Source organism: Catalinimonas alkaloidigena (assembly GCF_900100765.1).
GTDB classification, from domain to species: domain Bacteria; phylum Bacteroidota; class Bacteroidia; order Cytophagales; family Flexibacteraceae; genus Mooreia; species Mooreia alkaloidigena.
Genome location: NZ_FNFO01000008.1, coordinates 56,283 through 113,953 on the forward strand (window position 1 = coordinate 56,283; position 57,671 = coordinate 113,953).

Consider the following 57,671-nt stretch of genomic DNA (forward strand, 5'->3'; position numbering starts at 1 on the left):
GATGAAGCATCTGAAAGAAGACAACCAGGATGAATGGGACCAAGGTTTTGCCTGCTTAGACTGCCTCCGCCATGTAGTCAATGCGTGCATGGCGCAGGGACTACTTAAACCTATGCCTACCGAGGTAGCAACGCTCTCCATCTGGTCATTTATGCACGGCTTGGTATCGCTGGCCATCCGGGAGCGGTGCTCTATGTATCCGGAAGAGGTATTTCCGACTTTGATGCAGGAGTCCATCAAACAATTTTTGAACAACATGCGGGCCTGAGCAAAAAATTTTGTCCTCTTACTAAACAGTGTTCACTTTATAAAAAACGGTTACCACGTTAACAGCCATTAACGTGCTTCAGATCCCGTGTCGGTCATCGTTCTTTAGCTCTGCAACGGCAGCCTTCGGTTGCTTACTCCCCCACGCCTCTACATCACGATTTATTCCTTCTAAATGCAAAACTCATGCAGTACATCCGCCTCCTTTCCTTCCTATTCCTGTGGTTCGCGGCGACTTCCGGACACGCCCAATCCGTTCTGGAAGCTTACCTCGCCGAAGGTTTACAAAACAACCGTGCGCTGCAACGCCAGGAGTTCGACTACCAAAACACACTCGCTGCTTTACGCGAAGCGCGCGGGCTGTTCTTCCCCACCCTCTCGTTCAATGCGTCGTATACGGTGGCACAGGGCGGCCGCACCATTGCCCTGCCCGTAGGCGATTTGCTGAATCCGGTCTACGGCACCTTGAATCAATTGACGGATTCCCAACGCTTTCCGCAGATTCAGAACCAGGAGGTGCAGTTCCTCCCGAACGACTTCCACGAAACCAAACTACGGGTCGTGCAGCCCATTCTGAACAGCGACATCTGGTACAACTACCAGGCAAAAGAAGCGATGGCCGTAAGCCAACAGGCGCAGAAACAGGCCTACGAACGGCAACTGCGGAAAGAGATCAAAACGGCCTATTTTCGTTACCTGCAAAGCGAACAGGTGCTGCGCATTTATGACGACACGGAAGTGTTACTGCAGGAGCTGCTGCGGGTAAACGAGCGGTTGGTGGCCAACCAACAAGCGACCCGCGAAGTGGTGTACGATGCGGAATACGAGCTAACCAACCTGCACAGCGAACAGGCTTCCGCCACTCAACAACAACAGACCGCCCAGGCGTATTTCAATTTTCTGCTGAACCGTCCCCTCACCGATGCGATTCGGGAAGACACGTCGATTACCGCCGAGACAACCTTTATCGCCCTGGAGTCGCAGAAGCAACAAGCCTTGCAACAACGGGAGGAAATTCACCAGCTTCAGGCGGCGCAACAGGCCAATGAAGCTCTGGTCAAAATGAGTAAAAACCTGGTCCTGCCGAAAGTGAACGCCGTGCTGGATGCGGGCTACCAGGGTTTTGGGTATACGTTCGACCACACGCAGGACTTCTGGCTCGCCAATTTTTCGCTGCAATGGGATTTGTTCAAAGGGCGTCAGAACGCCGCTAAACTGCAACAAGCCCGCATCGATCAGCAGAAGTTACAGAACCAGGCAGAAGAACTACAGCAGCAGCTTCAGTTGCAGGTTACGCAGGCCTACTACCAGCTCGAAGCTGCGCAACGGAAGCTTCAGGCCACCGCTTCGGGCCAGCGCAGCGCCGAAGAAAATTTCCGGATGGTGCGGCGCAAGTACGTCGAGCAGCAGGTGCCGACGGTGCAACTGACCGACGCCCGCACCAAGCTCACGCAGGCCCGCATCTCCCACGCCATTGCCCGCTACGACGTCCTGATTCGCCAGGCAGAACTCGACTACGCCGCCGGAAATTAACCGCTCTCCTGTCCCACCCGATTGATTGCTTTCAACATCATTCCACTGAAACTCATTTGTTTATGAAACCTGTTTCTCTACTTCTCGCCCTGGGAATCGTTATGGGTGTGGCCGCTTGCCAGTCGGCCGCGCAGGATTCCCCCAAACAAGCATCCGAAACTGCAGTGCCTGTACGAATCGCCCCGGTGCGCCAGGTGGCCCTGCAGGAGCCCATCCACTGCAGCGGTGTGCTGACAGCCGGAACCGAACTCACACTTTCCTTCAAAACCGGAGGTCTGATCGAACGGATCTACGTCGAGGAAGGCGCTCACGTCCGTCGCGGTCAACTGCTGGCCAAACTGAATCTGGCGGAAATCGACGCTCAGGTGATGCAGGCCCAACAGGCGCTGGAAAAAGCGCAGCGGGATCGGCAACGGGCCGAAAACCTGTACCAAGACTCGGTCGCGACGCTGGAACAAGTCCAAAACGCCCGCACCGCCGAAGCTGTCGCCGAAGCCAACCAGCGCATTGCCCTGTTCAACCAGCAGCACTCGACCATCTACGCCCCGCAAAGCGGCCGCATCCTGAAGAAATTTGTGGAAGCCAACGAGATGATCGGACCCGCCCAGGCGGTGTTCAAGATCGCCTCGGAAGAAACCGCCTGGGTCGTCAACGTCGGCCTGGCCGACCGCGAAGTGGTGCAAGTACACGCCGGCGATTCTGCCTTCCTCCAGTTTGATGCTTACCCGGCCGATACGTTTACGGCCGTGGTGACACAGATCGCTGAAGCCCCCACCCCCGCCAGCGGCACCTACGAGGTGGAACTCCAGCTACCGCCCGCGGCGCGTTTGCTGAAATCCGGGTTTGTGGCCCGGGGTCGCATTCTGTCCCGCCCCACCGCGCCGCAAACCGTCGTGCCGGTCGAAGCCCTCGTGGAAGCCGATGCCGATCAGGGCTTTGTCTACCAACTTCCCGACGGTGAACAGCGCGTTCAGCGCACACCTGTCACCATCACGGCTCTGTACGAAGAGGCCGATGCCGTCGCGGTGCAAGGCCTGCCAACCTCTGCTCAGGTAGTGGTCGAAGGCGCGCCCTACCTCACCGATCAAGCTCCTGTTCACGTAGTTCGCTAACCGACCTCCGCCATGAAAATTTCTGAATTTTCCGTACGTAATTACCAGTTCACGATCATCATTTTCGTGATGCTGATGGCGCTGGGCATCAGTTCCTTACTGACCATGCCGCGCGGCGAAGACCCGACGTTCAAGTCGCCGACTTTCCCCATCATCGTCCTGTATCCGGGCACGGCTCCCAACGACATGGAAGAGTTGGTGGTCGATCCGATCGAAGAGGCGATTACCGAACTCGACAACGTCAAAACGATCGAGTCGACCATCGATGACGGCCTGGCCGTGATCCGTGTGGAATTTGTCTACTCGGAAGATCCTGACGAGAAATACGACGAGGTGCTGCGGGAGATGAACAACCTGCGCGGCACCGGCACACTGCCCGCTGATCTGCTGAGCCTGGAAGTGCTGGAATTCACGCCCGACGACGTTAATATTTTGCAGGCCGCCCTGGTGTCGGAAACGGCGTCGTACTGGCAGTTGCAGCAGCAGGCCGAAGACTTGCAGGACCAGTTGGAAAAAGTGCGCTCGCTGAACAACGTGGAAACGTGGGCCTACCCCGACCGGCAGATTCGCATTGCGCTCGACCTGGAGAAGATGGCGCAGCAACGACTTCCGCTAAATCAGGTCTTGGGCGCGGTGCAAGCCAGCAACGTAAACATTCCGGGCGGTAGCGTCGACATGGGCACGAAGAAGTACAACATCAAAACCACGCAAGCCTACGAATCGCTCGACGAAATTCGCCGGACGGTCGTGGCTTCGTCCGGGCAGCAGGTACTTTACCTGAAAGACATCGCCACGGTCGACTTCGACTACGAAGACGAAACGTACCGCGGGCGCCTGAACGGCCAGCGGGCGGTGTTTGTGACGGCCAGTCAGAAGCCGGGCTACAACATTTTCGACACGCGCGACCAATACGAAACCGTCTTGGGTTCGTTCAAGGCCCAACTGCCGCCGAACATCCAGTTCGAAAAAAGCTTCGACCAGGCCGATAGCGTGGGGCGTCGCCTGAGCGGCTTCTCCCGCGACTTTATGATTGCCATCGGGTTGGTTCTGCTGACGCTACTGCCGCTGGGGTTGCGTGCCTCGTTCGTGGTGATGATCGCCATTCCGCTGTGCCTCGCCATCGGGCTGTCGCTGCTGGACTTTATGGGCTATAGCATCAACCAGTTGAGCATCGTTGGGTTGGTGGTCGCGCTGGGGCTGCTGGTGGACGACTCCATCGTGGTGGTGGAAAACATCGCCCGTTTCCTGCGCGAAGGCTATAGTCGGTCACAGGCCGCCATCAAAGGCACGCAGCAGATCGGGCTGGCCGTCGTGGGCTGTACGGCGGTGCTGATTCTGGCGTTCCTGCCGCTCGCGTTTCTGCCGGAAGGCGCAGGTGATTTCATCCGGTCGCTTCCCGTCGCGGTGATCGCTACTGTGGTGGCCTCCCTGTTCGTGGCGCTCACCATCGTGCCGTTCCTCGCCAGCCGTTTTCTGAAAGAAGGGGAAGGCCCGGAAGGCAACCGAGTGCTCCGCGGGTTGCACCGGGTTATCGACCGGACTTACGGACCGATTTTGCACCGCGCACTGGCGCGTCCTTTCATGACCCTCAGCATTGCACTTGCCTTGTTTGTAGGGAGCCTCGCGCTGATCCCTCTGGTCGGTACTAGCGTGTTCCCGACCTCGGACAAGCCTATGTTTCTGATTACGGCAGAACTGCCGCTGGGCAGCAACCTGGACGCGACTGATAGTGTGGCCCGTTTCATCGAGCGCGGCCTGCAAGACGAACCGCTCATTCGCAATTATGCGACCAATGTGGGCAAGGGCAATCCGCGTATTTACTACAACGTAGTGCAACGAAACGAAGCGACGAACTACAGCGAGGTGTTCGTTCAATTGGACGCCGGTTTACATGTCCCCGAAATCAAAGCGGTGGTGGATCGGCTGCGCGAAAGATACACGAACTACCCCGGTGCCAAGATTGAAGTAAAGCAGTTTGAGCAAGGTCCGCCCGTCGAAGCCCCCGTGGCCATCCGCGTTTTCGGCGACAACCTAGACAGCCTCCGCGCGCTGTCGTTCCGGGTCGAAAGACTGCTCAAAGAGACGCCAGGAACGATTTATACGAACAATCCGCTGACCACACTGAGCACCGACGTACAGGTGCGGGTCAACAAGGAAAAGGCCGGGTTGCTGGGCATTCCGGTAGCGGACATCAACCGAACGGTGCGGCTGGGCATTGCGGGCATTCCCGTCGGCACGGTGCAGGAAACCGAAGGCGACGAGTTCACGATGGTGGCGACGCTGCCGCGTACGGGACGTCCACGGTTGGACGCCCTTGAACACCTCTACGTCAGCGCGCCGACAGGGGCACTCGTACCGCTGAAGCAACTGGCGACCTGGGAACTGACCACCTCGCCGACCATGATCAAACATTACGATCAGGAACGGTTTGTGACCCTAACCAGCCACGTGCAGAGCGGCTACCTGACCAGCGACGTCACGGCGGATGTCATCAGTAAACTGGACCAAATGCCCTTCCCGGAGGGCTACCGGTATCAGGCCGCGGGTGAAGTAGAAACGAGCCAGGATTCGTTCGGGGGGCTGGGGCCGATTGTCATCATCACGATTTTCAGCATCATCGCCATTCTGGTGCTGGAATTCAAGACGTTCAAAAGCACGCTTATCGTCCTCTCCGTCATTCCGTTGGGCGTGATCGGGGCCATCCTGGCATTGCTGTTCACGGGTTACACGTTCTCGTTCACGGCGGTGATCGGACTGATTGCCTTAGTGGGGATCGAGATCAAAAACTCGATTCTGCTGGTGGATTTTACGAACCAATTGCGGGTGGAAGGGATGGAACTGAACCGCGCCATCGAACAGGCCGGTGAGGTACGCTTTGTACCAATTTTGCTGACCACCCTAACCGCCATCGGCGGCCTGATTCCGCTGGCATTGGAAGCTTCCCCGCTCTATTCGCCGCTGGCGTGGGTCATCATCGGTGGTTTGTTGAGTTCGCTGCTGTTGACGCGGGTGGTCACGCCGGTACTGTACAAACTGCTGCCTCCGCAGGTGGCAGTACAGGAAGCCTCCACGGTATCATAAATTTTATTCAGTTTTCCATGTCAGGCCGCTTTCTTCGGGAGGCGGCCTTTTTCATTCGTAGCGACGCGTTCAGAAGAAAGTGAATAGATGTTTATGCGTATCCGTAGCGACGGGTTTAAACCCGTCGCTACGGATACACGACTTCATAACATGATCGAGCTTACCAGGTAGAATCAGAGTCAGGAAACAGATCTTCGCTTGGTTATCCTTCCAAGTGATATAACCTCTTTTCTCTTCAAAAAGTCTAGAAAAGGTAAAAAAGGGCGGGGAGGTAGAACACGGCGTCGCCCCATTTGCGATACCGCTCGTTCGGCAGAAACACGCGGGGAAAAAGTAAAACGCTGCCCATTAGCGCCAGCATGGCCCCTTCGATTCCCGCGGCCTCCAGCAGCAACCTCTCGCCTTCGCCCGCGACCAGTAACAGCAGCAGCGAGGCGACTCCCGACAGAGCCAGCCCCAACCGGCGGAGGCGTTCACGCCCCCAGCTGCGCGCCAGAGAGGGTTGACCGAGCCGTTCGTCGGCGTGGAACTCGTACCAGGAAAACGTCAGCAGGTTCAGCAAGGCGATCAAACAAAACACCAGCAGAAGCGGGTAGACCAATCCGGGAATCGTTTCGGCTTGCACCAGGGCCGGGCCCCACACGCCCGCCGTGTACAGAATCGCCACAAAGTATTCTTTATGAAACCAGGGAATGGGGTTGCGCCCCCCCCGCCGGGCCAGCAGCAGATACGCCGCCACGTAGCCCGTCATTCCCAACCCGAACCAGAGTACTTCCTGAGGAATGAAAAAGGCCAGCGCCAAGCCGGCCACCACGGCTCCCCCACAAAACACCCACCACGTCAGTTGATAGCGCCAGAAAAAATCGTGACGGGCCGTGGGCGGCGCCTTGTCCAGCGCGCTGACGTCCGAGAGCCGATCCACCGCGTAAATCACAAACACAGCCAGCGCCAGGGCAACGTACTCCGGCCAACGCCCGGTGACACTCACCAACCGATGCACCATGTAACTACTGACCACTGCGCCCAGCACCACGTCGAGGCTCAGCCAGCGCAACAGATCGCCTATGTACCGCAATGTGTCTCGCATCGGCCTCCAACTAGCATGAGAAATAACCAGGTGAACTACTTCGCTTCGTAGACGAGTTCGCCGTTCAGGTACGTGCGCACGACACGCACGTTGCGCAACTCCGTGGCGGGAGCTTCCATCAGATCCTGTTCAAGAATTACGAAATCGGCCACTTTTCCGGCTTTCAGACTGCCCTTTTGTTCCTCTTCAAAATTGCTGTACGCCGCCCAGCGCGTCATGCCCAGCAGCGCCTCCTGGCGACTGATCGCGTTTTCGGGCTGAAATCCCCCCTCCGGCCAGTCTTTGCCGTCCTGCCGAAAAACCGCCGCGTGAAATCCGTACAGAGGATTGATGTCTTCGACCGGAAAATCGCTACCCAGCGCCAGCATGCCGTACGCCTCCAGCATGTCGCGGTAGGCATAGGCGGTTTGCACGCGCTCGGTACCCAGGCGCTCTTCGGCCCAATACATATCGGAGGTAGCGTGGGTCGGCTGTACCGACGGGATGATGTCGTACTCACCGAACAGGGGCACGTCGTTGTCGGCAACTACCTGCGCGTGTTCAATCCGCCAGCGACGGTCGTTCGCGCCGCCCAGCGTCTGCGCATAAAGCTGTAAAATCAGGCGATTGGCCGAATCGCCGATGCAGTGCGTGTTCATCTGAAAACCGGCGGCATAAATCGAATCGGCCAGCGTTTCGAACACCTCGGGCGCGCTCAGCAGAAACCCCCGGTGGCCCGGTCGGTCATGGTACGGATTCATCAGAATGGCCCCGCGCGACCCCAGCGCTCCGTCAGCATACACCTTGAAGGCCCGCGCGGTCAGGCGCTCGGTCTGGTACGGTCCGTTTTCGAAGTAATACGCGCGGGTCGCTTCGTCGGGCGTCAGCATCGCATACACCCGCATTTTCAATGCTCCTGCCCGGTGCAGCGAGTCGATCAGCGTGACTTCGTGTTTCGTCAGTCCGGCGTCGTCGACGGTCGTCAGGCCCACGGCAAAGCAGTTTTGCTGCGCCTCCAGCAGCGCCTGCGTCAACATTTCGCGCGAAGGCGGCGGCACCACGTCTTCCACCAGCGTCACGGCGTTGTCGATCAGCACGCCCGTCAGGCGGCCGTTTTCCAGTTCGACCGAGCCCCCTTCCACCTTCGTTTCGGCGGTGATGCCGGCCAATTCCAGTGCCCTGCCGTTTGCCAGGGCGGCGTGCCCGTCGATGCGGGTCAGCAGCAGCGGCGTATCGGGAAAAAGTTGGTCGAGGGTGTCGCGCGTCGGGTATTCCTGGGTTGGCCAGTCATTCTGGTCCCAGCCCCGCCCCAGAATCCACGCGGCGTCAGGATAACGCTGCCGCCCCTCCATCACATTGGCAATCACTTCATTAAACGATTCCGTACCGGTCAGGTCGACGTTGCGTAGCGAGAGGCCATACCGCAGAAAATGGCAGTGGGCGTCGATAAAACCGGGATAAAGGGCCTTTCCGCCGGCGTCGTAGGTCTGGGCGGCTTCGTAGGCGTCCATAATGTCGGCGTCGGTACCGACCGCTACCAGTTGGCCGCCCTGCACGGCAAGGGCCTCTGCCACCGAAAACGAGTCGTCGGCGGTATAGACGCGGGCATGATGCACAATCAGATCGACCGAAGTACGCGACTGGCAGGCCGCCAACAGCACCAAGGCGAAAGGCAGGAGTAAGAATCGGGTCATAAGCGGAGAGGGAAAGTGTAAAGGATAAAAAAAGCCGCGACGTTTGCTAACGTCACGGCCTCATCATCTATCTAACACTAACTAAATTAATCTACTTCGATTACCAGGTATTTGGAGACGCTCCAGAACGCTTCAGGATCGTTGATCTTCAGGTAAGCGTTGTCTTCCACTTCCTCAAAGTTATAAGATCCTTCCGGATGTGCACTCACCAAATTGTGACGTTTCGTATCGCCCAACGAAATTTGGTTCAAATACCGGGTGTTGACTTGCGTGAATTTTCCCGGATCGACGTGGTCGGCCATCTTCAGCGTGCGGCCGATGCCGAGTACACCACCCTCCTTTTTCACGATATCGTCGTCGGCCAGTTCGCGGCGGCTGCCCACCCGGAAATAAGCGGTCGTCATGGCGGCATCCTGTTCGTCGATCTGGCGCTGGCGGGTAGCCAGCTCTTCTTCCCGACGGCGAATGTTGGTGCGGAGCGTATCGACTTCGCCCTGCAGCATGGCCATGTTGCCCCGCAATTCCTCAATCTGCCGTTCTTTCTCTTCGATCGACGACTTCAGTTGGGCGATCAGGCGGTTCAGGCCCGCGCTGGTATTGCGCGAATTCCGCACCTGCGACTCCAGTTTGTCGATTTTCTCCCGGTTGCTGGCAATGTAGCTGTCGATGCCCGAGATCATCTCGTTGATCCGTTCCTGTTGCGTTTTGTCGCGTCCTTCTTTCTGAATATCGCTGATAATCATTTTGTCACGGTCAATCGCCGCCAGGTTGTTTTCAATCTCCGTAATAGAGTTGACGACCTGATCGAGCTCCGCTTCTTTCTGATTTATTACCTGCATCAGCGAGTCATTTACAGCCGTGGCGCTCTGATACTCTGCCGACTCTTTAGGATCGGTGCAAGCGGCGACCAGCGCCAGAGAGGTCACCAGGATGACTGTTTTTTTCATAGAGAAAGTTGTTTATTAATCGCGTAAATAACGCTAAAAACTGATAGTTGGATGCGTAAGGCTAGGAATATTTTTAGAAACTGTCTTTTAGGTCGGTCGGATTTCCCGGGCTTTTACGCTGCAAAAGAGGCCGTTCGATGCAGCGCTTCCTTCCTAAAAAACGTGGATTTCCTCCCCGAAATCCGGCTCAAACGTACATGTTTCGCCGAGAATGCGAAAGCAAAACAAAAAAAGCCTGTCGCTTTCACGACAGGCTTTCACTAAACTGCTACTCTTCTCGTTTAGTTAGCTCTACACACCGATTCTATACGTACCGGCGGTTGTATTGGTCCTGGTATCCGTAGTGGGTGTATACCCGCTGGATAAAGTCCTGTTGGGCCGTGGTAGGCCAGTTGTCCTTATCGAAGCCCGGCGCATTTTCAAGCTGCTCGCGGCTTACATCCAGAATGAATTTTTCGTGTTCGGTATCGACCCGGAAGGCTTCCAGTGGTACGGCAAACAGCTTGTCGCCGATGCCCAGAAAACCGCCGAACGAAACCACCGCGTACGAAATCGTACCGTTTGTGGTGTCGATCATCAGGTCTTTAATATCCCCCAAGCTTTCGCCCTGGGTGTTGCGTACGCCTGTCCCTACAATCGAGGTCGCCGATAATACGGGCGCGTTCCCGTGTTGTGTGTTGCGTACGTTTTGATCGTGTACATTCGTTGTCGTCTTGCCTTGGTTGGCGGACTTATTTACATCATTTGCAGAATACATAACTCAAACTTTTTAGTGAAATAATTGCCGAAGCATTTTTTTCAGCATCACGAGTACTGAAACTATTACATCGTTTTTTCCTCGTGCTTACACTACTATATACTGATGTCACGATGCTTTGGTTACGTTAAATCAGCAAAAAACTTTAAATAGTGTGACCTGATAGCTAATATCCGCAAATAGCACAACGTCAAATTATTTTATTTCAAAATTTAAGATGTTACTACACATAAAAATAATAAATCGGCTTTTTCTTAAGCGTATGTGCGGCGGGCTGGTCTTGCTGGGCAGCCTCATCACCTCTGGCTACACCCAAGACGCTATGCCCTTTCGTCAACTCAAACTCCATCCGCTGGAAGCCGGTGTTTCGGCCGTGCGAATCGAGTACGAAGCCGGACAGGGGCGGAAAAGCTGGCAGTGGGGCATGGCGTACGTTCACCACGTACAACGGGAGGGCGAGGGCTTTGCGTGGGTAGAACGAGCACCCGCCCAGGGGGTGACATTCCGCCTGGCACGGCGCTGGTATAACGCTAAAAGCGAAGCGCCACGGGGAAGCTATTTTTCGCCGCTCCTTTTTTACCGACTGGCCACTACGTCGAAAACGGAAAGCAATCTGGACGCCGAAGGCCACTACGTCGAAGAAAAAAAGCACATTCATTATCAGGTTTTGGGGCTCCAGGCGTTATTCGGACACCAGGCTCGCTGGGGGCAACACGTCACGTTCGACGTGTACGGCGGCGTAGGGGCGCGACTGAAGTACGGCTGGGTGCCACCACAGCAAACCGACCCGCTCTATTACCCGACGACCGAATTGCTGGGAAAAACTTTGGTATCGAACGAGCAAAACGCCTTACTTTGGACGCCCTCGTTACAACTGGGCGTTGCCCTGGGTTATTTGTTTTAACACGACTGCATGCGCATCCTGATTTTGCTGGCCGCTCTGACGCTGGCACCCCTGACCACCACACAGGCTCAGTTTTACCGCCGCCTGTTTGGCGACACCACCGACAACATTTCGCCGGCTCGATTCAAAGCCATCTACAAGTATTACCCCGGCCAGATGGGCGAGTACCGCTTTGCTTACGAGAAACCACTCAACAACGCGACTTCGCTGGAGTTCGACCTGGGGTATGTCTACAACAACTACGTGCGCGAGCGCTTCAATGTCGACAATTTCGGGTACGAGCTGCGCCCGACAATGGGCGTGGCGGCGCGGGTCAGTTACCGGCGTTACCCGAAAGCCGTCACGCGCCGCCGCCGCACGCTGAACGGGATTTACCGCGGCCCCCTGCTGCTGTACAAATACAATCGCTTTAATTACGACTCGTACGGCTACGACACCGAAGGGCGCAACGTGGTAGACGAACGCCTGCGCCTGCGCCAGCACGTGGTCGGTCTGCAATACATGATGGGACGGCAGATCAACCTAGCACGCACGTTCTCGTTCGCGTTGCAGTGGGGCGTGGGGGCGCGGGTAAAATTTGCTAACATGGTTCAGTCCTCGTCCGAGGACCGTTCCTGGTTGTTGGACCGCACGCCGGGTGCCACGGTCTTCGAAACGCCCACCAGCGCCATCAAGGTCACGCCCACGGCCCACCTGAACTTCTCGGTCGGCTACATCGTCCGGAATCCTAAAAAACGAAAGGGCTTTTTCGGCCTGGGCGGCAAAGTGGAGGACAAAAAGAAGCGAGGGAAGAAGTAGTGGGTAGTGGGTAGTGGGTAGTGGGTAGTGGGTAGTGGGTAGTGGGTAGTGGGTAGTGGGTAGTGGGTAAAGCGTACGTCGTACAACGTATGAAGTACCCGTCGGCGGTGGGCAGTTTTCAGCAGCAGTTGATAGGAGTTACAGAGCGATAAAAATCACGCCACTCGCTTCACTTACCCAATACCTCTAACTCACTCAACCAGCAATTCAATCCACTGATCACGCTCCGTCACGAAGAGGCGAAATCGCGGCGGAGGCGGAAGTTGATTTCGTCCAGATCGAAATACTCCGGATCGAGTGTCGTTTCGCCCAGCCAGTCACTCATCTCAGCGTAGTCGGGATGGCGCGGGTTGCGCATCACTTCTACCAAATGCTCGTAACCCCAGATGCCGCCGCAGTCTTCGGGAGGGGCGGCGCGCTTGCCGGTGAGGCATTCGGGGAACGGAATCGGTTCGTCGGGCAGGAGCTTCTCGACCAGGATCAGGTGCTCCCAGTTGTCGCCGAAATCGTACGTGTACATCAGCTTCTGCTTTTCTTCTTTCAACAAATCGCGCAACGGGACCGAATCGGCCGGCGTGTTTTCCACGCCATCGCCCAGCCGGTCGTACGGTGGCACGTCGAACTCGTAGAGATGGTCGTTGTCCCAATCCATCACGGCCTGAATCGTCTGATGCAGTTCGTAGAACGTGTAGTGGTCGGGCACCCGCACCCGTCGCCAGATGGGCGGTTTGCTGTCACGTAGCGTGATTTTGAGTTGGATACTTCCGGCAGCGGTCTGATCGGGTTCTTCGGTAAGAGGCAGTTCGGGAAACTGCTGATTGAAGTGCTGCATCACCCGCTCGATGCGTTCGTAACTGGCCTGCGCCTGGGCTTCGTTCTTTTGCTGCGTCCACCACAGGGCGGCCAGTGTGTGGAAATGAATGACCTCGGAAATATGAAACCGCTCCCGGTTTGGGGCCAGGGCGGGCAGACTGAACGCAGGGCCGAGGATGTCGGGCAACTCGCTCAGCTTTTCTTCCTGCGCCAGGCAACGTCCGTAGTTGAGCCGGGCATTCAAATAGTCGGGAAAGCGCTCGTACGCCTCTCTGTACACGCGACGCGCCGCCTCGAACTGCTCGTCGTGGGTCAGGGCAATGGCGAGGTAATCGTGTAATTGCGGCACGTCCGGATGCGCTTCCATCAGGCGGCGCGCCTCCCCGATGGCCTGCTTGGGATCTTGCGTGGCATGCTGGTGCAGACGCTCCAGCGTATGGTAATCGACCTGTTCCAGCACCGCTTCGTAGCCTTCGTCGTTCACCGGGTCCATCGTCACGGTATAGTCCTCCATCTCCAGGTCTTCCACCGTCTCTTCGTCGAACCAGTCATCGTCGTCTTCCTCCGGCTCGTCAGGTTCGTAAATCACCTGAAAATTGTCGGCCCCGACGGCCCGTTCCAGCTGCTTGATGATCCGCTCCGGCTTGTCATAAGGTCCCACCACGTAACACGGCTGCCCCTGGTGTCCGAACGTGACGCGCGGCTCGAACGGTACCTGCTCGCGCGCCTCCAGGACGTATTGCGATACATTAAAGGCTTTTTCCGGTTTGAACCCCAGCGAGTCAGCGTAGTCGATGCCTTTCCAGATCAGGGTGTGCGCCAACGGGTACGGACAGGGCCGCAGGTCGTGTACCAACCGCAACTGTTGGACGATCATCTGATACTCCGCTTCCGGCGTGTTAACGCCCCAGATGGTCTGCTTCAAACCCAGGCAAAAGGTGTCGACCAGATACGTCCCGAACGTGATGTAACCGCTTGGCTGTTTCCGGGCGATGATCACGGCCGCAATCCCATTTTTCGCCCACTCGTCACTGACCAGACACTCTTTGATGGGAAACTCGCGGGCGCGGGTTTTCAGGTACTTTTCCGGCGACAGGGACTGCATGGACCGGACTTTTGCAAGTTTCTTTGCCATAAAAAGCGGGATGGGTGACTGCTGGAAAAATACGAAGATCGCAGGGATTCCCGTACGCCCCCTTCCGACATTTTACCGCCGCTGCCGCCCGAATCCACTGCTACAAGTTGTTGAAGCTCCGCAAACTACGTATTTTACCTTCGCCGCTTTTCAGAACCCATTTCACCCTGCGGAATGGCGTTCGGCAAGCGTACCGACGTCCTTTTACCAATGCTTCTTCTTTCCTCACGACCATGATGCCACGCTTCGCCCCTTATCTTCTGTTGCTGCTGGTTTGCCTGCCTGCCGGGGCGCAGTCGACCCAGAAACCCGTGCTCCACGGACGCCACTGGATGGCCATTACGGGCAAACCGCTGGCAGCCACCGCCGGGGCTCTCACGTTCCAGAAGGGCGGCAACGCGGTCGATGCGGCCTGTGCCATGGTCGCCGCGACCTGCACGATGTGGGACGTATTGAGCTGGGGCGGCGAAACGCAGGCGCTGATCTACAATCCCCACACCGGGAAAGTGATCGGCATCAACGCGCTGGGCGTCGCCCCGACGGGTGCCACGCCGGAGTTCTACCAATCGAAAAACATGGCCTTTCCGCCCGCCTACGGCCCACTGGCGGCCGTCACGCCGGGAACGCCGGGCGGCCTCCTGACCATGCTGGCCGAATACGGCACGTTGAGTTTGCAGGAAGTGTTGGCCCCCGCCATGCAACTCGCTGACGGCTATCCGATTGAGGCGCAAACCGCCAACGCCATTGAGCGGGGCAAAGACCAGATCAAGGAATGGCCCTACTCCAAAACCGTCTTTCTCCCCCACCTCGGCGAGGAACGCGAAGCGCCCGAAGCGGGCGAAATCTTCAAGCAGGCCGATCTGCGGGCGACGTTGCAAAAACTCGTGGACGCCGAACAACAGGCGCTGAAAAAAGGAAAAAGCCGGAAGGAGGCGATTTATGCGGCCTACGACCGCTTCTATAAAGGCGACATCGCGAAGGAAATTGCACGCAGCACGCAGGAACAGGGCGGGCTGATCACCACGAAAGACCTCGCCAACTGGCAAGTCAAAATCGAGGAACCGATGATGACGACCTACAAGGGCATCGACGTGTACAAATTGTCGCAGTGGACGCAGGGGCCGGTGCTGCTGCAAACCCTCAACATCCTGGAAAACTTCGACCTGAAAGGTATGGGCTACAACTCGGCGCAATACATCCACACGGTCTACCAGGCGATGAACCTCGCGTTTGCCGATCGCGACTTTTACTACGGCGATCCGGCCTTTGCGCCCGAGGAGCCGATGCAGGGGCTGCTCTCTAAAGCCTACGCGAAAGAGCGTGCTCAACTAATCGACCCCGACCGGAACGATCCGAAAATCGGGCCGGGCGATCCGTACCCGTTCGAAGACAAGCAAAATCCGTACGCCGACATCCTGAAAGAGCGCGGCCAGGCGATGCTTCAAACACCCCTTCCTTCAGGCATCGATGCCCCGTTTCTGGACGGATTTCTGCGCGGCACCACTTCCGTCGAAGCGGCCGATGCGGAAGGGTGGGTCGTGTCGATCACGCCGAGCGGCGGCTGGATTCCCGCCTGCATCGCCGGGAAAACGGGCGTCGGTCTGAGTCAGCGGATGCAGAGTTTCGACCTCGACGCCAAGCAAAATCCGTTCAACGTGCTGGAACCGGGCAAGCGCCCCCGCGTCACGCTGACGCCCAGCCTCGCCCTGAAAGACGGCAAGCCCTTTCTGTCGTTTGCGGTGCAGGGCGGCGACACGCAGGACCAGAATTTGCTGCAGTGCTTTCTGAATGTGGTGGAATTCGGCATGAACGTACAGGAGGCGGTCGAGGCCGCTAACTTCAACAGCTACCAGATGCACTCGTCGTTCGACGATCACCCGATCAAACCGGGCGGCCTTACGCTCCACGACAGCACGCCCTTCTGGATTCGGAAGGAGTTACGCGAAAAAGGATACCAGCTCGATTACGACGACCGCACCTCCGGCCCGATCAACGCCATCTATTTCGACCGGGAACACAACAGCTTCTGGGGCGGCTCCAGCAACCACGGCGAGGATTACGGCATCGGGTGGTAGCTCATGCCAGCGTTACCCTACGAAGGCCACGATGTAGTTTTCATGCACAGAGGCATCTTTAAAAATATCCCGGAGCGCACGAAAAGCTTCCTGTATGTCGGTTCTGTTGAATGCCAGATCGGACCGCTCGTTACGATGCCATATGTTGTAGGGATATACACCCTGGCTGTTTAATTCATCTGGGTCGTAGGTGGCGAGAAATTCCGCTTCATTAATTTCCTTAACTACCTGCCAGATGGCTTGAACTTTCTCAGGAGTTAAATAATTCACCGCGTCTTCGTGTACATACAAGAAATCGTCTGAATCCAAAAGGCTGATCATTTTCTGCTCATCTGGCATTCCTAATGAATCTGAGGGATAAAAAATCTCAAACATCAGATCACGGTCCTTTTCTGCCACAAACTTTTCCAATAAAAAGCGCAAGCCTTCGTGGTTTTTCTCAAAGACTTGATGCTGTATCGTCCGCTGCTCAGAAAAATCCCGGTGGTCTTTTCTTAGTCGATCAAACTCAACTTGATCGATCTCGTATAGTGTTGCGCTTTGTCCCATGTTTTTAGATATATGCCATGCAATCAGGTGTATCCAACTGCCTACCGACTTCCAGAAAAGTAGTAAAACGTTCTATTCTCATAAACCCCAACGGGATTCTCTACTTTTGCTGCGATGAACCTGTTGCAACATTTCGGCCTGGGTTTCGGCATCAGCTTTCTGTTCTACCTGCCCTGCGGTAGCGTAAACCTGATCACGGCCGACCTCGCCCTGCGGAAGGGCATGCGCCTAGCGATGTACCTGGCCACAGGAGCCACACTGGTGGAACTGGTGTACGCGCTACTGGCCCTGAACAGCAGTCGGTTTATCGACCGCTACCTGAAAGACAACGCGTACATTAACCTGGGCGTCGCCATTGCGCTGTTGGTGCTGGGCATCATTTTTCTTTCCCGCAAACCCAAACCCCGGCAAGACACGCAGGCTACCAAGCCGCAGGCGCCTCTGACCATGTTTACAGAAGGGCTTTTGCTCGGCGTGCTGAATCTGCCCGCGCTGCCGCTGTGGCTGTTCGTGGTTCGGTACCTCCAACAGAACCGCTGGGCGCAGTGGACCGCCCTGCACGAAACGATTTTTGTGGTGGGCATCGTGATTGCCCGTTTCCTGATTCTGCGGTTGTACGGCAAGTTGGGCATCGCTCTGGAACATCGCCTCAGCAACATTCAGGTCTGGAGCAACCGCGTCATCGGCGGAATTTTTCTGGCGCTGAGTGCTTACCAGGGCTACGCCTTCCTCTCCTGACCCCTAAAAAAAGCGCCCGAACCTGAATCGATCCGGGCGCTGCTGTAACTTCTGTTTCGCTTGTGCTTACCAGATTTCGACGCGCACGCTGTCGTTGCGCATCATGGCGTCGGCCGGTGTGCAGCCCCACGCTTCATAAAACTCGGGCAGGTTGGCAAGCGGTCCGTTGGTCCGGTACATGCCCGGCGCGTGCGGATCGACTTTGATGAGTCGGGCGGCGGCCTGGTCGGTGATGTTCGTGCGCCAGATTTGTGCCCAGCCCAGGAAGAACCGCTGTTCGGGCGTGAAGCCGTCGATCTTTTCAGGACGTTTGTTTTCCAGCGCTTTCTGTAGGGCGGCATAGGCAATCTTCAGGCCACCCAGGTCGGCAATGTTCTCGCCGAGGGTCAGTTCGCCGTTCACCGGAATGGTATCGACCATCGTATATTCCCCAAACTGGTTGACCATGCGCTGGGCGCGACCTTTGAACTGATCGGCGTCGGACGCCTGCCACCAATCGCGCAGGTTGCCCTGCGGATCGTACTGCCGTCCCTGATCGTCGAACCCGTGGGTCATCTCGTGGCCGATCACCGCGCCCATGCCGCCGTAGTTGACGGCATCGTCGGCTTTCGGGTCGAAGAACGGCGGCTGCAGAATGCCCGCCGGAAACACGATTTCGTTTTGCGACGGATTGTAGTACGCATTCACGGTCGGGGGCGTCATGTGCCACTCCTTCCGGTCAATGGGTTTCCCCAGCTTGTTCACGTTGCGGTTCCAGCCGAACACATTGGCGTTGAACTGGTTGCGTGCGTACGCATCGCGGGCGATGTCCAGGTCCGAATAATCGCGCCACTCGTCCGGATAGCCGATTTTCGTGGCAAAAGCCTCCAGTTTTTCCAGGGCGGCCTGCTTGGTCTCATCACTCATCCAGGTCAGTTCGCCCAGCCGTTCGCGGAAAGCCTCCTGCAGGTTATGCACCATTTCCAGGGCTTTTTCTTTCGCTTCGGGCGAGAACGTCCGCTTCACGTATAGTTCGCCGAGCGCTTCGCCCAGGGCATCGTCGGTCGCATTGGCGATCCGCTTCCAGCGGGGACGCATTTCCTGCGTGCCGTTCAGGGTTTTGCTGAAGAAGTCGAAATCTGCTTCCACAAACGCGTCGCTCAGCCACGGAGCCGCCGTGTTGAGCACCGTCCACTCCAGATACGCTTTCCAGTTGTCGAGCGACACCTGCGCCACGGCCCGGTTCAGCTCCGCCACAAAATCGGGTTGTCCCACGATCAGCGTATCGAAATCGGGTACGTTCATCGCCTGGAACATCGCCTTCCAATTAAGATTCGGCGCTTTCCGTTGCAATTCGTCCACCGACATTTTGTTGTAGGTCGCATACGGGTCGCGCAGCTTCACCCGCTCCATCGACGCCTTCGCCAGGCGCGTCTCCAGCGCCATAATTTGCTTGGCGTGTTGCAGCGCCTCGGCTTCCGGCTCACCGGCCAGCGTCATCATCCGTCCCAGGTGATCGACGTACTGATCGCGAATCTCCTGCGAGGGGGCATCGTCGCGCACATAGTAATCGCGGTCGGGCAGGCCCAGTCCCCCTTGAATCAGGTTCGGAATGTACTGCGAGCTGATTTTGTCGTCCTGCGTCACGTAAAACCGGAATGCGGCGTTGACGCCCAGCGGATGCAGTTCGGCAATGACCCGTTGCAGGTCGTCGCGGTTCTGGATCGAAGCGATTTTTTGCAGCTCCGGGCGCACCGGGTCCAGGCCCAGTTTGGCGATCTGCACGGTATCCATGCCGCTATGGTAAAAGTCGCCCACCTTCTGCTCTACGCTCCCTTTTTCCCAGTCGGTTTTGGCCGAAACGGAATCGAGGATTTCGCGCATGATGGCGTTGTTCTGCTCGAACAATTCATTGAAACTGCTCCACCGGCTTTCGGACGGCGGCACGGGATTGCGGTCGAGCCAGCCTCCGTTGGCAAACCGATAGAAATTGTCGCAGGGCGCCACCGTCGTATCCAGGTTCGTCGGATCGATGCCACGAATGGCCGTCTCTTCCGTCGTGTCCTGGGGCTGCTCCGACGTACAGGAAGCCGCCAACAGCACCGCCGACGTGAGTACACAAAACTTTTTCAACATGATCAAAAAATGAATGAGATGATCAACAAAAATAGGCAATGCAGAAGAGGAATGCCGCCTATCTCCGTAATTTCCGCGATTCCGATTGAGTTTTCCTTTGATGCGGCGCACGAACGGCCTTCACTTCTGAAGCTACAAAAGCATGATGCATTCTCTAACTGCTTTACTTACGCCAGTGTTTACACCCTTCGCTAAAATTTGGGTAAGCGGTCAGGACATGCCCCACTTGTCCGAGTACGGTCAAAAAGAATATCGCACGCAACTTATGGTCGCATCGCAGGGAAGTTTACCGCAACTGCCGCTTTCTTTGATGAGTTGTCATCTCGCAGGGATCTCCCTACACGTAAAGCAAAACTGCCGTGCATGAGAGAAGATCCTTCCAGGATGACAGAGGGCAAGCTTCCTCACGTCCGTTTGGTCTAACAGATCGCCTTCCCGCGCCTACTCCGTGACCTGGACGGTGCCGGCGCCGTGGTAAGAATGGTACTCACCTTTGTACATCGCGTCGGCACTGACCGGACCGACCCGGAACGTGCCCGGTGAGACGGCCCGCACCATGTAATAGTAGTTCTGTACCGAACCGGTGGCGGCGGTGAACAGGTTAAGGCGGTCGTCGCGGATGTCAAAATAGTCCGGCGTAGCGGCTCCTTTGATCCACGGCAGGCTGGCCTCTTCGCTGAGGCGCGGGTTCTCGATCTCGAAGCCGGCGGGCAATAGGTCGGCGATGACCACGTTGTCCACGCGGGAACCGTCGAGGGTGTTCAGGGATAGTTTCACCACGATCAGGTCGTTTTGCTGCACCGTGTTGTTCGTGATTGGATTGCCTTTTCGGTCATAATACGTTCGGCGCACCTTCAGCACTTCGTCTTCTTCCGTCACCGTGCCGCTGGCCGGGATGCCCTCCTGTTCTGCGAAGTAGTAGACGGAGCCGGAACCGCCCGTTTGGATGGAGACGTTTTTCCCTTCTAGTCCTTTCGTCACCAGCACTTCGTTGCCCTTGAGCTCTGCCAGCTTCTGCGAACCGGCCCGAATCTCGGCCGTTGGATTGCCTTTCTGGTTCTCGCGCGCCAGTTTGCCGAGGGCCAGCAATGAGAAGGCGTTTTCCTGCGTGTTCACGTAACGCGCTTCTTTCAGTTGCGTGGACAGTTGCCGCGCCAACGGGGCCACCTGCGGATGGTTCGGATCGACTTCCAGCAAGGCATTCAGCGCGACGGCCTGGTCGCGGAGGTAGGAGTAGAAACTGCCGCCCGTCACACTCACCGAACGCTCGCCGCTGAAGTCTTTCGGCAGGATCGTTCGGTACGAACCGACATCGCCCGCCAACTGATACGCCGCCGCCAGCAGGTAGCGCGAGTCGATGGCGAGTTGCGCGGTCTGCGCCTTGTAATGGTTCATGGTCGCGATGTCCGGTTGCCCGGCCAGCGCCAGCACGTAGAGGCTGTAGGCCGCTTCTTTCGGCACGATGGTCTTGTCGCGGATCACGCCGCCCGCGTCGTAGTAGCGGTAGGTGACCTGTTCTTTTTCTTTCACTTTGGCGCTCAGGTAGCCGTAGATCCGCTCCAGCACCCGATCGCTCACGTCGAATCCGGCCTTTTGCGCTTCGCGGAGGAAGTGCGCCCCGTAGGCCGTTACCCACCAGTTCTCGCTACTTCCGGGCCAGTACACCAGCGCGCCGTTGTAAGTCTGCAACGTGTAGAGTTTGCGGATGGCGGTCTGCACGTGGTAGTCGGGGTTGTCGCGAATCATGCGCGGGTTTTGCAGCGTCTTGGATAAGTCGCGGAAGTAGAGTTGCGCAAACGCGACGGAAATGGTCTGCTCCGCGCAGCCGTATGGGTACTGCAACAGTTCGTTCAGGTTGTCGGTAAATTCCACAATGGGCGAGCGGCTCACCAACAACCGTTGCTGCGCCGTGCCTTCCATCCACTGACCGGGGAAATTCACGTTCTGCGTACCGCCCGCCTGAATCTGACCGGCTTCGCTCTGCTTGGTTAGCGTCACCGCCGGACGCACCGGCAATTCGATTTCTTCCGTAAAGGCTTCGCCCATCCCGTTGGCAGACAGTTTGACGGTCGTGGTACCCAGCGCCTGCGCGGCTTTCAGCCGGAACCGGGCCTGCCTTTCGCTGTTCGCCGGAATGGAAACGCTTTGCGACGTTTCTCCCGTGACGGAAGAAGCGCCCGTGGCCGCCAGGGTCGCCTTCACGCTTGCCGTTTGGTTGGTCGTGTTGGTCAGGGTGACGGGCACTTCGATTTCGTCGTTCGGACTGAGGAAACGGGGCAGGGCCGTGCTCAGTACGAGCGGATCGGCGACCTTCATATGGGCATCGGCCGCGCCGAACGCATCGTCGTGGTAAGCCACGGCCATCACGCGCAGATCGCCCGAAAACTGCGGAATTTCGATGTTGAATTTGGCTTCGCCTTTGCCGTCGGTGGTCAGCACGCCGCTCCAGAACGACACCAGCTTCGTGCGTCGGTTCGGCAGCGGGTTCACCCGGCGGTCCAGGTCGTAGCCGTCGCCTCCGAAGCTACTTGTGGACGGCATCAGGTCGGGAAACAGTCGGGCGTAGGCGTCAAAGCCTTTTACTTCCAGGGCGCGCTTCTGGTAGAAATAGCCGTGCGGATCGGGCGTCTGGTAGCCTTTCACCTGCAAAATGCCTTCGTCCACGACCGCCACCGTCATCTTCACCCCCGAGCCCGCATTCGCTTTGACCAGAATCTCCTGGGTGGTTTTGCTCCGGCTTTTTTCCGGAATCTTGATCTCCAGCGGAATGCGCGACGTGGGTTTCTCGACCTTCAGCGGCAGGAAGCCGTGCGCGACGGTCAGCGGCACCTGTGTTTGAGCGCCGGCCGGATCGAGCGGGCGGAACAAGGTCGCCGTGATGTAAATGTTGGGCAGGAAGCGGTCGGTGATCGGCAGCGTCAGCCGGGCCGAACGTTTGTCGGTCGTGAGGTAATGGTGTTCGTAGACTTCGCCCCGCTCCACGGTGACGAGCAGCTTTCCGGCGAAGGGCGTTTTGAAGATCAGTTCGGCCTGATCGCCGCTGCGGTACGTTTCCTGGCTGGCTTCGATGATGATCTGTCCATCGCGGTCCACTTCGAACGACGAGTTGGCCGTGTAGCCCATGCCGTACGCGTAGAATTCGCGCGCCACGTAGCGCCGCTGGTTTTTCGGTTGACTCGGATGCAGCACGCGGATTTCGTATTCACCCGATTCGACGGGCGTAAAGGTGTAAGCCGCGTTGTTGCCCGTCACGCGGAAGCGCTTTTCTTCCAGCACCCGCTCTTTTTTCTGCGAGACGTAGCTGTAGCGACTTCCTCCCCGCTTCTCGACCACGGTCTGCCATTCGTACTTGATGACCTGTACCACCGCATCGGCATCCAGCGCTTTTCCATCGGGATTCACCGCTACGAGCGGCATCCGCACCGGACGGCGCACGTCGTTGTACCAGTCGAAGTCGCCGATGCCGTAAAAAATATCCTGGGTCGGGATGCGGGCCTGCATTGCCCGATTCACGGGGCGGCCTGTCTCGTCGAACACCGTCGCAAACACCCGCCCGGACAGCATGCCGGCATATTCGTAACTCGTCGGAACCGTGAAGCTTTCCTCGGCTTTGCCTTCCTGACTGGTTTCGCCCTGCCGCAGGTCATTCTCGAACTGAAGCTGGTTACCGCCTTCTAATTCAAATGAATAGTTGTCCCAGCCCTTCGGGCGGAAAGGGACGCGACGGATCGAAAACTCAACTTCGTACTTCCGTCCGGCGGCAGGAGGCCCGAACAGGTTGGTCGCGGTTAGGTCGGCGGTGACGGTTTCGCCCGGCCCGGCCGTCTCTTTTGCCAGTTGCAGATTCACTTTGATCCGGTCGGGCATAAATTCTTCAACGCTGATCGGATAGGTGGTTAGCAGCACATCGTTCGAGGTATAGGCTTCCACCTCGTAGGTGCCGGTCACAGCGGCGGCGGGCAACTCGAACTGCGTGGCGAAGGCCCCCTGATCGTCGAGGGTGCCGCGTTGCGTCAGAAACTCGCGTCCGTTCGGCAGAAGCACTTTCAGTTTCACCGGCACTTTCCCGATCTGCTGCCAGTCTTCGGTGCGCACCAGCGTATTCAGCCGTACCGTTTCGCCGGGACGGTAGAGGTTCCGGTCGCCGTAGACGTAAGCGAGGTAGTGGGAAGGATTGCTGCGGAGGCCTTCCACTGCATAGCGCGAGGTTTCCACGCCCGTCTGGTCGAAATGCAGGTAGGTAAAATCGCTCTGGTGGCGGGCCGTGACCATCTGCGGGGCGAAGCCCGCCGCCTGGTGTTGCAGGTTGGTGAACCGGGCAATGCCCTGGGCGTTGGTCGTAGCTTTGGCCATCACCTGGTTGTTGCGGCTGATCAGTTCCATCTCGACGCCGGTCAGCGGATCGGCTCCCATGATCGAGTTGGCAAACACCCAGACTTCGTTGTCGGTCTGCCGGGCGATCAGGCCCACGTCCGAAATGGCGACGACCTGCTGGTCGCCCAACCAGCGGTTGTCGGGATCGTTGATTTTGATAATATAAATGCCTTTGTGGGCGCTCAGGTCGTTGCGCAGCGTGCCGCCCAGCCGCAGGTCCAGCAACGACAATCCTCCTTCTTTCGGCAGCGAGCTGACCGCGATTTCAGTATCGACCAGGCGATTGCCGAGGTGCTCGTAGTTGTTGTAGGGCGAATAATAGTCGTCGTAATACGCCTCGTTGCCCCCCCGGCTGCGGAGCGAGTAACCGTAGTTGCGGAAAAATTCGCTGAGGTTGTTTTCGAAGATCTTGTAGACCTGCACCTGCACGTTGGGCACGCCCTGGATGCGAACGCCGATCTGCTGGTGCGTCTGACTCGACAGGTAGAGGTTTTTGGCTGAGGCAAACGAAATGGCCGGTTCCGGCTCCCCAAACACTACCGACTGTGAAAACGGACGCCCCAGCGTTCCTCCGAAAATGCCCGTCAGTCCTTCGGCGATGGTGAGTTCGTAGCTCTGCTCCGGCTTGAAATCGCCGCGGATCGTAAACCCGGACTGCCCCGGCTGCACGTCGATGTCGACCGCCGGATCGAACTGGATGAGGGCCCGCAGGTTCTCACTTTCGATGGCCTGGTTGGTCTGCACGCGCAGGTACGACGTTTCGCCGTCGTATTCGGTATCGACCCGCACGATCGAAAACTGGTCACGCGGCGGAATCTCGGTTTTGAACTGGATCGGATTGCGCAGCGGTTGCGTACAGGCGGCGCACTGCAACCCCGCCCCCATGGCCAATTGCGTCGGCACCGGATCTTTGCCGTTGGTTCCGGGCACTACGCTGATCCCGACCGTCTCGGAAGGCACCGAACTGCGTACCTCAAACGACTGCGGCTTGCCGTCGACCTGCACCTTCAACTGGTTGGCGACGTCGGTCGGGTTCATTTCGTAGTTGAACTTCAACTGCATCCGCACCGCAATCTTTCCGTTGGCCTCTTTGGTCCAGTACATGCCCACGTTTTGCAGGTCGAGGTACGGCGTGTGGAAGCGGATGGCCGCGTTGTCCACCTTTGCCTTCTCGGCACTCAGGTTCCGCAGGGCCTCCGTCAACTTCGCCTCGTAGTCGGTCGAGGGCGCAAATCCTCCGTCGGGCGAAAACGTCAGCTCCGTCGGCGAGAGCCACCGAAATTGCCCTTTCACCTTCGGACTAAAAGCGACGTATTCGGTCGAGTCCCAGAGGTTCAGAAGCGAGTCGGGGGCGAGTGCCCGGTTGAAGACGAACGTCAGATTCTGGCGCTGGTCCACAACGTCTTCAAAGTTTCGGCTTTCGAGGGAAATCTGGTCACGGCCGCAGGCTTGCAGGAGGAGAAGCAGCACGCTCACCCAGAGGGAACGGTGGAGAGGTTTCATAGCGGGAAGGCAGTTCAGAGCAAGAACGAACTCGCGTCTAGTTTAGCGCAAGATGCCACCTTCCCCCCTCTCAAAAAAATGTCTTTTACCACCAATTCCTACATCTTACCTGATGCGGCAAGTCGCTTGTGCTCATGGCGTTATGCAACGGCTTCGTCATCAGCATCGTCCTCGTCTAGTTTCGTAAAGACCCGATCAAAGTCCCTTTCCTGGCTTCAGCTATAAGCTGAAGCCGTCTGACACAGGGAAGCTTGCAGCTTCCTGCACATTTGTTGGTCAGGAAGCTGCAAGCTTCCCTGTGTCCGTAAGTTTCAGGCTAAGCCTGAAACTAGGGGCAAACGACTTTACTACCATTCTCCCACTCGCCCTCCGCCCATTGTTCCGCCTCAATCCAGATTTCTTTAATGCCAGTCATGCCTATAAATTGTGTATAAAGCGGCAAGAGGACTACGGGCCAGATTTACGTACTTCTTGTTTTGACCGACCTTCATCATAAGAAGGCCACCATTCTTTTCGCCCATCGCTTTGCAGCCATTCGAAGTATTTCTCCTGGAAAGATGAGGTTCCAGCCTCCTTGATCACATTCAAGTAGTACTCTATAAAATTTGGATTCTCATCACAAAAGGAGAGCAGGCAGTTTTGGACTCCAGTCAATTGTGAGTACGGCATCATTTCCAGACGATCCGCAGCAATGATAGCCAGTTCTCCTATTGACAAAACACGACCCAGACAGTCTGATTTCACCTCGGTGAGGGTAGAATCTGTAAACCGGCGCGCAAATGCAGGCAACAGTTTTTCTTTAGAGATTGTGATTTCTTCACCCTGTAATGCATCGTTCAGTCGTTTAGAATTGTCCGCTTGGGCCAGCCGATTCAGCAATGCAACGACTTGGGTATCCTCTTGCGCGAACACCACAGGTAGCTTCAAAAAAGCGATGATAAAAAGCAGAAGAAAAGTTCTCACGATCACAATTAACGTTTTTGCATAAAAAATCGCTCTTCTGTTTCAATGCCAATCATACTTGCAAAATCGACACTGCTTCGCAAAGGGCGTCCGCGCGAGCTTTCAGCAGTTGGGGCAAAGATTGTACTGGATTTCCGAGGCATGTTCCCGGGCAATTCGCTCAGCAGTTCGTTGGCGAAAAACTTCGATGCCGTCTTCTAGCAAACTAAGAATCGCCGGATCTTCGGTCAACCATCCTCTCCTTAAGAGCATAGTTCGCATGGTTTCAGAAATTTTCTCAGGCTCATTTTCCGCACCGTTTTTATAGCAGGAAGTCCAGTGCAGCGATGCCTTGGCTTCCTCTTTTGTCATGAAGCGGCTGAAGTATCCCATAATGTAATCGACTTTGTCAGAATCCATTTTGTAAAAGTATTACTTCCCCTCCACTAGCGTCCATTTGGCCAGGAGGCGGGTGCGGGGATCGAGTTCCACGCGGTCGGGGCGGGTTTCCATAGGAAACGTGAACGTGGCTTTTTGCCCTTCCCATTGGATTTCCTGCACGGTGGGGACGGTTGCGCCGTTCTGGTAAAAACCGACTTCGAGAGGCATGTGGTAGACCGGTCCTTTTTTCTTCGGCGGCGTCAGGGTCACCCAGACCTGCTTCTTCGCGGCGTCGTACGCCCAGCTTCCTTCCAGAAATAGGTTGCCCCGCTGGTAGAGCCATTGCTGAAAGAAGGGCTCCAGCGACTGTCCCGAGGCCTGTTCCATTGCGTGCCGGAAATCGGCGGTCGAGGCGTTGCGGTTCACGTACGTCTGGTAATACTGCCGGATGCCTGCCTGAAATGCGGCATCACCCAGCTTCAGCCGTAGCATGTGGAGGAACCACGCGCCTTTCTGGTAGATGAGGCGGGAGAGGATCTGGCTCATGTCGTCGAGGTTATCGTGCACGATGCGGTACTCCGGTTCTTTTTCGTCCAGTTCAAACACCTGGTCGCGCGACTCTTTCAGGCCTTCGATCAGGTCGTCGTGGCCGTTCGCGTATTCCCGGAACAGCAACGTAAAATAGGTCGCAAACCCTTCGCTGAGCCAGACATCGTCCCAGTCGGCTTCCGTCACCGCGTTGCCGAACCACTGGTGCGCCATTTCGTGGACCATCACGTTATGCAGGCGGTCGCTGCTCCTCCCCTTGATCAAGTCAGGATTGTAAAAAATAGAAGTCGTCGATTCCATCGCCCCGCCGGTAATGCTGTTTGCCTGCACGTGCGCCAGTTTCTCGTACACAAACGGTCCTACGTAGTCGGAGAAAAACGACAAGGTCTGGTAGGTCGGGGTCGATAGGTTTTCGAAGCCTTCGTCCCGGTCCTGTGGAAAAACCCAGCTTTGCAGCTCTTTCCCGTCGAACGTACCGACCCGCTGCACGGCAAAGGGCGCGACGCCAAGCGCGTTGAGCCAGGTTGCCATCGGCACCGATTGTTGCCAGTGCGTTCGCTTCAGGCCGTCGGGCAGGTTGGTTTCTTCCAATTGCAGCCCGTTCGACACCACCTGGTAGTGGTCCGGCGCGGTGATGATGAACTCGCTGGTGGCTTTGTCGTACGGATGATCCACGCAGGGCAGCCACTGCCGCGCTTTGTTGGGCCAGTTGTCGGAGAAAAAGGTGCGGTCGCCGTAGCGGTTCGGGCCGATGATGAGCCCCGTCGCCGGGATGCCGTGGTACTGAATTTCCAGGTCGGCCCCTTCGCCAGCCGGCACGGACGCGGGCAGCGTAATCTGCAACACGTCTTTCCGATGCGCGTAATCGGCCGCTTTTCCGTCGACCGTCACAGCCGTCACGGTCATGCCTTTACCGTCGTGAGGTTGAGTCAGGTCGAGCCGTACCTGGGTCACCCCGGCCTCCCGGAACCGCACCGAAATGGTGGCGACGCCGGTAATCTCGTCGTTGGCATCCGACAGCGTGAGGGCAAAGCGGTAGTGCTCCACATCCAGGGCCGACTGCCGCGGATAAGTATCGGCGGCGAGGGGTCCGACACACAGGCAGCACCACAGAAAGAGAACGTACGGACGTAGGAAAGAAGGGAACATAGGCAGGCGATCTGAGCTAGCAATGCGTCGAATCGCAATATAATCCGCCTACGAATTTTGCAGGGCCTTTTCGGGCGGGGTGGCGCGCCAGCTCAGTTTTTTATGTCCTGCCACAGCGTAATAAAGAATGAACAGATAACAGGGCACCAACAGCCAATACGCCTGTTGCGCGTTGAACACGTCGACCAGGTAGCCGTAGGCCAGCGGCAGCAACGCCCCGCCCGCGATGCCCATCACGAGCAACGACGCGCCGATGCGGGTGAACTTGCCCAACCCGTGCAACGCCAGCGGCCAGTGGGCCGGCCACATCACCGCGTTGGCAAAGCCGAGCAACGCAATGCACAACACTGACGCAAAGCCGTCGAGCATCAGCGCGCCCGCCGTAAAGACCAGCCCCAACACCGCCGAAACGGTCAGCGCCTTTTCCTGCGAAATCCATTTCGGCATCAGCACGATGCTGAGGATATAGCCGATCACCATCGCGGCCAGCGTGTAAGAGGTAAAGACCTTCGCTTCGGTGAGTGGGAAGCCCTGCGACAAGCCGTAGCTGATGATCGTATCGCCCGCCATCACTTCCACGCCGACGTACAGAAAAAGGGACACCAACCCGAGGATGAGGTTCGGGAATTGCCATACGCTGGTCTTCGGTGTGCTGCCCGCCACGGCCTGATTATCGGCCTCTGGGTTGATTTCCGGCAAACCCGAGAAGCGCACAAACACGCCCAGCCCAAACAGAATCGCGGCCATTACGCAGTACGGGACAATAACGCGCGCGGCCAGCGCATCCAGCTCGGCGGCGCGTTGCACGGCATCCATCGCGGCCAACCGGGCCTCCAGGTCTTCGTTGCCTTTCAGAACAATCGCTCCCAGAATCAGTGGCGAGAGGATGCCCGCCGTTTTGTTGAAAATGCCCATCAGACTAATGCGCCGGGCGGCCGACTCGCGCGGACCCATCACCGAGATGTACGGATTCGACGCCGTTTGCAGCACGGTCATCCCGCCGCCGATCACAAACAAGCCGAACAGAAACAAGGGATAACTGCGCATTGAAGCAGCCGGCACGAATAGCAACGCGCCCCCGGCCATGATAAACAGCCCGACCATCATCGCGTTTCGGAAACCGGTGCGCCGGATGATGCCCGACGACGGCAGGGCCATCACAATCGTCGCGATGTAGAACGCAAAGGCGACGAGGTACGACTGAAAGTTATCGAGTTCGCAGGCGATGCGCAGGTATGGAATCAGGATGCCGTTCAGCCAGGTGACAAAGCCAAAGATGAAAAACAGCACCCCAATCAGGGCGATGGCGCGGGTTTGTTTCATACAGAAAAGGCGATGGGATTTCGGCACGAATGTAAGGAGCCGCAGGCGGATCGTGCGTATCTCCGCTTCAGGCAGAAAAACGCAGCGCGGGGCTTTATCGAGCCGGAAGGGGCTTTTCGACGAACAGAAGCCTTTGCCCAACAATTTCAATCGTTTGCGCAAAAAACGCGCGCCCTGCGTTTTGGCCGAGGCGCACGCCTAGTCGGTCCCGTCTGACGCGAGCTTGCGCTTCACCACGTCGGCCGGGTACTTCAGCGCCAGGCGACGGATTTCGTAAGCAAATTCCTCGAACGTTTCCTGCCACAGCCGCGCTTCTTCCGGCGTATAGTCGTGGAAGCCGTGCGCATTGGCGACGCCCCGCCCGCCCGCTTTCACAAGGTCGTCGATCAGGTGCGGCACTTCCGTCTGGTTGCTGAGCGTCGGCCAGAGGTCTTTCATCACGGTATGGTAGGCGGGCACACCGGTCAGGTCCATCCACCGAAACACGCCCACGAGCGTCATCCAGTAGCCCGCGTTGTTCCGGCAGGCGCGGTCCACGTCTTCCACCGTGGCGTAGCCATTCTCGACCAGGTAAAACGCTTCGCGGTACATGGCGTACATCAGCCGGTTACCGATAAACCCACGGATGTCTTTCCGGACCAGCGTCGGCTCTTTTCCCCACCGATGCGACAGGTCGTACAGCCATTCGCCCCGCGCCAGGTCGCTTTGGTCGCCGCAGATGATTTCGAGAAAGCGCGTGGTGTGCGACGGCTCGGCCCAGTGCAACCCCAGAAAGCGGGCAGGATGCTGCGTTTCCCGCTGCAACAGGCTGATCGGAATGGCCGACGTGTTGCTGGTAATCACCGCTTCGCGTGAAACGGCGGCTTCGATCTTGGCGTAAACCGCCCGTTTGATGTCGATCTGTTCCAGCGTGCATTCGATCACCAGTTGGCAGGGCGCAAGTTGCGCGTAATCGTCGGTGATGAGCAGGCGTTCCCGGTAGTGAGCGGGCCGTTGCGCGGTCAAGCCTTCTTGGTGCGACTTTTCCAGATGTTTGTGGACGCGCGGCCAGGCCGTATCGAGGTCGGGCGGAATGGGGGCTACGGCGACCACCGGATGCCCCGCCAGCAGCAGGCAGGTGGTGATGCTACAGCCCATCAGGCCCAGCCCCACGATCCCTACCGGAATCGCGGACGGATCGTGCGGTGCGCTGTTCATGGTTACTCGGGCAGACGCACGATGGCGTCAATTTCGACCTTGATGCCGTTGGCCATCGCGGCTTCGACGGTGGTGCGGGCCGGTTTCACACCCGTAAAATGTTCGGCGTAGACGGTATTGTATCGGGGAAAGTCGTTGATGTCGGCCAGGTAGACCGTGCACTTCACCACGTCGTCGAGCGAGGCACCCGCCGCTTCACAGATCCGGCGGATGTTGTGGAGCGTCAGTCGCGTTTCTTCTTCGATGGTACCCAGCACAAATTTGCCTTGCGCGAAGTCGACGGCGGCCTGACCGCTGACGTAAAGCCAGCCGTCGATTTTAACGCCGGCCGAGAAAGCGCCGGTCGCAAAGTTCGGGTCTGTTTTATCGGGGTGATGGATTTCTTCTTTTTGCATAGGAAAAGGAAATTAGGAGCGTATGATGATGGAGCCTGTGCGCCGCATCACCTCTGGCGAACGGCGGCCCGACAAAGCTAGCCATTCGCACAGGACACGCAAGATTTCCAGGTTTATACGTAAACAGGTGTACCTCGCCTGCCCGCCAATTTGCACAACCGATTGCGCACCCCCGGAAGGAGGTTCTACCACGCCGCCGGAGAGGGAACGGGGAAAAATCATTGAAAACGTAGAAGCAGAATTTTATTTTCCGTTACAATCGCTCCACAGACGCTGATTTTGAACAAGGCGGAAATTCCCGTCCCTAAAACACCACAAACAAGCTAAATACCAGTACATACATGAAAATACGACCTTCGTAGTATGCACAACGGCGTTCGTATAAATACACCATAGATTCACACACCACGCATTTAGTTTAGGCAAATAAAAAGTAAGCAAAAGCACTTTGTGCTTTCAGAAGGTTTGTTCAATATAGTGGCCGTCTTTACAGCAAAGTACTCCACCCTGCTTCCTGCTTACTGATTCTCTCCTCGCCTGGTAGCGAGGAGTCGTATCGGCTTTCCTGCGACACAACCCACCCGCACAGGTTCGCTGTACCTACATCCCCACGCCGCGTCAAGTACCAGGCCTTCGGCATCGGAAGGCCGCTCAGGCAACCGCTCAGTTCGCATCCTAATCTATCCTATAATTCAATGACAAGCAGTATGAGAAAACGTCTCTCCCTGTTCTCCCTGTTCTGGGGATTGTTTCTCTGCGGTCCTGTAGCCTGGGGGCAACGGACCGTCAGCGGAAAAATTACCGACGGCACTACGCAAGAAACGCTGATTGGCGTCAGCGTCCTGGTCAAAGGCACGACCATCGGTACCATTAGCGACGCCACAGGCGCGTATACCCTCAACGTGCCCGCCGACGGCACCACCCTGGTTTTTTCGTACATCGGCTACACGCCTCAGGACGTGGCGATCAACAACCGCTCGGTCATCGACGTGGCGCTCGAACCCGATGTGCAGGCACTGCAGGAAGTGGTGGTAACGGCGCTGGGCATCGAACGTGAGAGCAAGGCCCTTCCCTACGCGACGCAGTCGATCGGGCCACAGCAGCTCAACGAAGTGCGCGACGCAAACGTGCTCAACACCCTCCAGGGGAAAATTGCCGGGGCATACATCACCCAGGGCTCCGGTGGGGTGGGAAGCGGATCGCGCATTGTGCTGCGCGGCAACCGGTCCATCCAGGGCAGCAACAACGCCCTGATTGTGGTCGACGGGGTGCCGATCAACAACAGCACGTACCAGACCGCAACCAGTGACTTTGGAGGCGTGACGGGCAGCGATGGCGCCTCAAACATCAACCCCGACGACATCGAGTCGACGACGGTTCTGCGCGGGGCTTCGGCCGCGGCGCTCTACGGCAGCCAGGCCGCCAACGGTGTGATTCTGATCACGACCAAAAAAGGCCGGAGTGGTAAGATTTCGGTCGATGTCAACTCCGGAGTTACGCGCCAGACGGTCTTCGCCATCCCGCGCTTCCAGGATCAGTACGGACAGGGCGTCGGCGGCAACATCGTCCCGAACGAAGGCGCCAGCTGGGGTGCGCCCATGCAGGGGCAGAGCTTCACCAACTACCTGGGCGAACAGGCCAGCTACTCGCCTCAGCCCGATAACGTGCGCGACTTTTTCCGGACGGCCTACAGCTTCAACAACTCGATCGGCGTGTCGGGCGGCTCGGAGAAAATGCAGACGTACCTGTCGTACACCAACAACGCGCTGCAAGGCGTGGTGCCGAAAAACGACATGAGCCGCCATACCATCAACCTGCGTCTGTCGAACCAGATCAGCGAAAAATTCTCGACCGACGCGAAGGTGACCTACATCCTGCAGGATATTTACGACAAGCCGCGCACCGGCGAAGAGAACGCGCCCGTCATCGACGTCTACCAGGCGCCGCGCAACGTGAGCATCGAAAACATGAAGCAGTACGCCATGCCCGATGCGTTTGGTATCCCAACGCCTACCCCTTGGCCGTCCACGCTCTCGTCGATCTACCAGAATCCTTACTGGATGATCCATCAGACGGCCATTAACCAGTCGCGCGACCGGATTACCGGTTTCCTGACCGCCAAGTACCAGATCACCAGCTGGCTGTCGTTGCAGGGGCGGGCCAACCTGGACAAGTATTTCGATAAGAACGAAGAAGAGTACTCGCAGGGCACTATTTTATGGACTTCCCGGCCGGGTGGTCGATTTTCGCGCAACAGCATTGTCATCACGCAGAAATGGTTCGATGCGATGTTGGCCGGAAGCAACAACCTCGGTGAACAGGTCCAGATCGATTACCGGATCGGTGCCATTTTGCAAGACAACCAGTATCAGAATACCGGGGCAGTGGCCAATGGGCTCAACATTCCCAACAAATTCAACTTGGCTTTTGGCACTCAGCAGACGCACAGCGATGTATACACTCATACACAAACTCAGTCGGTATTTGGGCAGACGACCATTGCCTTCCGAGACGCAATTTTCTTAGATGCCAGCTTAAGGAACGACTGGGCATCGACCCTACCTAGTCCATATGGATTCCAGTATCCATCCGTAGGGCTTTCTGCTGTCATTTCCGACTTGGTTTCGTTGCCCGAAGTGTGGTCGTTTTTCAAGCTAAATACGTCGTATGCAAGAGTAGGGAATGGTGGTGATCCCTATTTACTTTTCAACACTTACTCTTATCAGCAAGGTGCCGGAGCAGGCTTCATTGCACGGGATGCCAGGCAGGCCATCGGCAACCTTCAACCGGAAATCACCCGTAGCCTGGAAATCGGCGGGGACGTTCGGTTCATCAGCAACAGAATCGGCCTGACCTTCACGTACTATAAGACCAATTCACTTAACCAGTTATTGCTATTGGGACTGGCCCCCGCTTCAGGATTCTCCGAGCAGTACATCAACGCCGGGAACATCCAGAACCAAGGCATTGAAGTAGTCGTCAACGGTACGCCGATCAACACCGCAAATTTCTCCTGGAACGTGACGTTCAACCTGGGACGGAACCGCAATAAGATTTTAGAACTGGCTGAGAATATTAACGAAAGGACGCTTGGTGGCAGCTATGCCCGCTCGGCTACGCCGATCGTTAGAGTAGGTGGGTCGTACGGCGACTTGCTGGCCGACGGATGGGCCACGGACGCAAACGGGCGATTCATCGTGTCCGATGCCGGGCTGCCCGTCGTTACGGAAGACCAGAAGATCATCGGCAATTTCAACCCCAAAATGACCCTGGGTCTGAGCAATACCTTCAACTACAAAGGTGTTTCGTTGCGTGTGCTACTGGATGGTCGCGTAGGGGGCATTGCGGTTTCGGGGACAGAGATGAACCTGGCGTTCAGCGGCGTGACTGAAGAAACCGCCCAAATGCGCGAAGGCGGCTGGGTGCTCGATGCCGTAACCGCTTCCGGCGAGGAGAATACCACGGCCATCAACGCCGAAGCGTTCTGGACCAGCGCCAGCGTCACCGGCAAACGGTACGGTTCCGGTGAGTTCTTTGCCTACGACGCTACGAACTTCCGCGTACGCGAAGTGTCGCTGGGGTACGACCTCCCGCTCCCTGTAAACACATTTATCAAGGGCGCGAAACTTTCGTTTGTGGCCCGTAACCTGTTCTGGCTCTACCGGGGCAGCTCGATTCTCGACATTCCGGGACTGGGCAAACGCAAGATGTGGTTCGACCCGGACATGAACTTGGGGAACAGCAACTTCCAGGGCATCGAGTACGGCACCCTACCGTCGACCCGCGACCTCGGTTTAAACCTGAAGCTCTCGTTTTAAGGCCACTTTTCACGCATGCATTTTCTACACATGAACTACAGTCAATCTATACAACATAGCCGGGTGGCCTTATCGCTATGGATCGCCGCCCTTCTGCTGATCGGAGCCTGTACCTCCAACTTCGACGAAGTCAACACGGATCAGACCAAAATTTCCGTTATCGGTCCGGCTGAAATTCCGTATCTATTCGCCAAAGCTCAATCGTCGGCCGCACTGCCGGGCGGGAATTACCAGGTCGGGCAGAACTTGTTTTCCGATCAATACGCCCAGTATTTTGCCTGCGTCGCGACTTACTTTCCTTCGGATCGTTACGTGATTCGGATGGACTGGCTGGCGACACCCTGGAGTGTGATTTATACCCAGACGGTACCGCAACTGAAAACCATTTTCGAACAGACGGAGCCTTCGTCGACCGAGTACGCGCTGGCGCAAATCTGGTGGGTCTGGTCGTTCCACCGCGTGACCGATTACTACGGTCCGATTCCCTACTTCCAGGCGGGCATTCCGGCCACTTCGGTGCCGTACGATCCACAGGACCAGATTTACGACGACTTCTTCAAAAAGCTGGACTCAGCCGTGACCGTGCTGGAAAGCCAGTCAGGAGCCGAGCCGTACGGAAGCTTCGACCTGATTTATGGGGGTGACGTGAGCAAATGGATCAAATTTGCCAATACCCTGCGGTTGCGCCTGGCCATGCGCGTGTCGGGTGTAGACCCGTCGCGAGCGCAAACCGAGGCCGAAGCGGCCGTAGCCGGAGGCGTGCTGATGAGCAGTCCCGACGACGACGCGCTGTTGCAGCGTGGTGGGGTGAACGGTGACGATAACGCACTATCGCTGATGCAGTGGAATGAATTTCGCATGAGCGCCGCGATGGAGTCAGTTCTGAAGGGATACGAAGACCCACGGCTGGAAGAGTACTTTGACCCCTCTACCGTTACCGGCGACTACGAAGGGTTGCGCAACGGCCTGACCTCCGCCCAATTGTCGGATGAAAAGAACACGGCGGCTTACAACTCCCTGCACAACAGTGCGCGCTGGAACAGCTCCAATTTGGACGAGTCTCAAAACATCATGGCAACCGCCGAGGCGTATTTCCTGCGCGCGGAAGGTGCGCTCAACGGCTGGAACATGGGCGAGGATGCAAAGACGTTGTACAACAAAGGCATCGAAGCCTCGATGCTGCAATGGGGCATTACCGATCCGGTACTGATTGCGGCCTACCAAAACAGCACGGCGACGCCCATCGCGCCGCAGGACTTCCTCGACTCTCCGCCCATGGCCGATATTCCGGTGATATTCGCCGAAGACGAAGCCACGCAACGGGAGCAGATCGGCACCCAAAAATGGCTGGCGATGTACCCCGATGGCTTCGAAGGCTGGGCAGAGTTCCGGCGCACCGGGTATCCTACTCTCTATCCGGTCGTGAATTCGGACAACCCGGACATTGCCGCCGGAGAAATTCTGCGCCGCATTCCGTTCCTGGACCTGGAAGAGCAGACGAACGGCGATGCCGTCGACGCGGCGGTACAATTGCTGGACGGGCCGGATGTGGTCACGACGCCGCTGTGGTGGGACCCGCACAAATAGGCGAACGGCCGGGCGGCTTACGCGTCTTTGACGTTTAGCTTATTTTTTTATTCCTTGATCTTTCTACACCGTCCGTACCTGCTAGGTTGCTTGTGGGTCCGGACGGTGTCTATTTGAGTTGTATGATGAAACGTTGCTTTTGGGGAAGTTGGGTCGCGCTGGCCGGGAGCCTGGCCGGATGCAGCTCGCCCTCTGCCCCTCACGAAGAAAAAACGGACCCTCTGTTTGTCGAACAAGCGCCGAAAGCGACCGGCGTCACGTTCGCGAACCGGGTGGTGCAGGAAGGGGACAACAACGTGCTCAGCTACCCCTACTTTTTTAACGGTGGTGGGGTTGCCGTCGGCGATCTGAATAACGACGGACTACCCGACCTTTATTTCACCGGTAATCAGGTCCCGAACCGCCTGTACCTCAACAAGGGTAATTTTGAATTTGAAGACATTACCGAGCGGGCGGGCGTGGTCGTGCCCGAGGGCTGGAAGACGGGCGTTACGCTGGCCGATGTGAACGGCGACGGCTGGCTCGATCTGTACGTGTGTCGGTCGGCGGTGGGCGATCCGACGCTGCGCCGCAACCTGCTGTTTATTAATAATCAAGACCTTACCTTCACCGAACGCGCCGCCGACTTCGGTCTGGCCGACGAAGGCTATTCGACGCACGCGGCCTTTTTCGATTACGACCACGACGGCGACCTGGACCTGTTCGTGCTGAACCACTCGCTGCCCAAGTACGCGGGCTTCAGCAAACTGATGGCGACCTACAAACAGGAAACCAATCCGCGCTTTGCCAGTCAACTGTACCGGAACGACGGCGGAGCGTTTACGAACGTGACGGAAGCGGCGGGCATCACCGGCAACGTCCTGAGCTTTGGGCTGGGCCTGGCGGTGGCGGACCTGAACGACGACGGCTGGCAGGACGTGTACGTCTCGAACGATTTCAACGAGGAAGATTACCTGTTTCTGAACCAGCAGAACGGCACCTTTCGGAACGTGCTGCGCGACGCGATGGGCCACACCTCCCTCTTTTCGATGGGTTCCGATGTCGCCGATATCAACAACGACGGGCGACCCGATCTGCTGACGCTCGACATGCTGCCGGAAACCAACGAGCGCATCAAACTTTCGTCAGGCGACGATAACTTCGACAAGTACCGCCAGCTTCTGCGCGCCGACTTCCATCCGCAGACGATGCGCAACATGCTGCAACTGAATCAGGGTGTGCAGCCGTCGGGCGTGCCGCTGTTTGCGGAAGTAGGGCAACTGGCTGGTATCTCGAACACCGACTGGAGCTGGGCCGCGCTGTTCGCCGACTTCGACGGTGACGGCTGGAAAGACCTGTTCATCTCGAATGGCTACGACAAGGACTACACCAACATGCAGTTCCTCAAGTACATGGTCGACGAGCGCGTGAAGGCGCAACGCACCGGACAGCAGCCCACCATGCAGCAGATTCTCGACAGCATTCCGTCCATTCAGGTGGGCAATTACCTGTTTCGGAACACAGGCCCGGAGCTGGGCTTCGCCAAAGTCTCGCAGGAATGGGGCATCGACCGCGCGTTCAAATCGAACGGTGCCGCCTACGCCGACCTGGATGAAGATGGCGACCTGGATCTGATCATCAACACGCTCAACGAGCCGGCCGTCCTGTACCGGAACCAGGCTGTGGAGCAGCAACGTGCTCGGTTCCTGCGCATCGACCTCCGCGAAAAAAATGAGGGCCAGCCACTCGTCGGCACGAAGGTGTGGGTCCATCAGGGAGAACGGACACAATTTCAGGAGTTTTCGCCGGTGCGGGGTTACCAGTCCTGCATGGACGTACCGTTGAGCTTCGGCCTCGGTGCGGACTCAACCGTCGATTCCGTGCGCGTAGTCTATCCCGACGCCCGAATGCAGGTGTTCCGGCCGGTTGATCCGCAGCGATTGCTCGCCCCCGATTACCAGGAAGCGACCCAGCGCTACACGCCTCCGGTCCCGACCTTTCCCCTTTTCACGACCGAAACGCTTGGGGGCTGGACCCACACGCCGGTCGACACCAACGATTTCAAACGGCAGTTGCTGCTACCCTATCAGTTTTCCTATTCGGGTCCCCGGCTGGCGGTCGGTGACATCGACGGCGACGGTCGCAACGATTTTTACGCCTGCGGGGCGAAAGACCAACCCGGTGCGCTGTGGCAACAGCAGGCGAACGGCAGCTTCCAGCATCTGTCAATTCCGGCATGGGAAGCCGACCGCGCCAGTCAGGACGAAGACGCCCTCTTTTTCGACGCCGATGGCGATGGCGACCTCGATTTGTACGTGGTGAGTGGCGGCTACGGCTTTGCGCCGGGCGATCCGGCGCTGCACGATCGCCTCTACCTGAACGACGGGAGCGGACAGTTCACAAAAGCTTCTGACGCGCTACCCACCGAAACCGATGCGGGCTCGTGTGTCGCTACGCTCGACCTGAACGGTGACGGCGCGCTCGACTTGTTCGTCGGGAATCGGTTTGTGCCGGGACAGTACCCAATTCCGGCAGCCAGCCAGTTTCTGCTAAACGACGGGCGGGGCCATTTCACGGCCACCGCGAAAGACCTCGGCATGGTGTGCGACGCCCAACCGGCCGATGTGAACGGCGACGGAAAACCGGACCTGATCGTGGTGGGGGAATGGACACCGATCCGCATCTTTCTAAGTCAAGGCGATCAAGTGTCGGAGCAACCGCAGGAGCTTCCGGAAACGCAAGGCTGGTGGAACTGCGTTCTCGCCGAGGACTTTGATCAGGACGGCGACATAGACCTGATCGTCGGGAATTATGGGCAGAACGCGCAGTTTCAGGCGTCGTCGGAACGGCCGGTGACGCTCACCTACGCCGACTTCGACGACAACGGGCAGGTCGATCCGTTTTTGAACTACTTCGTGGGTGAGCAAACCTATCCGTTTGCCAGTCGCGACGAAGCACTGGGACAAATCAACGGTCTGAAAAAGAAATACCTCAATTATACGTCGTACGCGAACACGACACTACCCAAAATGTTTTCGGAGCAAGAACTGGCCGGTGCCACTACGCTGGAGGCAAATGAACTCCGTACGCTTTACTTCGAAAACCAGGGTGGACAATTCATCAAGCGCGCCCTGCCGGTGGAATTGCAGTTCTCTCCCGTTTTCGCCTTACTCGCTTTCGATTACGATCAGGATGGCGACCTCGACCTACTGGCGGGGGGCAACATCACCCAGGCGCGGGTACGGGTCGGTCCGACAGACGCGAACCACGTACAATTGTTTCAGAATCAGGACGGAGCATTTACCTACCAAGGAACGTTAGGCCTCACCGGCGACGTCCGCGACGTGCAGGCGCTTGATGCGGAACGCGTGCTGATCGGTGTGAACGGCGGGCCGCTGCGCGTAGCAAAGGTGCTCCGGCAAGAGTCGCTATAAAAAACCTACCGCACGTCGCGCCCGAACGGCGTCAGGCTGAAAGCCGCCAGTTTCATGTGCTGCTTGGCGAAAGGAAGTCCGATGATGGTGATGGCGCAGATGACCGCGAAGATGAGGTGCGTGATGGCGATCCAGAAGCCACCGAAGACGAGCCACAGTACGTTCATCGTCACGGACAGACAGCCGGAGGCGCTTTCCCGCACGACCACGTCTTTCCCGAACGGCACCAACGCCACTAGCGCCAACCGGAACACCTGCAAGCCGAAGGGAATGCCGACGATGGTCAGGCACAGCAGCACCCCGCCGATCAGGTATTCCAAAAACAGAAAAATGCCACCGCCCAGGATGATCCACAGAACATTACCGATTGCGCTCATAGTGCAATTGTATGGAGTTGAGATGCCGTAAGATAAAGGAAAAGCGAGATCCCTGAACCCATCCGCCTGTCCTGCGTAGTTATTATCGCTAAACTTTTTGATCTATGGATTTTACCAACAAAGTTGCCCTGATCACGGGCGGAGGCTCAGGACTGGGCGAAGCAGCCGCGCGGATGCTAGCAGCGCGTGGTGCTAAGGTGGGCATTTTGGGCCGCACGAAAGAAGAACTGCAAGAGGTTGCCGACGACGTAGGCGACGACAAAATCATGGTACTGACGGCCGACATTTCGGACGAGAAGTCGGTGAAGGCCGCGGTCAAACAACTGACCGATCGCTGGGGTCGGCTCGACTTCGTGGCGGCCGTGGCGGGCGTCAATGGAACGTGGGCACCCATCGAAGACCTGACGGTGGAAGAGTTTGAGAAAACCATCGGGATTAACCTGACCGGCACATTCATTACGCTCAAATCTGCGTTTCCCTACCTGAAAAAACAGGGCGGTGCGGGTGTGGTGGTCGCCTCGGTCAACGGCACGCGGATGTTCAGCAATACCGGTGCGACGGCCTACGCGACGTCCAAAGCCGGACAGGTCGCCATGACCAAAATGCTGGCGCTGGAATGGGCCAAACACCGCGTGCGCCTCAATGTAATCTGCCCTGGCTGGATCGAAAGCGAGATCGACGACAACACGAAGAAGAAAAACCTGGAAGCAGCCAAGGAACCGATGGAATTTCCGGCGGGTGAAGTGCCGCTGACCGACGGCCAGCCAGGCAAAGCCGATCAGGTCGCCGAACTGATCTCGTTCCTGTTGTCCGACGCCAGCAGCCACATCACCGGCACCGAAATGTGGATCGACGGCGCGGAATCGTTGCTGCGGGGGTGATTTTTCCGACCTTTGGGCCATGAATCTTCCCGCCGCGTTCCGGGAGCGCATGGAACAGCAGCTGGGTGCTGCGTTTCCCACGTTTCTGGACAGCCTTCAGCAATCTCCTCCCGTCAGCCTGCGCCTCAATCCTGCCAAGTGGTCCGCCCCCGCTTCACCGGAACGCGTCCCGTGGGCTGCCCAGGGCTTTTACCTGCCGGAGCGACCCGTCTTCACGCTCGATCCGCTGTGGCACGCAGGCGCTTACTACGTGCAGGAGGCCAGTTCGATGTTTCTGGAGCAGGTCTTACGGCAATCGGTTTCGGGAGATCAACCGCTTAAAGTATTGGATTTGTGCGGCGCACCGGGCGGAAAATCCACGCATCTGGCCAGCCTGTTGCCCGAAGGGAGTCTGCTGGTGGCCAACGAGGTGATTCGCGGCCGAGCACGCATTCTGGCCGAAAACCTGACCAAGTGGGGAGGAGGTCACCACGTGGTCACGCAAAACGATCCTCGTGATTTTCAGGAACTACCGGGCTTTTTCGACGTGGTGGTGATCGACGCACCTTGCTCGGGCGAAGGCTTGTTCCGACGCGATGCCGACGCCATGCAGGAATGGTCGGAGGCGAATGTGCACTTGTGTGCGGATCGCCAAAAACGCATTCTGGCCGACGTCTGGCCGACGCTCCGCCCCGGGGGCACGCTCATTTACAGCACCTGCACCTGGAGTCCCGACGAAAACGAAGCCAACGTGGCCTGGCTGGCCGAACAGGTCGACCTCGATCCGGTATCCGTAGCGATCGATCCGGCCTGGGGTATGGAGGAAATCCCCATCGGACCGTTTACCGGCTACCGGTTTTATCCGCATCATACCCGGGGCGAAGGGCTGTTTATGATCGCCGTGCGGAAAGCGGGCTACGCCGTCAGATCGGCGGTGGCGGGGCGCAGCCGCACGTCCCGTCACAAAAAGAGTAACTTCCTGACTGTAGGCAAAAAGGAACAAGCTGCACTTTCGACCTGGTTGCACGCACCGGAAGCCTGGACGTTGACGCAGGAAGGCGAACAGGTCCACGCCCTGCCAACGGCGCACCTGGCCGACCTGGAGCGCCTCCAGGAACACCTGCGGTGGGTGACCGGGGGCATCGCCCTGGCGGAGATCAAGGGCAAGCACTTGAATCCGATGCCCGGGCTGGCGCTATCTACCCACTTGCAGACCAACGTGTTTCCGCACGTTGAACTCGATCATGCCACGGCGCTGCGGTACCTGCACCGCGACGAAGTAACCGTGCCCGACGCACCGCGTGGTTGGGTGCGGGTCACCTTTCGCGGCGTAGGGCTGGGCTGGCTGAAGAATCTGGGCAATCGCACGAACAATTACTTTCCGAAAGAATGGCGTATCCTGATGTCGGTCGACGATCCGGACGCTTTTTTTACCCTTCCCGTGTGATTTTCCTGCCCGTGTAAAGCCGTTCCGGCACGTTCGCGTACCTTGTGGCGTTTCCATGGTGCGGTGCCCCACCGGTTCGGCACTGCGCTCTATATTTGCATCCTTTTCCGATTGCCTATGACCTCGTTCGAAACCCTTGTCCGCGACATCCGGCACGACATTGCCGACTACCGTCTGCGAGGTCTGAAAGTGTTTGCCACCTCCTCTTTCCAGACCAATAGTGTTCCATTGCTGCACATCCTCAGCCAAATGGAACCCAAGGTGCCGATCTTTTTTCTGAATACCGGCTACCATTTTCCGGAGACGCTTCAGTTCCGAGATACGCTCATGGAGCGACTTGACCTACAACTCATTACGTTGCAATCGCCCGTACCCAAGGCTTACCAGAAAGGCCAGGGCAACCAGTTGCTCTATACCTTCGATCCCGAACACTGCTGCCACCTGAATAAGGTCCAGCCGCTGGAGCCGATTCTGGCGTCGCACGATGTGTGGATCAGCGGCGTGCGCGGCGACCAGAGCCGGGTGCGTGCCAAGATGCACAAGGAAGAAACCACTCCCGACGGCGTGCTGCGCTACCACCCGATGCTGGGCTGGACGGCCAAGATGGTCTACGACTACATCCGGGAGTTCGACCTGCCCAAGCACCCGCTGGAGCCGGAGGGCTACATCAGCATTGGCTGCGAACCGTGTACCCGCAAGTTTACGCTGCCCCCCGACGGAGCCGACGACCGGGGCGGACGGTGGTTCGGGCTGCAAAAGAGCGAGTGCGGCCTCCATACCGAATTGATTAAAAAATAAAACGACGCGCATACTCTCCCCTTTATGCATGTACTCATTACGGGCGGCGCTGGCTACGTGGGCACCGAGTTGGTGAACCGGCTGACGCAAAACCCCGACGTTCAGGAAATCACGATTTACGATAACCTCAGCCGCAAAAACTACAACCTGTTTATGTCGGCGCAATGGCCCGACCGACGCATCCGCTTTGTGCTGGGCGATCTGCTCGACAGCCGGAAGCTGAAAGAATGGGTAAAGAAGGCCGACGTGATCTACCATCTGGCCGCCAAGGTGACCACCCCGTTTTCGAACGACGACCCGCACATTTTTGAACAGGTGAACCACTGGGGTACGGCCGAACTGAGCTATCTGCTGGAAGAGTTGCCGCCCCGCCGCATCATCTACCTGAGTTCTACCTCGATCTACGGGGCTTCCGAAGCTCTGGCCGACCGCAACACGCCGCCGCAGCCGCGCACGTATTATGGCATTTCGAAGTGGAACGGCGAGAAAATGCTGGGCCGCCTTGCCGACCAGCACCACCTGCTCATCCTCCGCGGGGGCAACGTGTACGGGTACAGCCGCACGATGCGGTTCGATGCCGTCATCAACAAATTTATGTTCGAGGCGCAGTTCAACCGGCGCATCAGCATCAACGGCAGCGGGGAGCAGAAGCGTTCGTTCATCCACATCGACCAGTTGTGCGAAGCGCTTGCCAAGCTGCTCACCACCGACTTGGCCTCGGGCACGTACGACCTGACGCACAAGAACTTATCGGTTCTGGAGATTCTCGATACCCTGCGGCAGATCTATCCCGACCTGGAAACGTTGTTCATCCAACAGAACATGGCGCCCCGGAGCCTGAGCGTGTTGCCCGACGAGCGGCTGGAACCGTTGCAACTGTTCCCGGAAACTGATCTGTCGACCGAATTGGCCGAGTTTCGTAACAAATTTGCCTTTAACCCGCTATAAGAAGGAAAATGAATTTTCTTTACGCTTAATCGTGTATTCACGTTTTGAATTGCAGCAAAGTAGCAGTAATATTAGCTACGCATAGGTGTCCCGAATTTGACTGATGCTTCTGGAAGCCAGACCTCTCACCCGCCCCCTCTACACGGCTACCCCTTCGATGAAGCGGGTGAAGGAAGTCGGCGACACCCTTTTCTGGTACGAGACCAGCCCCTTCCGAAAGCATTTCAAACTAAAGGGCGCTCAGAACAAGGACATTACGGCCTTTCTGAAGTGGAAAAAAGAGTGTGGTTCGCTGGCCCTGGGCGAGACGCTGGCCGGGCGGTGGACGTTCAAACGCAACGGTTTCCTGCGGCCCTACATCAGCATTCATGCGGTGCAGCCTCCTTCGGTGCCGCCGGCAGCGTCGGAAGAAATGGGGCGTATCTGGATCAACACCAACGGCGAAGGCCGGTTTGCGCCCGTTCCCGACCGCGAATACACCTGGAAATGCACGAATTTCTGGAAGAACGAGTGGAGCTGGTTTTTTAAAAGCAAACGTCTGCTCAAGATCGACACGCTTTCGAACTTCAACAACAAGGTGGGGCGGGTCACCGTCGAAACTGATAAGGTCGACGACGACATGCTTTCTCTACTGTTGCTGTCCGGCTGGTACATCATGGCCCTGATGCAGGACGAATCGGGTACCGATCAGGTGAATCCGTTCTAAACAAGAAAACCGCTTCCCTTACGGAAAGCGGCTCCCCTCTTCATCTATGTATGCACTACTTTACTGTCGCACAAACTTTTTGGTCTGCACGCCGTCGGGCGTGGTGATGCGGTAGAAGTACGCGTTGCCTTTCAGGGCGCTCAGGTCCACCTCTTTTTCGTACGCGCCGGCCGTTTGCGCTTCGTTCTGCAACGTTTGCACCACGCGGCCCTGGCGGTCCAGCACCTCGATTTTCACCGTACCGGCTTTCTCGACCGAGTAGGCGATGCGTGCCGCCCCGCTGGTCGGATTTGGATAGAGACGCGACTCCTGCCCTGCCTCCGGCGCGCTCATGCCCAAGCCCCGTTCCGACATCGGTTCACGGGGGTCCCAGAGCAAAAACGACGCTGGTTGCCACAGGTGCATGCCCGGCCCGGCGTGCGCCCGATCGCCACGCGAACCGTGTGCGCGACCAGCTCGCTTTCTGTCGCCCGACTGTCCTTCGGGGTGCGCACGCTCCGGTCGGTTTGCTTCGCGGAAAGCTTTCAGGTCGGCGTGCCACTGTTCGCGCTGACCGGCCACTTCATCGAACAACGTCTGAATCTGGTTGTCGTATTTCTGTGCCAGTTGCGCCACTTGGCCCATGGCAATCTGCTGGCGGTAGTGCAGGTCCCGGAAGGCGGCCTGCTGTTCTTCCGTCAATTCCGGTCGCTTTTGTCCTTTTTCGCGCGCATCGCCCCGCAGGCTTTTCCGTGCATCGCGGATTTCCTTCAGGTCTGCCTTCAGGCTTTCCAGCTTGGTTTTATCGGCCTTGGCCAGTTGGGCATCGAGCTTGGTACGCTGCGCGCTCATCACCGGAACGACGTTCTCTTTAACGTAGGTCATCACCTGTTGGCGGGCCTCTTTGCGACTGCCCGGGGCGGTCGTTTGGTCCTGCGCCAGGGTGGGTAGCGTGTAGCAGGAGATCATCAGGGCCGCGGCCCATTGAAGCACTTGAATTTTCATATCTTTAGCTGCATTTGTTGAAAGATTATGTCGCTTAGAGGCCCGGCCGGAAACAAGGTTTAACGCCGCCCGTTTATTTTTATACTTCTCCGCGCGACGGCCCGCCGCTACGCAGAGAATTCACGCTAGATTTCCATCGCATTATGTTCGGACTTTTCCGGAAGAAACCCGATTCTTCCAAACCTGCCCCGCAGATGGCAGACATCAACGGAATTCCACTTGCCGAAGGCGATTTCGTCGAATCGTTGCGGTACGACCTGGGCAAATGCCGCCTGCTTAAAACCGACAAAGGGTTTGTGTACGAGTCGCTGGAAAACGGCCGGCAGGTCAGCTGGCTGCAAATGATCGATGCGTCGACCGACCAGCAAAAGGTCAAAAAACTATTACCTCAGAACGGCCACTAGGCCTCTATCCATGGCGTTGCGCATCTTACTTTTTGCCCTGCTGGTGGCAGTGGTCCTCTTGTTGTTTTACTTCCGGCTTACCCGCTACGCGCGGTGGAAGCGCCGGGTGCTGGCCGAGCCGTTTCCCGAACAATGGCGCGAGATTCTGCAAAAGCGGGTGAGCTTTTACCGGAAGCTTTCGGACGAAGAAAAGGCACGGTTCGAAAAGCGCGTGCAGCTTTTTCTGGCCCGCACGAACGTGATCGGCCTAAAGATGGAAATCAACGACACCGTTCGCGTGCTGGTCGCCGCCAGCGCCATCATTCCGGTGTTTGGTTTCGACGAATGGGAGTACGACAACCTGGCCGAAGTGCTGGTGGTGCCCGGCTCCATTCAGCCGGAAAACGAGGGGGAAGACTATGGTGTGGGAACCGTGCTGGGGCAGGCACGGCAGTTTCAGAATCAATACTACGTCAAAATTTCGAAGCCAGTGCTGGAAGCGGGATTCAAGAGCGACGACCAGAAAAACGTGGGCATCCACGAGTTTGCGCACCTGATCGACCAGGCCGACGGCGATGTGGACGGCGTACCCGAATCGCTGCTACCGCCCGAATTGCTGCGCTCCTGGAGCAAACTGATGCACAAAGCCATGGCCGAAATCAAACGCAACCGCTCGGACATCGACGCGTATGGCGCAACGAGCGAACAGGAATTTTTCGCGGTCGTGACCGAATACTTCTTTGAAAAACCGCAGCAGCTGGCCGAACATCATCCGGAGCTGTATCAACTGCTGACGAAGGTGTTTCACCAGAATCCGAAGCAGCGCTTTTCCCGGAAGGTAGGCGGCATGCTCGGCCACCGACGCTAAAACGCGTACAAACAGCCCGACAGCGGCGGCAGTTTCAGCGGAATGCCTTCTTTGGCAGCCTGGTCCCAATCGAGGTTGATGCCGCTTCCCGAAAAAATATCCGTCGCCCCGACCGGCCGATCGTCGAGCTTCATGGCCCGGCCCGCCTCGAACGGAATCCGCAGCCGGATCGACTCCGACTGGCGGCTGAAGTTGGCTACCACCAGCACGCGGCTGTTTTCCGTGTGGCGCAGGTAGGCATACACCCGATGGGCGGGGTAATCGTCGCGGTCCAGGTTGGCGTATTGCAGATCGTACAAGGCACCGTGGGCCAACGCCTCGTTCTGGCGGGTGGCACGCAGCAACTTCTTGTAGAACTCCCGCAGCGACCGCTGTTCCGGCGAAAGCAGACCGCCGTCGAACGCATGGTTGTTCATCCACTTCTGGTGTTCGGGCACGCCCCAGTAATCAAAAATGGTAGTGCGCCCGTCGTCACCACTGAAGCCGGAAGCGCCTTGGGCGGGTTCCCCCACCTCCTGCCCGAAATAGACCATCACCGGTCCTTCGCTCAGGGTAGCCGTCACGATCATGCCCGGGATGCCCGTCTGGGCATTTCCCGCGAAATCGGGCGAAGCAATGCGCTGTTCATCGTGGTTTTCCAGGAAGCGTAACATGTGCGCGCTGATGCCTTCCTGACTCTGCCAGATGGTCGTAAAATGTTCGGCCGAGGCGTGCGGATGGTCGGCCATCACGGCCCGAATCGAGTCGTAAAGCCCCACTTTGTCGTAGAGGTAATCGAACTTTCCATCGAAGATGTAGGAACGGTAGGCAGCCGGGTTGTAAATCTCGGCGATGAACCGGATGTCGGGATTGATTTCTTTGATCTTCGGGATGACCCATCCCCAGAACTCGACCGGCACCATTTCGGCCATGTCGCACCGGAAACCGTCCACGTCTTTTTTCGCCCAGTAGGTCAGAATGTCCAGGCACTTCAGCCAGGTACTCGGAATAGGATCGAAGTGTTTGGAGTAATCGCCTACGTAGTTGACGCCGTAGTTCAGGCGCACGGTTTCGAACCAATCGTCCAGTTGCGGCTGTGCGGTCACTGCTCCATTGCCCGATACCTTGGCCGGCATCTCGTCGAACTTGCCATCGGCCGTCGGAAAGGGCAGCCCTCCCAGCGGTTTGTAGCCCTTCGGCACCCGAAATTTTTCGCCGGGAATGTAATAGAAGTTGTTCTGCGCATCGAACGCCACCGACGTGTTGTCGTCTACCCCGAAGTCGGACATGCCGTTGGGATTTGCATCCGAATGATAGGAACGCGCCACGTGGTTGGGCACAAAGTCGATCAGGACCTTCAGACCGTTGCGGTGCGTGCGTGCGACCAGTGTCTCGAATTCCTGCATCCGGTTCGGCACGTCGACGGCCAGGTCGGGATTGACGTCGTAGTAGTCTTTGATGGCGTAGGGCGACCCGGCACGGCCTTTGACCACGTCGGCGTCGTCGTACGGAATGCCGTAGGCGGTGTAGTCGGTGCAGACGGCATGTTCGATGACCCCTGTATACCAGACGTAGGTGGCACCCAGGTCACGGATTTCCTGCAACGCGCGGTCAGAAATGTCGTTGAATTTGCCCACGCCGTTCTCATCGCGCGTTCCCCACGGCTTATTGGTCGTGGTGGTGTTGCCAAACAGGCGGGTCATCATCTGGTAGATGATCAATTTATGGTCTTCCGGCGAAGTAGCCGACGGAGCGGCGGTAGTATCCGACATAGTCGTTTGCGATTTTTCGTTCGTAGTACAAGAGGTCACAACGCTCCACAGCAGCAGAAGCGCGGCCAGATGTTTCGTGAAGGTGGTGGAAAAAGCCTCTTCGGTCATAGACGGCAAAGTAAACGTCAGCCCACTACATTACGGAAGTCTGGCGCTTATTTCGCAAAAAATTGTTCGATCCGAATGTCGTGCGCGCACCGGAAATGCCCCTGCGGACACTGCCGGTAGCCGTGCAGCCCGCACGGTCGGCACGCCAATGGCTCCTGCACTTCCACCACGGCCGAGTCGTCGGACAACGGCCCAAACCCGAAGGCCGGTACGGTCGAACAGAACACGGCCCGGGTGGGGGCGTTCATGGCCGAAGCCAGGTGCATCGGCCCCGAATCGTTCACGTAATTCTGCTGCGCTCCGGCCATGAGCGCTGCCGACTGTAGCAACGAAAACTCCCCGCAAAGGTTCAGTGCCTGAGGATGTTCGCTCGCGCTCCGAATGGATTCGGCCAAGGCATGGTCGCCCGGCGCGCCGATCAGGTACACCCGGGTTTCTGGCGGCAACGCGTCGAGCAACCGAACCCATTGCTCGGCCGGGAATTGCTTGGTAAACCAGACCGAAGCCGGCGCAATGCAAACGTAGGTTGCCTGCTGGTACGCGCGCACACGGGCGAAATCGTCGGCCGAAGGGTAGAGCCGGGGGCGCGCTGGCTGCGCGTCTGTCAGGTCGGCGATGAGTTGGTGATTCCGTGCCGTTTCGTGGGTGCCGTCGCCGATCTGGTGCGGAAAGCGCGCCGAAAAGAAGCGCGAAAACGGATTTTTAGCGAAGCCGACGGTACGCTCCGCACCCGACAGGGCCGTGACCCATCCCGACGAGGCAAAGCGCTGGAGGTTGATCACCAGGTCGTAACGCTCCTGCCGCAGTTGCCACAGCAACCGCCACAGGCCCCGGTATTTCTCCCGCTTTTTGTCCCAAATCCACAACCGCCGCAGGTACGGGTGCCCAACCAACAGACCTTCGTTGCCCCGGCGCAGCATGAAATCGAGCGTAGCGTTGGGGTAATGCGTCCGCAATTTTTCGACGAGCCCCGTGGCCAGCACCACGTCGCCCAGGAACGCCGTCTGGATGATCAGAATTTTTTGCACCGGGCAAAGATACGCCAACTGCCCCCGATCCGTGTCCGCCCGCCCGCGCCGCCCCTACCTTTCGTACATTTGGGATAAACTCTCGGGAATGCTACGTATTTTTGCGGCCTTTTATGGAAGAGCGAGATTACGAAATCCACCAGTTTCCGAACGGAATCCGGGTGGTACACAAGCAGGTACCCCACACCAAAATTGCCCACTGTGGTTTTGTGCTGAACATCGGGAGCCGCGACGAGAAGGAAGACCAGCGGGGCATTGCGCACTTCTGGGAGCACATGGCGTTTAAGGGTACCCACCGCCGCAAAGCGTTTCACATCCTGAACCGCCTGGAGACCGTGGGGGGCGAACTGAATGCCTATACTACCAAAGAAAAAATTTGTTTTTACGCATCGTTGCTGGACCGGCACTTCGAGAAAGCGGCCGAGCTGCTGACCGACATCACGTTCGACTCGGTGTTTCCCGAGCGGGAGATTGAAAAGGAGCGCGGCGTGATTCTGGAAGAGATGTCGATGTACCTCGACACGCCCGAAGACTCAATCCAGGACGAATTTGACGAGGTGGTATTTGCCAACCATCCGCTCGGCGTCAACATTCTGGGGACGGCCGAAAGCGTCCGGGGATTTCAACGGCAAGATTTCCGGCGGTTTCTAGACGAGAACATGGACACGCAAGAGCTGATTTTTGCGTCGGTTTCGTCGCGCCCGTTTGCGGAAGTGTTGCGGTACATGGAAAAGCTTCTGCGCGACCTGCCTGCCCGGTCGGCTCCCCGGCAACGGATGCCGTTCCTGCAGTATACGCCTCAGTATCAGCAGACCGAGCGCCCCATTACACAGGCCCATTGCGCCATCGGGCGTCCGGCATTTGCCCTCAGCGACGAGCGACGGTTGCCCTTCTTTATGCTGACCAACCTGTTGGGTGGCCCTGCCATGAACTCACGCCTGAACTTGGCGCTCCGCGAACGCCACGGCTACGTCTATTCAGTCGAGGCCAATTATACGCCCTACATCGATACCGGGCTGTTCAGCATTTACTTCGGGACGGAAAAGCGGCAGTTGAAGCGCAGCATTGCGCTGGTGAAGAAAGAGCTCAAAAAGGTGCGTGAACAACCCCTGGGGTCGATGCAGTTGCACAACCTGAAAGAACAACTGATGGGGCAACTCGCGATGGCAGAAGAAAACAACGCCAGCCTGATGCTGTTGCTGGGCAAAAGCCTGCTGGACCTGAACCGGGTGGAAAGCCTCAACTCCATTTTCGAGCGCATTCGTCAGGTGACGTCCGCGCAATTGCAGGACCTGGCGCAGGAGATGTTGCAGGAAGCAGCACTGAGCTTCCTGATTTACTGGCCGGAAGAAGATTAAGAAAAGGCCCGTGCCCTAGGCCGGAGTATGCAGAATGGGCGAGTCTTCTTCGGGAGTGGTTTCCGGCACGACTTCTTCTTCGTCCACATCTTCGTTCAGATAGTGGTTGATTTTGTCGCGCAGCTCGGTGATCGACAGGTTGTGTTCCAGACGACCGTTGAACGCCAGCGACATCTGTCCAGTTTCTTCCGAAATGATCAACACCACACTGTCGGTTGCTTCCGACATGCCGAGGGCAGCACGGTGGCGCAACCCCAGGCTCGCCGGCACTTCGGTGTTCTCGGTAACCGGCAGAATGCAGCGCGCTGCTTTGACCTGGTTGTTGTAGATGATGACGGCCCCGTCGTGAAGCGGGCTGTTTTTGTAGAAGATGCTCAGCAACAGACGCTTGGAAAGCTTGGCGTCGAGGATATCGCCCGATTCGGCGTAGAACTTCAACTCCGAGCTTTTGGCGAAGACGATCAGGCCGCCCGTGTTGGTGCCCGACATGGCTTTGGCCGCTTCCAGCACCGGCTGCAGGTTCAGGTTGGTCAGGTTGGCGTTGCGCCGCAACAAACTCCGCAGGAAAAAGTCGTTGTTGAAAAACGTACTCTTCCCGATCACCATCAGAAACTTCCGGATTTCCTGCTGGAACACCACGATGGCGGCAATCACGCCCACGTCGATAAACTGCCCCAGAATGCCGGTCAGCAGCTCCATGCCCGTCGCCTTTACGATGAGGTAGAGCAGGTAGATGGAAATGATCCCGATGAAAATCCGGATGGCCACACTCCCCCGCATCAGCTTGTACAACTGATACAGCAGGTAGCCGACCAGCAGGATTTCTGCGACGTCGACGAATGTTACCTCCAGGAAACCAATCGGAAAAAGTAACATCAGTGGGGTAAACAGTTTACTAATTGAATCACTTCCATTGCCTCTTTAACGTCGTGCACCCGCAGGATATTTGCGCCTTTCTGCAGCGCCAGGGTGTGCAGTACGGTGGTGCCGTTCAGCGCTTCTTCGGGTTTGATCCCTAACGTGCGCCAGATCAGCGACTTACGCGAAAGCCCCACCAGCAGGGGCAATTCTAACATTTTTAATGTGTCTAACTCTGCTAGTAACGCAAAGTTCTGTGTCCGGTTTTTGGCAAAGCCGAATCCCGGGTCGAGAATGATGTCTTTGACGAGATGCTTCCGTAGAAAATACACCTTTTCCTGAAAGAAATCAACCAGTTCCTGGACGAGGTCTTCGTACTGATTCAGCGTCGTCATGGTTTGGGGCGTGCCGCGCATGTGCATCAAAATATACGGCATTTGCAACCGCCCTACCGTCGCGAACATATCGGGATCGAGTTCGCCCCCCGAAATGTCGTTGACCAGCGCCGCGCCCGCTTCTACGGCACGCTCGGCAACAGCGGCGCGAAACGTATCGACCGAGAGGACCGCTTCGGGAAAACGTTGGGCGAGGGCTTCAATCACCGGCACCACCCGCCGCAGTTCTTCGTCTACCGGAATGTCGTCCGCGCCGGGGCGCGACGAATACCCGCCCACGTCCAGAAAGGTCGCGCCCTGCTGCAGCATTTGTTCGGCCTTTTGCAAGGCTAACGTAACGGTAGGATACCGGCTTTGGTCGTAGAACGAGTCCTGCGTGACGTTCAGGATACCCATGACGCGGGGAGTCGACAGATCGAGGAGGCGGTCGTGGATGCGTAACGTGCGCGGAGGCGTGAAAAGCAGGTTGTCCATGTATGCTGGCTGACAACACGCTAAATTAATGGAACTCACCGCTTTATTCTAGTAGTTTTCGGGTTTTTATTACTTTTGTTTTCTGACTTTACCTCCTCCTGATGCCACGCATCGGCATCGGCCTACTGTCCACATAGGAACGTCTTTTGGAAACACAAACTGAACAAGAATACCGGCAGGTGATTCGCTATTGCCGCGACCTGTTTGAAAAGAAAACGCGCGACTACGGCACCGCTTGGCGAGTGTTACGCCTCTCTTCCATTACGGATCAGATTTACATCAAAGCCCGGCGCATCCGCTCGATTCAGGAGAAGGGACAGCAACGGGTAGAAGATGCCGTGGCGCTGGAGTTTGTCGGCATCATCAACTACTGCCTGATTGCCCTGATGCAGCAGGAATTGCCCGCCGATGCGGAACCCGAACTGGGATTCGATCAGTTAGCGGTGTTGTACGACCGGCACGTGGAGCGGAACCTGGAGCTACTTCGTAACAAAAACCACGATTATGGGGAAGCCTGGCGCGAAATGCGGGTCTCTTCCATTACCGACATCATCCTGATGAAGTTGCATCGGACGCGCCAGATCGAAGACAACGCTGGCCAGACACTGGTGTCGGAGGGTGTGGAAGCCAACTACCGCGACATGATCAACTACGCCGTATTTGCTCTGATCAAATCCGATTTTCTGAAAACCCATGTCGTTGATTAACCAGCTTTTCCGGTTTGCGACCGGCGTGCTCTTCATTTTTTCCGGACTCGTCAAACTGAACGATCCGGTTGGGACGCAGATCAAACTCGAAGAGTACTTTGAAGTTTTCTCGACCGATTTTGCCTCGTTTTTCCACTACCTGATTCCGCTGGCGCTGCCGCTGGCCGTGGTGCTGTGCGTGGCCGAGGTGATTCTGGGCGTGGCGCTGCTGTTGCAGTACCGGATGCGCCTGACCATGTGGGCGCTGCTGTTGCTCATCAGCTTCTTCACGTTCCTGACGTTCTACTCGGCCTATTTCAACAAAGTGACCGATTGCGGCTGTTTCGGCGATGCCATTCCCCTTGATCCATGGGAGTCGTTCACGAAAGATGTCGTGCTACTAATCATGATCGTCGTGTTGTTTGTACAGCGCAACCGCCTGCGGCCCGCCTTGCCCTCGCGCGCGGCACAAGTGGTGGTGGGCGGCGCCACGGTCCTTTCGTTGGCGCTGGCTCTGTACGCCATCAACTACCTGCCGCCGATCGATTTCCGGCCGTATAAGATCGGCAATAACCTGCCGCAGTTGATGGAAAGCTCCGCGCCGTTGCAGTACCAGTACGTGATGGTGAAAAACGGGAAAGAGGAAGTGTTCGATCAGTACCCGACCGACACCACTTACAAGTACAAGGACATGATCTTGATCAATCCGGAGGCTCTGCCGAAAATCACGGACTACCAGGTCTGGAACGATCAGGGCGATTTTACCCAGGAAACCTTTCAGGGCAAAAAGCTGCTTATTGTCGTTCAGAATCTGGAACATACGGATGTCGAGAGTTACACCAAAATCAACCAGTTGGTCGGCGGTCTGCCGGCCGACGTCAAGCCGATGGTGATCACGTCGGTCAATCCCGAAGCGTTCGAAATTTTCCGACACGAGGTGCAGCTGGCCCTCCCCTATTACTTTGCCGACGCCACCGTTCTGAAAGCCATGATCCGCTCGAACCCAGGGCTGATGTTACTGGAAGACGGCGTGGTGCGGGGCAAGTGGCACTACCATACCATCCCTTCACCTGACGAACTGACGGCGCAACTGTGACAGAGACGATTTTTCTGATCGGCATGCCAGGATGTGGCAAATCTACCCTGGGCCGTGCCCTGGCCGCCGCGCTGGACTACACGTTTGTAGACCTGGATGCGCAGATAGAAGCAGACGAAGGGCGCACCATCCGGGATATTTTTGCGCAGGACGGTGAAGTTATTTTTCGGGAGATCGAAGCCCGGACGCTGCGGAAAGTAGCTGCTCAACCGCACACTATTGTTGCCACCGGCGGCGGTACGCCCTGTTTCCACGACAACCTGGCGGTGATCCACGCCCAGGGCATCAGTCTCTTTCTGGACACCTCGTTGTCCACCATCCTCGCGCGGATGGAAGCTGCCGAGCGCGCCGTGCGGCCCTTGCTGGCCCAAGAGGATCTTAAAGCAAAATTGGAAGAACTTTATACCCGCCGAATCTCGTATTATGCTCAGGCAGATCTACGTATTCCGGAGGCCGACTCGGATGTAAGCTCTGTGTTGCAAAAGTTACAGGAACGTGCCTGATAATCACTGAGATAACACAGATTACTCGCCGGTAGAGAAGCGCCTTTGTGATACGCTCGCGATTTGCGTATCTTTTGCCAATCTGTGTCAACTCAGTTTTTTTAGGATTGTAAACGTTCGAGATAACTATGCTCCGAGTGTTGTGTTGTGTTTGGATCATGAGTGGAATCCTCGGAGGAGTTTCAGCACAGATCACCCATCAGCCCCCCGCCCCCCCGGCCAATACACCGGCTGAACTGCTGAGCCAGTACATCCAGCAGCCTTCGGTAACGGGCCAGGAAGCAGGTGCCGGCCGTTTCTTATCCTCCTGGTGCGAAGCGCAGGGCTTGCAGGTCACGGTGTTTACCGACCAGGATTCCAGCTATAACTTTGCGGCTTCGCTGTATCCGCTGTCCGATCCGCGCCCCAACATCGTGCTGATGCACCATATGGATGTGGTCTCTGCAGCCGACACCCTGGCCTGGGAACGCCCTCCTTTTGCCGGGGCCTACGTGCAGGATTCGGTCTGGGGACGTGGCGCGCTCGATTGCAAAGGCTTGGGTACCATGCACTTGTTCGCCATGCTGGATTTTATTCCTCTGTCGCGTCGCCTGCCCCTGCCCTATAACGTCACCATGCTGGCCGTTTCGGGCGAAGAAGTCGGAGGGATGAACGGAAGCGCCATCATCGTCGATCGCTACCTGGAAGCCCTGCATCCTGCGGTTGTATTCGGAGAAGGTGGGTCTGGCGTGCAAGACGTCGTCCCATCGCATCCGGAAATTCCGGTATTTGGCATTTCGGTGGCCGAAAAAAGCAATCTATGGCTGAAGCTGGACTTGTCGTATCCCTCCTACAGTCACGGTGCTGCGCCGCCGCGCCAGTACGCCAACCGCGCGATGTTGCGGGCCTTGTACCGACTGAATAATGTAAAAACGCCTTATGAGTTTACCCTGGTCAACAAACGGATGTTCCGTGAGTTGGGCGAGTTAGAAGGGGGCGTGAAAGGCTACGTGCTGAAGCACATCAACTGGCGCATTTTCCGGCCATTTGTGCGGAAGTACTTCGAAGAACAACCGCTGTTGCGCGCCCTAGTGACCAATACAGCCATTCTGACCAACATTTCTAATCCGCCGGGACCGATCAATCAGATTTCCAGCAAGGTGACTGCTTACCTCGATTGCCGCTTGTTGCCCGGCACCAACCGTAAGAAATTCATTCGTGAAATCCGCTCCGGGTTGTTTGAGCCCCGCTTCAAGGTAACCATCGTCGACCAGAGCCCCGAAGCCCCGCCGACGCCCCTCGACGAGTTTTATGAGGCCACGAGCGCGGCCATTCAGGAGGTTTATCCCGATGCGGCGGTGATGCCCATTCTGTTTCCTGCTACCACCGACAACAATTACTACCGCGACAAAAGCATTCCTACCTACGGAATTGTACCGGCGTTGATGACCGAAGAATTGATTGCCAGCATCCACGGACCCAATGAGCGTATCGCGACGACGTCGCTGAAGCAAGGGGTTCAGGTATTTCGGAAACTGCTCGCGCACTTTTTGGGTGATCCGACCGTCGTTCAGGTCGACGTAAAATAAAAAAGCGCGAGAGTAAACCTCCCGCGCCTGATTCTAAAGCGATTGAGCGCTCTGGTTATTCTCCTTGCCCGAGCGAGTAGCCCCGAACCCCATCGAAATAGTACAGATTTTCGGTCTTCACGATGTCGTAGCCCGCGTCGGTCACTTCCTGCATCAGTTGCATCAGTTGCGCTTTGGTGACTGCCGCACTCTCGTCCTTGCGCGTAAAACGGCAGCACCAATGGTCCGTGAACGATTTGCCGGGAATGTCGTCCGGCCAG

44 protein-coding genes (2 of these 44 cut by a window edge) are annotated in these 57,671 nt (G+C 57.3%); 23 read left to right on the forward strand and 21 right to left on the reverse strand.

Features of this window, described 5'->3' with window-relative positions; translation table 11 throughout:
• From BLR44_RS18690 to BLR44_RS18705, 4 genes are all read left to right on the forward strand, one after another.
• Positions 1-268, forward strand: the final stretch of a protein-coding gene (locus BLR44_RS18690) for a TetR/AcrR family transcriptional regulator (RefSeq protein ID WP_089684859.1). Its footprint begins 347 nt before the window's first position; the window shows 268 of its 615 coding nt (coding positions 348-615); its start codon lies off the left edge, out of view; it ends in the stop codon at positions 266-268.
• A gap of 185 nt (positions 269-453) precedes the next feature.
• On the forward strand, positions 454-1,800 hold the full coding sequence (locus tag BLR44_RS18695) for a TolC family protein (protein ID WP_089684861.1): 1,347 nt from the start codon (positions 454-456) through the stop codon (positions 1,798-1,800).
• A 62-nt stretch (positions 1,801-1,862) separates the two neighbouring features.
• Entirely contained in the window at positions 1,863-2,912 is a 1,050-nt protein-coding gene (locus tag BLR44_RS18700; RefSeq protein ID WP_089684863.1) for an efflux RND transporter periplasmic adaptor subunit, read from the forward strand.
• A 12-nt stretch (positions 2,913-2,924) separates the two neighbouring features.
• Positions 2,925-5,993 (forward strand): efflux RND transporter permease subunit, encoded by a 3,069-nt coding sequence (locus BLR44_RS18705; RefSeq protein ID WP_089684866.1) that lies wholly within the window; start codon positions 2,925-2,927, stop codon positions 5,991-5,993.
• A 244-nt stretch (positions 5,994-6,237) separates the two neighbouring features.
• On the opposite strand, the gene BLR44_RS18710 is transcribed toward BLR44_RS18705, so the two are convergent.
• The 4 genes from BLR44_RS18710 to BLR44_RS18725 form a co-directional block, all read right to left on the reverse strand.
• Positions 6,238-7,080 carry a UbiA prenyltransferase family protein gene (locus tag BLR44_RS18710; protein WP_143017369.1) on the reverse strand — a complete coding sequence of 281 codons (843 nt, stop codon included), beginning with the start codon at positions 7,078-7,080 and terminating at the stop codon, positions 6,238-6,240.
• A 35-nt stretch (positions 7,081-7,115) separates the two neighbouring features.
• Complete coding sequence (locus tag BLR44_RS18715) at positions 7,116-8,753, reverse strand: amidohydrolase (protein ID WP_089684870.1); 1,638 nt, start codon at positions 8,751-8,753, stop codon at positions 7,116-7,118.
• Between the two features lie 86 nt (positions 8,754-8,839).
• Positions 8,840-9,700 (reverse strand): Cbp1 family collagen-binding glycoprotein adhesin, encoded by an 861-nt coding sequence (locus tag BLR44_RS18720; protein WP_089684872.1) that lies wholly within the window; start codon positions 9,698-9,700, stop codon positions 8,840-8,842.
• Positions 9,701-10,004: 304 nt separating this feature from the next.
• Entirely contained in the window at positions 10,005-10,457 is a 453-nt protein-coding gene (locus BLR44_RS18725; protein WP_089684874.1) for a PRC-barrel domain-containing protein, read from the reverse strand.
• A gap of 322 nt (positions 10,458-10,779) precedes the next feature.
• Here BLR44_RS18725 and BLR44_RS18730 point away from each other — a divergent pair, with 322 nt between their 5' ends.
• Together BLR44_RS18730 and BLR44_RS18735 are read left to right on the forward strand one after the other, a co-directional pair.
• Positions 10,780-11,361, forward strand: a complete 582-nt coding sequence (locus tag BLR44_RS18730; RefSeq protein WP_143017370.1) for a hypothetical protein — start codon at positions 10,780-10,782, stop codon at positions 11,359-11,361.
• 9 nt (positions 11,362-11,370) lie between these two features.
• Positions 11,371-12,159, forward strand: coding sequence for a hypothetical protein (locus BLR44_RS18735; protein WP_089684878.1), 789 nt, complete (start codon positions 11,371-11,373; stop codon positions 12,157-12,159).
• A 229-nt stretch (positions 12,160-12,388) separates the two neighbouring features.
• Here BLR44_RS18735 and BLR44_RS28665 read toward each other — a convergent pair whose 3' ends face one another.
• Entirely contained in the window at positions 12,389-14,107 is a 1,719-nt protein-coding gene (locus tag BLR44_RS28665) for a plasmid pRiA4b ORF-3 family protein (RefSeq protein WP_143017371.1), read from the reverse strand.
• Between the two features lie 236 nt (positions 14,108-14,343).
• Between BLR44_RS28665 and BLR44_RS18745 the strand changes: the two genes are divergently transcribed.
• A complete protein-coding gene (locus BLR44_RS18745; protein WP_089685380.1) occupies positions 14,344-16,182 on the forward strand; it encodes a gamma-glutamyltransferase family protein in 1,839 nt (612 codons plus the stop codon).
• 12 nt (positions 16,183-16,194) lie between these two features.
• Here BLR44_RS18745 and BLR44_RS18750 read toward each other — a convergent pair whose 3' ends face one another.
• A complete protein-coding gene (locus BLR44_RS18750; protein WP_089684880.1) occupies positions 16,195-16,731 on the reverse strand; it encodes a DUF1877 family protein in 537 nt (178 codons plus the stop codon).
• A gap of 114 nt (positions 16,732-16,845) precedes the next feature.
• On the opposite strand from BLR44_RS18750, the gene BLR44_RS18755 reads away from it, so the two are divergent.
• Positions 16,846-17,469: a LysE family transporter gene (locus BLR44_RS18755; protein WP_089684882.1), complete on the forward strand. Its 624-nt coding sequence runs from the start codon at positions 16,846-16,848 to the stop codon at positions 17,467-17,469.
• A 66-nt stretch (positions 17,470-17,535) separates the two neighbouring features.
• Here the strand turns inward: BLR44_RS18755 and BLR44_RS18760 are convergent, their stop codons facing one another.
• The 8 genes from BLR44_RS18760 to BLR44_RS18800 all read right to left on the reverse strand — a co-directional run bounded on the left by BLR44_RS18760 (position 17,536) and on the right by BLR44_RS18800 (position 31,397).
• The gene (locus BLR44_RS18760; RefSeq protein WP_218127122.1) at positions 17,536-19,584 is read right to left on the reverse strand and encodes a M13 family metallopeptidase; all 2,049 of its coding nucleotides are present in this window, start codon (positions 19,582-19,584) and stop codon (positions 17,536-17,538) included.
• Between the two features lie 441 nt (positions 19,585-20,025).
• Positions 20,026-25,461: an alpha-2-macroglobulin family protein gene (locus BLR44_RS18765; protein WP_089684885.1), complete on the reverse strand. Its 5,436-nt coding sequence runs from the start codon at positions 25,459-25,461 to the stop codon at positions 20,026-20,028.
• Between the two features lie 447 nt (positions 25,462-25,908).
• The gene (locus BLR44_RS18770) at positions 25,909-26,424 is read right to left on the reverse strand and encodes a hypothetical protein (RefSeq protein ID WP_143017372.1); all 516 of its coding nucleotides are present in this window, start codon (positions 26,422-26,424) and stop codon (positions 25,909-25,911) included.
• A gap of 102 nt (positions 26,425-26,526) precedes the next feature.
• Positions 26,527-26,823, reverse strand: a complete 297-nt coding sequence (locus tag BLR44_RS18775; RefSeq protein WP_089684889.1) for a hypothetical protein — start codon at positions 26,821-26,823, stop codon at positions 26,527-26,529.
• A 12-nt stretch (positions 26,824-26,835) separates the two neighbouring features.
• Positions 26,836-28,482 (reverse strand): M1 family metallopeptidase, encoded by a 1,647-nt coding sequence (locus BLR44_RS18780; RefSeq protein WP_089684891.1) that lies wholly within the window; start codon positions 28,480-28,482, stop codon positions 26,836-26,838.
• A gap of 48 nt (positions 28,483-28,530) precedes the next feature.
• Positions 28,531-29,805 carry a sugar MFS transporter gene (locus BLR44_RS18785; RefSeq protein WP_089684892.1) on the reverse strand — a complete coding sequence of 425 codons (1,275 nt, stop codon included), beginning with the start codon at positions 29,803-29,805 and terminating at the stop codon, positions 28,531-28,533.
• A gap of 198 nt (positions 29,806-30,003) precedes the next feature.
• Positions 30,004-31,002 carry a 3-hydroxyacyl-CoA dehydrogenase family protein gene (locus BLR44_RS18795; protein ID WP_089684896.1) on the reverse strand — a complete coding sequence of 333 codons (999 nt, stop codon included), beginning with the start codon at positions 31,000-31,002 and terminating at the stop codon, positions 30,004-30,006.
• Between the two features lie 2 nt (positions 31,003-31,004).
• Entirely contained in the window at positions 31,005-31,397 is a 393-nt protein-coding gene (locus BLR44_RS18800; RefSeq protein ID WP_089684897.1) for a RidA family protein, read from the reverse strand.
• Positions 31,398-32,104: 707 nt separating this feature from the next.
• On the opposite strand from BLR44_RS18800, the gene BLR44_RS18805 reads away from it, so the two are divergent.
• The 3 genes from BLR44_RS18805 to BLR44_RS18815 all read left to right on the forward strand — a co-directional run bounded on the left by BLR44_RS18805 (position 32,105) and on the right by BLR44_RS18815 (position 40,215).
• Positions 32,105-35,215 (forward strand): SusC/RagA family TonB-linked outer membrane protein, encoded by a 3,111-nt coding sequence (locus BLR44_RS18805; protein ID WP_089685385.1) that lies wholly within the window; start codon positions 32,105-32,107, stop codon positions 35,213-35,215.
• A 15-nt stretch (positions 35,216-35,230) separates the two neighbouring features.
• A complete protein-coding gene (locus tag BLR44_RS18810; RefSeq protein ID WP_245706109.1) occupies positions 35,231-36,802 on the forward strand; it encodes a SusD/RagB family nutrient-binding outer membrane lipoprotein in 1,572 nt (523 codons plus the stop codon).
• A 122-nt stretch (positions 36,803-36,924) separates the two neighbouring features.
• A complete protein-coding gene (locus BLR44_RS18815; RefSeq protein ID WP_089684899.1) occupies positions 36,925-40,215 on the forward strand; it encodes a VCBS repeat-containing protein in 3,291 nt (1,096 codons plus the stop codon).
• Positions 40,216-40,220: 5 nt separating this feature from the next.
• Here the strand turns inward: BLR44_RS18815 and BLR44_RS18820 are convergent, their stop codons facing one another.
• Complete coding sequence (locus BLR44_RS18820; protein ID WP_089684902.1) at positions 40,221-40,592, reverse strand: YccF domain-containing protein; 372 nt, start codon at positions 40,590-40,592, stop codon at positions 40,221-40,223.
• Positions 40,593-40,696: 104 nt separating this feature from the next.
• Between BLR44_RS18820 and BLR44_RS18825 the strand changes: the two genes are divergently transcribed.
• The 5 genes from BLR44_RS18825 to BLR44_RS18845 all read left to right on the forward strand — a co-directional run bounded on the left by BLR44_RS18825 (position 40,697) and on the right by BLR44_RS18845 (position 45,351).
• Positions 40,697-41,473, forward strand: a complete 777-nt coding sequence (locus tag BLR44_RS18825) for an SDR family oxidoreductase (protein ID WP_089684904.1) — start codon at positions 40,697-40,699, stop codon at positions 41,471-41,473.
• A gap of 19 nt (positions 41,474-41,492) precedes the next feature.
• Positions 41,493-42,899: a methyltransferase RsmF C-terminal domain-like protein gene (locus tag BLR44_RS18830; RefSeq protein ID WP_089684906.1), complete on the forward strand. Its 1,407-nt coding sequence runs from the start codon at positions 41,493-41,495 to the stop codon at positions 42,897-42,899.
• A gap of 117 nt (positions 42,900-43,016) precedes the next feature.
• A complete protein-coding gene (locus tag BLR44_RS18835; RefSeq protein WP_089684908.1) occupies positions 43,017-43,697 on the forward strand; it encodes a phosphoadenylyl-sulfate reductase in 681 nt (226 codons plus the stop codon).
• A 24-nt stretch (positions 43,698-43,721) separates the two neighbouring features.
• Positions 43,722-44,645: an NAD-dependent epimerase/dehydratase family protein gene (locus BLR44_RS18840; RefSeq protein ID WP_089684910.1), complete on the forward strand. Its 924-nt coding sequence runs from the start codon at positions 43,722-43,724 to the stop codon at positions 44,643-44,645.
• A gap of 103 nt (positions 44,646-44,748) precedes the next feature.
• On the forward strand, positions 44,749-45,351 hold the full coding sequence (locus BLR44_RS18845; RefSeq protein ID WP_089684912.1) for a hypothetical protein: 603 nt from the start codon (positions 44,749-44,751) through the stop codon (positions 45,349-45,351).
• A 60-nt stretch (positions 45,352-45,411) separates the two neighbouring features.
• Here the strand turns inward: BLR44_RS18845 and BLR44_RS18850 are convergent, their stop codons facing one another.
• Positions 45,412-46,335 carry a T9SS type A sorting domain-containing protein gene (locus BLR44_RS18850; RefSeq protein WP_089684914.1) on the reverse strand — a complete coding sequence of 308 codons (924 nt, stop codon included), beginning with the start codon at positions 46,333-46,335 and terminating at the stop codon, positions 45,412-45,414.
• A gap of 194 nt (positions 46,336-46,529) precedes the next feature.
• On the opposite strand from BLR44_RS18850, the gene BLR44_RS18855 reads away from it, so the two are divergent.
• A complete protein-coding gene (locus tag BLR44_RS18855; protein ID WP_245706110.1) occupies positions 46,530-46,739 on the forward strand; it encodes a hypothetical protein in 210 nt (69 codons plus the stop codon).
• A gap of 10 nt (positions 46,740-46,749) precedes the next feature.
• Complete coding sequence (locus BLR44_RS18860; protein ID WP_176956117.1) at positions 46,750-47,586, forward strand: M90 family metallopeptidase; 837 nt, start codon at positions 46,750-46,752, stop codon at positions 47,584-47,586.
• Here the strand turns inward: BLR44_RS18860 and BLR44_RS18865 are convergent.
• The gene (locus BLR44_RS18865; RefSeq protein ID WP_245706111.1) at positions 47,583-49,445 is read right to left on the reverse strand and encodes an alpha-amylase family protein; all 1,863 of its coding nucleotides are present in this window, start codon (positions 49,443-49,445) and stop codon (positions 47,583-47,585) included. The two genes, BLR44_RS18860 and BLR44_RS18865, sit on opposite strands and share 4 nt — an antisense overlap.
• Positions 49,446-49,492: 47 nt before the next feature.
• The gene (locus tag BLR44_RS18870; protein ID WP_089684919.1) at positions 49,493-50,473 is read right to left on the reverse strand and encodes a glycosyltransferase family 9 protein; all 981 of its coding nucleotides are present in this window, start codon (positions 50,471-50,473) and stop codon (positions 49,493-49,495) included.
• A gap of 113 nt (positions 50,474-50,586) precedes the next feature.
• Between BLR44_RS18870 and BLR44_RS18875 the strand changes: the two genes are divergently transcribed.
• The gene (locus BLR44_RS18875) at positions 50,587-51,831 is read left to right on the forward strand and encodes a M16 family metallopeptidase (protein WP_089684921.1); all 1,245 of its coding nucleotides are present in this window, start codon (positions 50,587-50,589) and stop codon (positions 51,829-51,831) included.
• Between the two features lie 15 nt (positions 51,832-51,846).
• Here BLR44_RS18875 and cdaA read toward each other — a convergent pair whose 3' ends face one another.
• The gene (cdaA, locus tag BLR44_RS18880; protein WP_089684923.1) at positions 51,847-52,710 is read right to left on the reverse strand and encodes a diadenylate cyclase CdaA; all 864 of its coding nucleotides are present in this window, start codon (positions 52,708-52,710) and stop codon (positions 51,847-51,849) included.
• Complete coding sequence (gene folP / locus BLR44_RS18885; protein ID WP_089684925.1) at positions 52,707-53,558, reverse strand: dihydropteroate synthase; 852 nt, start codon at positions 53,556-53,558, stop codon at positions 52,707-52,709. Before folP ends, cdaA begins: the two co-directional genes overlap by 4 nt.
• Positions 53,559-53,704: 146 nt before the next feature.
• Between folP and BLR44_RS18890 the strand changes: the two genes are divergently transcribed.
• The 4 genes from BLR44_RS18890 (at position 53,705) to BLR44_RS18905 (ending at position 57,411) form a co-directional block, all read left to right on the forward strand.
• Positions 53,705-54,265: a DUF1599 domain-containing protein gene (locus BLR44_RS18890; RefSeq protein WP_089684927.1), complete on the forward strand. Its 561-nt coding sequence runs from the start codon at positions 53,705-53,707 to the stop codon at positions 54,263-54,265.
• Complete coding sequence (locus BLR44_RS18895) at positions 54,252-55,340, forward strand: BT_3928 family protein (RefSeq protein ID WP_089684930.1); 1,089 nt, start codon at positions 54,252-54,254, stop codon at positions 55,338-55,340. Before BLR44_RS18890 ends, BLR44_RS18895 begins: the two co-directional genes overlap by 14 nt.
• Entirely contained in the window at positions 55,337-55,843 is a 507-nt protein-coding gene (locus tag BLR44_RS18900; RefSeq protein ID WP_245706112.1) for a shikimate kinase, read from the forward strand. The genes BLR44_RS18895 and BLR44_RS18900 overlap by 4 nt, the downstream gene beginning before the upstream one ends.
• A 158-nt stretch (positions 55,844-56,001) precedes the next feature.
• Positions 56,002-57,411 (forward strand): M20 family metallopeptidase, encoded by a 1,410-nt coding sequence (locus tag BLR44_RS18905; RefSeq protein WP_176956118.1) that lies wholly within the window; start codon positions 56,002-56,004, stop codon positions 57,409-57,411.
• Positions 57,412-57,466: 55 nt separating this feature from the next.
• Here BLR44_RS18905 and BLR44_RS18910 read toward each other — a convergent pair whose 3' ends face one another.
• Positions 57,467-57,671: the end of an NADP-dependent isocitrate dehydrogenase gene (locus tag BLR44_RS18910; protein ID WP_089684934.1), read on the reverse strand. The gene runs 1,247 nt beyond the window's last position; only the last 205 of its 1,452 coding nucleotides appear in the window; the start codon falls outside the window, past its right edge; its stop codon occupies positions 57,467-57,469.

Bases quoted from the DNA above. Each gene is read 5' to 3' on its own strand.
- BLR44_RS18695 (WP_089684861.1), top strand. From the start codon at position 454: ATGCAGTACATCCGCCTCCTTTCCTTCCTATTCCTGTGGTTCGCGGCG.
- BLR44_RS18700 (WP_089684863.1), top strand. From the start codon at position 1,863: ATGAAACCTGTTTCTCTACTTCTCGCCCTGGGAATCGTTATGGGTGTG.
- BLR44_RS18705 (WP_089684866.1), top strand. From the start codon at position 2,925: ATGAAAATTTCTGAATTTTCCGTACGTAATTACCAGTTCACGATCATC.
- BLR44_RS18710 (WP_143017369.1), bottom strand. From the start codon at position 7,080: ATGCGAGACACATTGCGGTACATAGGCGATCTGTTGCGCTGGCTGAGC.
- BLR44_RS18715 (WP_089684870.1), bottom strand. From the start codon at position 8,753: ATGACCCGATTCTTACTCCTGCCTTTCGCCTTGGTGCTGTTGGCGGCC.
- BLR44_RS18720 (WP_089684872.1), bottom strand. From the start codon at position 9,700: ATGAAAAAAACAGTCATCCTGGTGACCTCTCTGGCGCTGGTCGCCGCT.
- BLR44_RS18725 (WP_089684874.1), bottom strand. From the start codon at position 10,457: ATGTATTCTGCAAATGATGTAAATAAGTCCGCCAACCAAGGCAAGACG.
- BLR44_RS18730 (WP_143017370.1), top strand. From the start codon at position 10,780: ATGCCCTTTCGTCAACTCAAACTCCATCCGCTGGAAGCCGGTGTTTCG.
- BLR44_RS18735 (WP_089684878.1), top strand. From the start codon at position 11,371: ATGCGCATCCTGATTTTGCTGGCCGCTCTGACGCTGGCACCCCTGACC.
- BLR44_RS28665 (WP_143017371.1), bottom strand. From the start codon at position 14,107: ATGGCAAAGAAACTTGCAAAAGTCCGGTCCATGCAGTCCCTGTCGCCG.
- BLR44_RS18745 (WP_089685380.1), top strand. From the start codon at position 14,344: ATGCCACGCTTCGCCCCTTATCTTCTGTTGCTGCTGGTTTGCCTGCCT.
- BLR44_RS18750 (WP_089684880.1), bottom strand. From the start codon at position 16,731: ATGGGACAAAGCGCAACACTATACGAGATCGATCAAGTTGAGTTTGAT.
- BLR44_RS18755 (WP_089684882.1), top strand. From the start codon at position 16,846: ATGAACCTGTTGCAACATTTCGGCCTGGGTTTCGGCATCAGCTTTCTG.
- BLR44_RS18760 (WP_218127122.1), bottom strand. From the start codon at position 19,584: ATGTTGAAAAAGTTTTGTGTACTCACGTCGGCGGTGCTGTTGGCGGCT.
- BLR44_RS18765 (WP_089684885.1), bottom strand. From the start codon at position 25,461: ATGAAACCTCTCCACCGTTCCCTCTGGGTGAGCGTGCTGCTTCTCCTC.
- BLR44_RS18775 (WP_089684889.1), bottom strand. From the start codon at position 26,823: ATGGATTCTGACAAAGTCGATTACATTATGGGATACTTCAGCCGCTTC.
- BLR44_RS18780 (WP_089684891.1), bottom strand. From the start codon at position 28,482: ATGTTCCCTTCTTTCCTACGTCCGTACGTTCTCTTTCTGTGGTGCTGC.
- BLR44_RS18785 (WP_089684892.1), bottom strand. From the start codon at position 29,805: ATGAAACAAACCCGCGCCATCGCCCTGATTGGGGTGCTGTTTTTCATC.
- BLR44_RS18795 (WP_089684896.1), bottom strand. From the start codon at position 31,002: ATGAACAGCGCACCGCACGATCCGTCCGCGATTCCGGTAGGGATCGTG.
- BLR44_RS18800 (WP_089684897.1), bottom strand. From the start codon at position 31,397: ATGCAAAAAGAAGAAATCCATCACCCCGATAAAACAGACCCGAACTTT.
- BLR44_RS18805 (WP_089685385.1), top strand. From the start codon at position 32,105: ATGAGAAAACGTCTCTCCCTGTTCTCCCTGTTCTGGGGATTGTTTCTC.
- BLR44_RS18810 (WP_245706109.1), top strand. From the start codon at position 35,231: ATGCATTTTCTACACATGAACTACAGTCAATCTATACAACATAGCCGG.
- BLR44_RS18815 (WP_089684899.1), top strand. From the start codon at position 36,925: ATGATGAAACGTTGCTTTTGGGGAAGTTGGGTCGCGCTGGCCGGGAGC.
- BLR44_RS18820 (WP_089684902.1), bottom strand. From the start codon at position 40,592: ATGAGCGCAATCGGTAATGTTCTGTGGATCATCCTGGGCGGTGGCATT.
- BLR44_RS18825 (WP_089684904.1), top strand. From the start codon at position 40,697: ATGGATTTTACCAACAAAGTTGCCCTGATCACGGGCGGAGGCTCAGGA.
- BLR44_RS18830 (WP_089684906.1), top strand. From the start codon at position 41,493: ATGAATCTTCCCGCCGCGTTCCGGGAGCGCATGGAACAGCAGCTGGGT.
- BLR44_RS18835 (WP_089684908.1), top strand. From the start codon at position 43,017: ATGACCTCGTTCGAAACCCTTGTCCGCGACATCCGGCACGACATTGCC.
- BLR44_RS18840 (WP_089684910.1), top strand. From the start codon at position 43,722: ATGCATGTACTCATTACGGGCGGCGCTGGCTACGTGGGCACCGAGTTG.
- BLR44_RS18845 (WP_089684912.1), top strand. From the start codon at position 44,749: ATGCTTCTGGAAGCCAGACCTCTCACCCGCCCCCTCTACACGGCTACC.
- BLR44_RS18850 (WP_089684914.1), bottom strand. From the start codon at position 46,335: ATGAAAATTCAAGTGCTTCAATGGGCCGCGGCCCTGATGATCTCCTGC.
- BLR44_RS18855 (WP_245706110.1), top strand. From the start codon at position 46,530: ATGGCAGACATCAACGGAATTCCACTTGCCGAAGGCGATTTCGTCGAA.
- BLR44_RS18860 (WP_176956117.1), top strand. From the start codon at position 46,750: ATGGCGTTGCGCATCTTACTTTTTGCCCTGCTGGTGGCAGTGGTCCTC.
- BLR44_RS18865 (WP_245706111.1), bottom strand. From the start codon at position 49,445: ATGACCGAAGAGGCTTTTTCCACCACCTTCACGAAACATCTGGCCGCG.
- BLR44_RS18875 (WP_089684921.1), top strand. From the start codon at position 50,587: ATGGAAGAGCGAGATTACGAAATCCACCAGTTTCCGAACGGAATCCGG.
- folP (WP_089684925.1), bottom strand. From the start codon at position 53,558: ATGGACAACCTGCTTTTCACGCCTCCGCGCACGTTACGCATCCACGAC.
- BLR44_RS18895 (WP_089684930.1), top strand. From the start codon at position 54,252: ATGTCGTTGATTAACCAGCTTTTCCGGTTTGCGACCGGCGTGCTCTTC.
- BLR44_RS18905 (WP_176956118.1), top strand. From the start codon at position 56,002: ATGAGTGGAATCCTCGGAGGAGTTTCAGCACAGATCACCCATCAGCCC.